This is a genomic window from Pseudomonas sp. TH04, assembly GCF_016651355.1.
In the GTDB taxonomy this organism is placed as follows: Bacteria; Pseudomonadota; Gammaproteobacteria; order Pseudomonadales; family Pseudomonadaceae; genus Aquipseudomonas; species Aquipseudomonas fluorescens.
In genome coordinates, this window is the sequence record NZ_JAEKEA010000001.1 from 286,786 (window position 1) to 344,456 (window position 57,671).

At 61.4% G+C, this 57,671-nt stretch carries 48 protein-coding genes and 1 pseudogene (2 of these 49 only partly in view); 33 read left to right on the forward strand and 16 right to left on the reverse strand.

Features of this window, described 5'->3' with window-relative positions:
• Positions 1-747 carry the 3' portion of a UvrD-helicase domain-containing protein gene (locus JFT85_RS01210; protein ID WP_069551547.1) on the forward strand. The gene continues 1,704 nt to the left of window position 1, outside the view, so the window shows 747 of its 2,451 coding nt (coding positions 1,705-2,451); the start codon falls outside the window, past its left edge; its stop codon occupies positions 745-747.
• A gap of 73 nt (positions 748-820) precedes the next feature.
• Here JFT85_RS01210 and JFT85_RS01215 read toward each other — a convergent pair whose 3' ends face one another.
• The gene (locus JFT85_RS01215; protein ID WP_053256179.1) at positions 821-1,093 is read right to left on the reverse strand and encodes a DUF1652 domain-containing protein; all 273 of its coding nucleotides are present in this window, start codon (positions 1,091-1,093) and stop codon (positions 821-823) included.
• Between the two features lie 257 nt (positions 1,094-1,350).
• On the opposite strand from JFT85_RS01215, the gene JFT85_RS01220 reads away from it, so the two are divergent.
• The 4 genes from JFT85_RS01220 to JFT85_RS01235 are packed head-to-tail and all read left to right on the forward strand — an operon-like array spanning position 1,351 to position 5,125.
• Positions 1,351-2,157 carry a helix-turn-helix transcriptional regulator gene (locus JFT85_RS01220; RefSeq protein ID WP_073637556.1) on the forward strand — a complete coding sequence of 269 codons (807 nt, stop codon included), beginning with the start codon at positions 1,351-1,353 and terminating at the stop codon, positions 2,155-2,157.
• Positions 2,158-2,209: 52 nt separating this feature from the next.
• The gene (locus tag JFT85_RS01225; RefSeq protein WP_201228902.1) at positions 2,210-3,616 is read left to right on the forward strand and encodes an NAD(P)/FAD-dependent oxidoreductase; all 1,407 of its coding nucleotides are present in this window, start codon (positions 2,210-2,212) and stop codon (positions 3,614-3,616) included.
• Positions 3,617-3,643: 27 nt separating this feature from the next.
• A complete protein-coding gene (locus JFT85_RS01230; protein ID WP_053256176.1) occupies positions 3,644-3,985 on the forward strand; it encodes a cupin domain-containing protein in 342 nt (113 codons plus the stop codon).
• 60 nt (positions 3,986-4,045) lie between these two features.
• The gene (locus JFT85_RS01235; RefSeq protein ID WP_069551549.1) at positions 4,046-5,125 is read left to right on the forward strand and encodes a polyamine ABC transporter substrate-binding protein; all 1,080 of its coding nucleotides are present in this window, start codon (positions 4,046-4,048) and stop codon (positions 5,123-5,125) included.
• Between the two features lie 46 nt (positions 5,126-5,171).
• Here JFT85_RS01235 and JFT85_RS01240 read toward each other — a convergent pair whose 3' ends face one another.
• The gene (locus JFT85_RS01240) at positions 5,172-5,957 is read right to left on the reverse strand and encodes a helix-turn-helix transcriptional regulator (protein WP_053256174.1); all 786 of its coding nucleotides are present in this window, start codon (positions 5,955-5,957) and stop codon (positions 5,172-5,174) included.
• Between the two features lie 199 nt (positions 5,958-6,156).
• Here JFT85_RS01240 and JFT85_RS01245 point away from each other — a divergent pair, with 199 nt between their 5' ends.
• The 10 genes from JFT85_RS01245 to JFT85_RS01290 all read left to right on the forward strand — a co-directional run bounded on the left by JFT85_RS01245 (position 6,157) and on the right by JFT85_RS01290 (position 23,311).
• Entirely contained in the window at positions 6,157-7,521 is a 1,365-nt protein-coding gene (locus tag JFT85_RS01245) for an APC family permease (protein ID WP_073637554.1), read from the forward strand.
• Between the two features lie 9 nt (positions 7,522-7,530).
• Positions 7,531-8,634: a DmpA family aminopeptidase gene (locus JFT85_RS01250; protein WP_187601699.1), complete on the forward strand. Its 1,104-nt coding sequence runs from the start codon at positions 7,531-7,533 to the stop codon at positions 8,632-8,634.
• A 368-nt stretch (positions 8,635-9,002) separates the two neighbouring features.
• Complete coding sequence (locus JFT85_RS01255; protein WP_053256171.1) at positions 9,003-10,436, forward strand: serralysin family metalloprotease; 1,434 nt, start codon at positions 9,003-9,005, stop codon at positions 10,434-10,436.
• Positions 10,437-10,484: 48 nt separating this feature from the next.
• Positions 10,485-10,853: a protease inhibitor Inh/omp19 family protein gene (locus tag JFT85_RS01260; protein ID WP_073637552.1), complete on the forward strand. Its 369-nt coding sequence runs from the start codon at positions 10,485-10,487 to the stop codon at positions 10,851-10,853.
• A 102-nt stretch (positions 10,854-10,955) separates the two neighbouring features.
• Entirely contained in the window at positions 10,956-12,707 is a 1,752-nt protein-coding gene (locus JFT85_RS01265; protein WP_201228904.1) for a type I secretion system permease/ATPase, read from the forward strand.
• Positions 12,704-14,017, forward strand: coding sequence for an HlyD family type I secretion periplasmic adaptor subunit (locus tag JFT85_RS01270; protein ID WP_069551553.1), 1,314 nt, complete (start codon positions 12,704-12,706; stop codon positions 14,015-14,017). The genes JFT85_RS01265 and JFT85_RS01270 overlap by 4 nt, the downstream gene beginning before the upstream one ends.
• Before the next feature lie 2 nt (positions 14,018-14,019).
• Complete coding sequence (locus JFT85_RS01275) at positions 14,020-15,354, forward strand: TolC family outer membrane protein (protein ID WP_169875385.1); 1,335 nt, start codon at positions 14,020-14,022, stop codon at positions 15,352-15,354.
• A 30-nt stretch (positions 15,355-15,384) separates the two neighbouring features.
• On the forward strand, positions 15,385-18,342 hold the full coding sequence (gene eprS, locus JFT85_RS01280; RefSeq protein WP_201228912.1) for an autotransporter serine peptidase EprS: 2,958 nt from the start codon (positions 15,385-15,387) through the stop codon (positions 18,340-18,342).
• Positions 18,343-18,502: 160 nt separating this feature from the next.
• On the forward strand, positions 18,503-21,610 hold the full coding sequence (locus JFT85_RS01285) for an autotransporter domain-containing protein (RefSeq protein ID WP_201228920.1): 3,108 nt from the start codon (positions 18,503-18,505) through the stop codon (positions 21,608-21,610).
• Between the two features lie 270 nt (positions 21,611-21,880).
• Positions 21,881-23,311, forward strand: coding sequence for a polyurethane esterase (locus tag JFT85_RS01290; RefSeq protein ID WP_073637550.1), 1,431 nt, complete (start codon positions 21,881-21,883; stop codon positions 23,309-23,311).
• Here JFT85_RS01290 and JFT85_RS01295 read toward each other — a convergent pair whose 3' ends face one another.
• The gene (locus tag JFT85_RS01295; RefSeq protein ID WP_078828284.1) at positions 23,312-23,584 is read right to left on the reverse strand and encodes a hypothetical protein; all 273 of its coding nucleotides are present in this window, start codon (positions 23,582-23,584) and stop codon (positions 23,312-23,314) included. It abuts the gene before it with no gap.
• A 189-nt stretch (positions 23,585-23,773) separates the two neighbouring features.
• On the opposite strand from JFT85_RS01295, the gene JFT85_RS01300 reads away from it, so the two are divergent.
• The gene (locus tag JFT85_RS01300) at positions 23,774-23,938 is read left to right on the forward strand and encodes a hypothetical protein (RefSeq protein ID WP_169875389.1); all 165 of its coding nucleotides are present in this window, start codon (positions 23,774-23,776) and stop codon (positions 23,936-23,938) included.
• Between the two features lie 58 nt (positions 23,939-23,996).
• Here the strand turns inward: JFT85_RS01300 and JFT85_RS01305 are convergent, their stop codons facing one another.
• The gene (locus JFT85_RS01305) at positions 23,997-24,221 is read right to left on the reverse strand and encodes a YgdI/YgdR family lipoprotein (protein WP_053256162.1); all 225 of its coding nucleotides are present in this window, start codon (positions 24,219-24,221) and stop codon (positions 23,997-23,999) included.
• 187 nt (positions 24,222-24,408) lie between these two features.
• Between JFT85_RS01305 and JFT85_RS01310 the strand changes: the two genes are divergently transcribed.
• From JFT85_RS01310 to JFT85_RS01320, 3 genes are all read left to right on the forward strand, one after another.
• Positions 24,409-26,052: a VRR-NUC domain-containing protein gene (locus JFT85_RS01310; RefSeq protein ID WP_069551559.1), complete on the forward strand. Its 1,644-nt coding sequence runs from the start codon at positions 24,409-24,411 to the stop codon at positions 26,050-26,052.
• Positions 26,049-28,304, forward strand: coding sequence for an ATP-dependent DNA helicase (locus JFT85_RS01315; protein ID WP_201228921.1), 2,256 nt, complete (start codon positions 26,049-26,051; stop codon positions 28,302-28,304). The genes JFT85_RS01310 and JFT85_RS01315 overlap by 4 nt, the downstream gene beginning before the upstream one ends.
• A 90-nt stretch (positions 28,305-28,394) precedes the next feature.
• On the forward strand, positions 28,395-29,327 hold the full coding sequence (locus JFT85_RS01320) for an alpha/beta hydrolase (protein WP_201228923.1): 933 nt from the start codon (positions 28,395-28,397) through the stop codon (positions 29,325-29,327).
• Here the strand turns inward: JFT85_RS01320 and JFT85_RS01325 are convergent.
• Positions 29,290-30,756, reverse strand: coding sequence for a sensor histidine kinase (locus JFT85_RS01325; RefSeq protein WP_069551561.1), 1,467 nt, complete (start codon positions 30,754-30,756; stop codon positions 29,290-29,292). The two genes, JFT85_RS01320 and JFT85_RS01325, sit on opposite strands and share 38 nt — an antisense overlap.
• Positions 30,753-31,463 (reverse strand): response regulator transcription factor, encoded by a 711-nt coding sequence (locus JFT85_RS01330; RefSeq protein WP_053256157.1) that lies wholly within the window; start codon positions 31,461-31,463, stop codon positions 30,753-30,755. The genes JFT85_RS01325 and JFT85_RS01330 overlap by 4 nt, the downstream gene beginning before the upstream one ends.
• A gap of 140 nt (positions 31,464-31,603) precedes the next feature.
• Between JFT85_RS01330 and msrB the strand changes: the two genes are divergently transcribed.
• From msrB to msrA, 3 genes are all read left to right on the forward strand, one after another.
• Positions 31,604-32,104, forward strand: coding sequence for a peptide-methionine (R)-S-oxide reductase MsrB (gene msrB / locus JFT85_RS01335; RefSeq protein WP_053256156.1), 501 nt, complete (start codon positions 31,604-31,606; stop codon positions 32,102-32,104).
• 35 nt (positions 32,105-32,139) lie between these two features.
• On the forward strand, positions 32,140-33,900 hold the full coding sequence (locus tag JFT85_RS01340; protein ID WP_201228925.1) for a cytochrome c biogenesis protein DipZ: 1,761 nt from the start codon (positions 32,140-32,142) through the stop codon (positions 33,898-33,900).
• 82 nt (positions 33,901-33,982) lie between these two features.
• A complete protein-coding gene (gene msrA, locus JFT85_RS01345; RefSeq protein WP_069551563.1) occupies positions 33,983-34,678 on the forward strand; it encodes a peptide-methionine (S)-S-oxide reductase MsrA in 696 nt (231 codons plus the stop codon).
• A 118-nt stretch (positions 34,679-34,796) separates the two neighbouring features.
• Here the strand turns inward: msrA and JFT85_RS01350 are convergent, their stop codons facing one another.
• From JFT85_RS01350 to JFT85_RS01360, 3 genes are all read right to left on the reverse strand, one after another.
• Positions 34,797-35,225, reverse strand: coding sequence for a nuclear transport factor 2 family protein (locus JFT85_RS01350; protein ID WP_053256153.1), 429 nt, complete (start codon positions 35,223-35,225; stop codon positions 34,797-34,799).
• Between the two features lie 108 nt (positions 35,226-35,333).
• On the reverse strand, positions 35,334-36,284 hold the full coding sequence (locus JFT85_RS01355; protein WP_053256152.1) for an alpha-E domain-containing protein: 951 nt from the start codon (positions 36,282-36,284) through the stop codon (positions 35,334-35,336).
• A 2-nt stretch (positions 36,285-36,286) separates the two neighbouring features.
• Positions 36,287-37,696 carry a circularly permuted type 2 ATP-grasp protein gene (locus JFT85_RS01360; RefSeq protein WP_053256151.1) on the reverse strand — a complete coding sequence of 470 codons (1,410 nt, stop codon included), beginning with the start codon at positions 37,694-37,696 and terminating at the stop codon, positions 36,287-36,289.
• A 417-nt stretch (positions 37,697-38,113) separates the two neighbouring features.
• Here JFT85_RS01360 and JFT85_RS01365 point away from each other — a divergent pair, with 417 nt between their 5' ends.
• The 3 genes from JFT85_RS01365 to JFT85_RS01375 all read left to right on the forward strand — a co-directional run bounded on the left by JFT85_RS01365 (position 38,114) and on the right by JFT85_RS01375 (position 39,131).
• A complete protein-coding gene (locus JFT85_RS01365) occupies positions 38,114-38,659 on the forward strand; it encodes a hypothetical protein (RefSeq protein WP_053256524.1) in 546 nt (181 codons plus the stop codon).
• A gap of 86 nt (positions 38,660-38,745) precedes the next feature.
• A complete protein-coding gene (locus JFT85_RS01370; RefSeq protein ID WP_053256150.1) occupies positions 38,746-38,958 on the forward strand; it encodes a hypothetical protein in 213 nt (70 codons plus the stop codon).
• Positions 38,959-38,969: 11 nt separating this feature from the next.
• Entirely contained in the window at positions 38,970-39,131 is a 162-nt protein-coding gene (locus tag JFT85_RS01375; RefSeq protein WP_180542910.1) for a hypothetical protein, read from the forward strand.
• 8 nt (positions 39,132-39,139) lie between these two features.
• Here JFT85_RS01375 and JFT85_RS01380 read toward each other — a convergent pair whose 3' ends face one another.
• The 3 genes from JFT85_RS01380 to JFT85_RS01390 all read right to left on the reverse strand — a co-directional run bounded on the left by JFT85_RS01380 (position 39,140) and on the right by JFT85_RS01390 (position 46,548).
• Positions 39,140-40,489 (reverse strand): cation:proton antiporter, encoded by a 1,350-nt coding sequence (locus JFT85_RS01380; protein ID WP_053256149.1) that lies wholly within the window; start codon positions 40,487-40,489, stop codon positions 39,140-39,142.
• Positions 40,490-40,560: 71 nt separating this feature from the next.
• A complete protein-coding gene (locus JFT85_RS01385; RefSeq protein ID WP_201228927.1) occupies positions 40,561-45,462 on the reverse strand; it encodes a glycosyltransferase in 4,902 nt (1,633 codons plus the stop codon).
• Between the two features lie 117 nt (positions 45,463-45,579).
• Complete coding sequence (locus JFT85_RS01390) at positions 45,580-46,548, reverse strand: LysR family transcriptional regulator (protein ID WP_187601710.1); 969 nt, start codon at positions 46,546-46,548, stop codon at positions 45,580-45,582.
• A 113-nt stretch (positions 46,549-46,661) separates the two neighbouring features.
• Here JFT85_RS01390 and JFT85_RS01395 point away from each other — a divergent pair, with 113 nt between their 5' ends.
• The 7 genes from JFT85_RS01395 (at position 46,662) to JFT85_RS01425 (ending at position 53,912) form a co-directional block, all read left to right on the forward strand.
• Positions 46,662-47,615: an aldo/keto reductase gene (locus tag JFT85_RS01395; RefSeq protein WP_169875396.1), complete on the forward strand. Its 954-nt coding sequence runs from the start codon at positions 46,662-46,664 to the stop codon at positions 47,613-47,615.
• Positions 47,616-47,701: 86 nt separating this feature from the next.
• Positions 47,702-48,457, forward strand: coding sequence for a CDP-diacylglycerol diphosphatase (locus tag JFT85_RS01400; RefSeq protein ID WP_069551566.1), 756 nt, complete (start codon positions 47,702-47,704; stop codon positions 48,455-48,457).
• A 174-nt stretch (positions 48,458-48,631) separates the two neighbouring features.
• On the forward strand, positions 48,632-50,626 hold the full coding sequence (locus tag JFT85_RS28535; RefSeq protein WP_201228929.1) for an aminotransferase class I/II-fold pyridoxal phosphate-dependent enzyme: 1,995 nt from the start codon (positions 48,632-48,634) through the stop codon (positions 50,624-50,626).
• Positions 50,627-50,650: 24 nt separating this feature from the next.
• A complete protein-coding gene (locus tag JFT85_RS01410) occupies positions 50,651-51,505 on the forward strand; it encodes a transporter substrate-binding domain-containing protein (protein ID WP_053256144.1) in 855 nt (284 codons plus the stop codon).
• A gap of 1 nt (position 51,506) precedes the next feature.
• Positions 51,507-52,211, forward strand: coding sequence for an ABC transporter permease (locus JFT85_RS01415; protein ID WP_053256143.1), 705 nt, complete (start codon positions 51,507-51,509; stop codon positions 52,209-52,211).
• Between the two features lie 7 nt (positions 52,212-52,218).
• Complete coding sequence (locus JFT85_RS01420) at positions 52,219-52,917, forward strand: ABC transporter permease (RefSeq protein WP_053256142.1); 699 nt, start codon at positions 52,219-52,221, stop codon at positions 52,915-52,917.
• Positions 52,914-53,912 (forward strand): DMT family transporter, encoded by a 999-nt coding sequence (locus tag JFT85_RS01425; protein WP_069551569.1) that lies wholly within the window; start codon positions 52,914-52,916, stop codon positions 53,910-53,912. The genes JFT85_RS01420 and JFT85_RS01425 overlap by 4 nt, the downstream gene beginning before the upstream one ends.
• On the opposite strand, the pseudogene JFT85_RS28380 reads toward JFT85_RS01425, so the two are convergent.
• Positions 53,868-54,407: pseudogene (locus JFT85_RS28380) on the reverse strand (TetR/AcrR family transcriptional regulator); the annotation flags it as partial. The gene JFT85_RS01425 and the pseudogene JFT85_RS28380 overlap by 45 nt on opposite strands.
• A 103-nt stretch (positions 54,408-54,510) precedes the next feature.
• Here JFT85_RS28380 and JFT85_RS01430 point away from each other — a divergent pair.
• On the forward strand, positions 54,511-55,509 hold the full coding sequence (locus JFT85_RS01430; RefSeq protein ID WP_069551570.1) for a succinylglutamate desuccinylase/aspartoacylase domain-containing protein: 999 nt from the start codon (positions 54,511-54,513) through the stop codon (positions 55,507-55,509).
• Positions 55,510-55,535: 26 nt separating this feature from the next.
• Here the strand turns inward: JFT85_RS01430 and JFT85_RS01435 are convergent, their stop codons facing one another.
• The 3 genes in view from JFT85_RS01435 to JFT85_RS01445 are tightly spaced (at most 9 nt apart) and all read right to left on the reverse strand, a layout consistent with a single transcriptional unit that may run on beyond the window.
• A complete protein-coding gene (locus tag JFT85_RS01435) occupies positions 55,536-56,789 on the reverse strand; it encodes an EAL domain-containing response regulator (RefSeq protein ID WP_069551571.1) in 1,254 nt (417 codons plus the stop codon).
• Positions 56,790-56,798: 9 nt separating this feature from the next.
• Positions 56,799-57,182 (reverse strand): response regulator, encoded by a 384-nt coding sequence (locus JFT85_RS01440; RefSeq protein WP_053256521.1) that lies wholly within the window; start codon positions 57,180-57,182, stop codon positions 56,799-56,801.
• On the reverse strand, positions 57,167-57,671 hold the 3' end of the coding sequence (locus tag JFT85_RS01445) for a sensor histidine kinase (protein ID WP_053256138.1). It continues 845 nt past the right edge of the window; only the last 505 of its 1,350 coding nucleotides appear in the window; its start codon lies beyond the right edge, outside the window; its stop codon occupies positions 57,167-57,169. Before JFT85_RS01445 ends, JFT85_RS01440 begins: the two co-directional genes overlap by 16 nt.

The following is a 57,671-nucleotide window of genomic DNA, read 5'->3' on the forward strand; positions in this document are numbered from 1 at the left end:
CAACGCTCTTCCTTGCTGTGCGTGGGCGATGACTGGCAGTCGATCTATGGTTGGCGCGGTAGCTCGCCCAAGTACTTTATGGCGTTCAACACGGAATTCCCGTCGCCAAGCACCACCCGCGTGATGCTCAGTGAGAATTACCGCAGCCATCAGCACATCATCGACGCTGCCGAGCATATCGTGCGGGCCGCTCCGGCGATCCCCGGCAAGAAGGCCAAAGCCAGCGGCGAACCCAAGGTGCCGGTGGCGGTCACCGTGCAGGAGCGGGACGACGCGGCATTGGGCCGCCGGTTGCTGGAGCACTATCAAAACGGCCAATCCGTGTTAATGCTTTATCGAAAAAGTAGCGATAAGTTACTGATTCAAGAACATATTCAGTCTGTAGTTAATGTGGATTCTAGTTTGCCGCCACACGCGCGCCGGTTGAAGCAGCTGACCTATCACAGCGCCAAAGGCCTGCAAGCGGACGCGGTATTCCTGCTTGGGGATTGCCAGCACGTGACGAGTTCGCCGTATAAGAACCAGGTGTACCGCATGGCCGGCCTGGGCAATGAGGGTGACAGCGAACCGTATGACACCGCACAAAAAGACGAAGTGCTGCGTCTGGCCTATGTCGGGATTACCCGCGCGGTGAGCCATTGCTATTGGTATGTGGAGAAGCCGGAAGGCCAGGGCGTGAATGTGCCCAGGGCGTCAGAGCGAGTCGACGGCAAAAAAGCGTTTTTTGACGATCAGCGTAATCAGTAGCGCCACGCAGTGCGCCTGTGGGCGTCGGCAAGCCCACTCCCACAGGCGGGTGCATTGTGTTTGATCGGTGAGTTCAAGCCCGCAACGACAGCGGTGGCACGAAACTCTCCAGTTCATCCTCTACCGCCTCGATGATTCGCTCTACATCGGCGGCGTTCATCACCGTCGCGCAGGGGATGCCGGCAATCGCAATCAATGTCTCGCCGGTGCCACGGTCGAACAGGCGGGCAACCATACTGCCAGGGGCGTCCATGCTCCCCTCAAAGCCCATTGGATGAAAATGCCAGCGCATCAGCTGGCAGGCGTTGGGGAACGTCACTTTGTTCATGTTGCCCACCTTGTTCATTGAGCGCTTCCTTTAGCTCGCGGCAGGGGGCCAGGACCGTCACTGGTCATGGCATTGACGACCTTAAAAATAGCATCCGTTCGCACCCCGACGGTGAGTTTTTTGCGCCCGTTGGGCGGTTCTCGTCCATTAGGTTGATGTGGGTCATGTCCTGCCACAGCCCAGGCAAAAGGCCACTACTGAGAACGGCTGTTTGGCCATTGTCGGGCCGGTTAAAATTCGGCAATCTCAGTGGTTTATCCCTTACCGAGCCTGACATGCCCGACATCGCCCCCGACGATGCTTGCCAAAACACTCAAGCCACCGGCGAGCTGGTCTTGCGCCACCATTTGTGTTGGCGAAATCGTGACCTCGATGGCGTCATGGCCTACTACCACCCCGACATCCAGTACCACGACTTCTTCCAGAACCGCGTCGTCGGTTACGCCGAGTTGCGTGATTACCTGCAAGCCAGCATGCCTCGCGGCGCCGATGAGGCGATTGAACACACCGACCGTATCCGCGCCGACGGCGACACTGCCTTTATCCAGTACCGCATCACCTTGCGCGGCGGGCAGGGCCTGGTGTCGTTTCGCACCAGCGAAGCCATCACCGTGCGCGATGGGCTGATCTGGCGGGTCAATGAGTATGCGTCGCTGGTCCACGAGCAGCCCACCCAGGCCCTGCGCCCAACCGTCAGCCGCCTGGGCCTGTCACCCCAGCAGTTGGGGCATATGGCCAATGACCTGCAGCACTATTTCGACCTCAGGCAACCCTACCTGGACCCGGAACTGGATTTGCAGCGGGTGGCCAAGGAATGTGGCTACAGCCGCAATCAGATTTCTTACCTGTTGAATCAGGTGCTGGGGCAGAGCTTCTACCGCTACGTCAACCAGGCCCGGCTCCAGTATTTGCTGGCCGCGCTGGACGCCGCCGTGCCGCCGATTAAAGTCGATGACCTGGCATTCGCTGCCGGTTTCAATTCGCTGTCGGCGTTCTACAGTGCATTTCGCCAGCACACCGGCCAATCGCCCAAAGCCTACGTCAAACACATTTCCCTGCGTGCACGCACGCAAGACAGTTAGTAACAGCGCGCTCTAGGATCCAGCCTATCGAAACGAGGTTGGGGAATTTGGCATGCCGGCATGGCGCACTATCAGTTTATGGATGGACCAGTTGGACGACCCGCTGCATGCGCGGCCGTCGCTTGAGCACGACCTGGACGTCAATGTGGCCATCATCGGCGCCGGCTACACCGGCCTGTGGACCGCCTATTACCTGAAACGCCAGGCGCCTGAGTTGAACATCGCGATTATCGAAGCGCAGACCGCAGGCTTTGGTGCTTCGGGCCGCAACGGCGGCTGGCTGATGGGCAACTTGCTGGGTGAAGACCGCCTGCTGGCCGGGCTTTCACCGCCAGAGCGGCGTGCTTCATTTGACCTGCTGCACGGCATTCCCGATGAAGTGGCCCAGGTGCTGGCCCGCGAAGGCATCGACTGCGACTACCGCAAGGGCGGCGCTCTGTACTGCGCCGCGCGTTACCCCGAGCAAGAAGGCAGCCTGCGGCGTTACCTCGACACGCTGTATGCCCAAGGCCTGACCGAAGCCGACTATCGCTGGTTGAGCCCGCAGCAGTTGGCCGAACAGATCCGCATCGCCAAGCCTTACGGCGGGATCTACGCCCCCCATGTCGCGACCATCAACCCCGCCAAGCTAGTGCGCGGCCTGGCGAAGGTGGTGGAGGGCATGGGCGTCAAGATCTACGAAAACAGCCCGGTCACCCAATGGCAGTCCGGTAGCCTGCGCACCGCGAATGCCCGCGTGCGCGCAGCGTGGGTGGTGCCGGCGGTTGAGGGGTACGCCACCACCTTGCCGCCGTTGGGGCGCTATCAGTTGCCGGTACAAAGCTTGATTGTCGCCACCGAGCCGCTGCCCGCCAGCACCTGGGATGAAATCGGCTTGAGCCATGGCCAGGCGTTCGGCGAGAGTAGCCGCCAAGTCACCTATGGCCAGCGTTCAGCCGATAACCGCCTGGTATTCGGCGCCCGTGGCGGCTACCAGTTCGCCGGTAAGTTGCGCCACAACTTCGACCTGACCGACAGCGAAGTGGCGCTGCGTCGTTACCTGTTTGGCGAACTCTTCCCACAGCTTAAGAACGTAAAAATTACCCACTCCTGGGGCGGCAACCTCGGCATGTCGCGTCACTTCCGGCCGCACATGCTGTGCGACCACAAGACCGGCATCGCGCTGTCCGGCGGGTATGGCGGGGAGGGCGTAGGCGCCACCAACCTCGGCGGCCGCACCCTGGCCGATCTGATTCTCGGCCTCGACACCGCCTTGACCACGCAGCCCTGGGTGATCCGCGAGCGCGGCCTGGACGCACTCAAAGCCTGGGAGCCCGAGCCCTGCCGCTGGCTGGGTTACAACGCGATCATTCGCAGCTTTGTCCATGAAGACCAGGTGTTGGCCGACCCGACTACCGCCCCGTGGCGCCGCAAGCTGGCGACTGGCGTGGCCGGGTTCATGGAAAGCTTCATGCACTAAGACGTTTCACTCACAACGAGAAGACCCATGAGCATCACTCAATTCAAAGACGCGCTGAACGCCCACCTGCCGGACTCATCACCCGTGGCCGTGCCTTTGGGCGAGCCCATCGCCGTGGCCTCGACCTTGAGCGTGGAACGTAGCGACGGCGTCGAAACCGGCATCTGGGCATGCACCCCGGGCCGCTGGCGCCGACAAATCAAAGCCCAGGAGTTTTGCCACTTTATCCAGGGTCGCTGCACGTTCACCCCCGACAACGGTGCAGTCGTCCACCTACAAGCCGGCGATGCACTGATGTTGCCGGCCAACAGCACCGGAATCTGGGATATCCAGGAAACCGTGCGCAAGACCTACGTATTGATTCTGTAACGCTTTGATCCTTGATCGCCTGCCATAAAAACAGCCCTAAAACCGCCAGGAAATCGAACCATGAAAGCCATTGCCCTGTTGCCCTTGATGTTGGTGGCCACTATCAGCCAGGCCGCCGAGACCGTGAAGATCTACAACTGGTCGGACTACATCGCGCCGGACACCACCAAAAACTTCCAGAAAGAAACCGGCATCGGTTTCACCTACGACGTGTACGACAGCAACGAAACCCTCGACGGTAAGTTGATGACCGGCAAATCCGGCTACGACGTGGTGTTCCCGTCCAACCATTTCATGGCGCGGCAGATCCAGGGCGGCGCTCTGAAAAAGCTCGACAAAACTCAGTTGCCCAACTGGAAAAACCTCAACCCGGTGCTGCTCAAGGCCCTGGAAAACAACGACCCGGGCAATGCCCATGGCTTCCCATACCTGTGGGGCAGCACTGGCATTGGCTACAACATCGACAAGGTCAAGGCGGTACTCGGTGACAACGCGCCAGTGGATTCCTGGGACCTGATCTTCAAGCCGGAAAACATGGTCAAGCTGCAAAAATGCGGCGTGGCGATCCTCGACAATGGCCCGGAACTGCTGCCTGCGGCGTTGAACTACCTGGGCTTGCCGCACCACAGCAAAAAGGCCGAGGACTACAAAAAGGCTGAAGATTTGCTGATGAAAGTACGGCCATACGTGGCGTACTTCCATTCCTCGAAATACACCGCTGACCTGGCCAATGGCGACATCTGCGTAGCCGTCGGTTTCTCCGGCGACATCCTGCAGGCCGAAAGCCGCGCCAAGGAAGCCAAGAACGGCGTGAAGATCGGCTACAACATTCCCAAGGAAGGCGCCGCGATCTGGTTCGACATGGTCGCCATGCCCGCCGACGCACCGGATGAAAAGGCCGGCTATGCGTTCATGAACTACCTGCTGCGCCCGGAAGTCATGGCCAGCATCACCAACTACGTGCACTACGCCAACGGCAACGCGGCGGCTGACAGCCTGGTAGACCCGGCGATCAAAGCCGACACCAAGGTGTACCCGAGCCCGGAGATGATGGGCAAGTTGTTCGCGCTGGAGGCCATGCCGCTGAACATTGACCGGGTGCGTACGCGGGTGTGGAACACCATTCGTACCGGCCGCTGAATAATGCCCGCGCGCCATAAACGGTCGCTCAACGCTTGCCGATTAATCAGGGATTGTCCAGGTCATGCCCCAGCGACTGGATAAACAACGAAAACAGCTCCGGCTGTGACGAAATATCCAGCTTCGCGTACAGATGCCGCCGGTGCACCTTCACGGTGTCCGGCGAGATCTTCAGGCGCTCGGCCATGGCCTTGGACGAGAACCCGCGCAGCACCAGACGCGCGACTTCCAATTCACGCTCCGACAGCACGCCGCTGCCGAAGTGACTCAGCGCATCCCTGATCTGGCTGTCCATGGCCGGCGCCCGCTGGGTGCTTTGCTGCCAATGCTGCTGCATCAACGGCAGCAGCCACGCCGCCAATGTGGTCAGCAGCCCAGTCTCCTCAAACGTGAACCGGCGCTGCATGCCCAGCGACATTGACAAGGTGCCGGCGCCCGGCAGTTGCAGGATGACCTGCACCTCGTCTTCCAGCACGTTGTCGTGGAAGTAGCTGAGGAAATACTCACTCTGGCGAAAATGGTCCGGCGCGACTTCCTCCAGGCGGTACACGCCGCTGGCGTAGCCCTCGCGACAGGCCTGGTAAAACGGGTCGAGCAAATACAAGCCGTTGAGGTACACCAGCATCGACGCCGGTTTGCTGCTGGGCTGGGCGTCGTATTCCTCCAAGGCCTGGGGCGGACCCTCCAGCGGATAGAAAATCGCCAGGGCGTTATCGAACGGCAGGCATTGGTGCAGCAACAGCACCAGCTGCTTCCAGAACCGCTCGGTGCCGAGGTGTGCGACGGTACGGCCCAGCCCGGCGTGCATGCCGACCTCTCTGAACAGGCTCATGGATCAGGCTCCCGCCAGCAAAAGATCGGCCAAGGGTTCGGCTTTTAACGAGTACCGTCAAGGGGAGTACGCCAATAGGGGAATTGGCTGGCATAAACACAACGTTTAGTTTTGCCACTGTCCAGCGAGAAACATATCCCGCAAAAGCCCGACTTTTCGTTTCTGCCTCCTACCAAAAACAACGACAGAGGATAACGACATGAGTGCTTCCCCCGCGCCAGACGGCGTGCTCAAGCCAACGCTGAGTGTTTTCGATGTGGTGGCCATTACGGTTTCGGCGGTCACGCCGGCCAGCTCCGTCTTCGTGATTGCACCGTTTGCCATCCAGCAGGCGGGCAGTGGTGTGTTCCTGGCGTTTGTAATGGCGGCCTTGCTCGCGCTGATGTTCGCCTTCTGTTACGCCGAACTCGGTCGCGCCCATAACAGTGCCGGTGGTGAATATGTGTATGCCAAGCGCGTGTTTGGCGGCATGGCCGGTTACGCGACATTTCTGACGGTGCTGGTGATGCTGTTGTTTATCCCGCCGGTGTTGGCCACCGGTGCGGCGACGTACCTGAATAACGCGCTGGGCACACAGTTCGACTCGCAAACCGTCGCCCTGGTCATCGTGGTGTGCAGCTACGCGCTGGGCATCCTCAATATCAAGCTAAATGCCTGGATTACCGGCACCTGCCTGCTGTTGGAAGTGGCGGCGTTGCTGGTCATCGTGTGTATCGGCTTTGGCAACCCGGTGCAGCCGGCCAGCGTGCTGTTCCAGCCGCAGATCGTCGAAAATGGCGTACTGCACCTGGCGCCCTGGGCACTGGTGATTGGCGCCGTGGGCATCGGCCTGTTCTCGTTCAATGGGTATGGTCCTGCGGTATTGCTGGCCGAAGACATGAAATGCGGTGGCAAAGGCGTGCACAAGGCGGTGCTATGGTCGCTGGGCCTGGTGGTGGTGATCGAGCTGGTGCCGATCACCGCGCTGTTGATCGGCGCGCCGTCGCTGAGTGCGATGATCAGCAGCCCCGACCCGATTGGCTATCTGCTGACCAGCCACGGCAATGAAACCCTGTCACGCTTGGTCAGCGCCGGGATCTTCCTGTCGGTGTTCAACGCGATCGTCGCGATTGTGATCCAGATTGGTCGAGTGGTGTTCAGCAGCGGCCGTGATGCCCTGTGGACGCCGCGCATCAACGCGCTGTTCACGCGCATTCACCCGCGCTGGGATTCACCGTGGCTGGCGACGTTGTTCCTGGCGGTGCCTTCGGCGCTGTTGAGTTTCAGCTCGAACCTGGCCGACCTGACGTCCTTCAGTGTATTGCTGATCATGCTGGTGTACCTGGTGGTGGCGTTGAGCGCGCTGATGAGCCGGGTGCTGCTGCGCGATCGCGAGCATCCTTATCGCATGCCGTTCTGGCCACTGCCGGCATTGCTGGCGGTGCTGGGCGCCGGTTACCTGTTGGTGACCCTGATCGCGGCGGCGTCCGTGCGCGACATCATGATTATCATCGGCTTGCTGGCCGTGTCGGTGATTTTGTATTGCATCAGTGGCCGGTCGAGTCCGGCGTATCAGAAATTGTAAGGAGTGGGTATGCGTGCACGTCAATTGGGCATCACGTTGGGGCTGGGCACGCCTGGCGAATTGAATGCGATCACCGATGTTCCTGGCGTCCGGGTCGGCCACAGTACGCTCAACACCCGTATCGACGGCAAGCAGGTGCGCACTGGGGTCACCGTGATCCAGCCGCGCGCCGGCGAAGCCAGGCACCAGCCGTGTTTTGCCGGCTACCACGTGCTCAACGGCAACGGTGACGCCACCGGCCTTGAGTGGATCAGCGAGGCCGGTTTGTTGACCACGCCAATGGCCATCACCAACACCCATAGCATCGGCATCGTACGTGACACCCTGATCGCCCTGGAGCGCGAGCGCCTGGCGGACCCGGCGGTGTACTGGTGCATGCCGGTCGTGATGGAAACCTACGATGGCTTGCTCAACGATATCTGGGGCCAGCACGTCAAACCCGAGCACGTGCGCCAGGCGCTGGACACTGCCGAGAGCGGCCCGGTGCAGGAGGGCGCAGTGGGCGGCGGCACCGGCATGATCTGCCACGAGTTCAAGGGCGGCATCGGTACGGCGTCCCGCCGTTTGCCTGAAGCGCAGGGCGGCTGGACCGTGGGGGTATTGGTGCAGGCCAACCACGGCAAACGCCAGGAGCTGCGGGTGGATGGCTACCCGGTGGGCCGCCAGTTGATGGGCATTGCTTCACCGTTCGCCGAACGGGGCACCCCGGGCATGGGCTCCATTGTGGTGATTATCGCCACTGACGCACCGCTGCTGCCTCATCAATGCAAGCGCCTGGCGCAGCGCGCCGCCATCGGCATTGCCCGCACCGGTGGCGGCACCGAGGACTCCAGTGGCGACCTGTTCCTGGCCTTCGCCACCGGCAATCACGCGCTACCACCGGCGGATTACGCGCGCAAGGACCTGCCGCTGAGCACCGTGTTGCGCATGGTCAATAACGACCATATTTCGCCGTTGTTCAGCGCTGCGGCCGAGGCGGTGGAGGAGGCGATCATCAACGCCATGCTGGCCGGCCAGGACATGACCACCGATGACGGCGTCCAGGTGCCCGGGTTGGCGGGCGAGATGTTATTGGCGGCATTAGGCAAGTCGGGTTGGGGCATGTCCCGGTAATCGGGGACAGCGTTAATTAAATAGTCTAAGTAATGGCTCTTTAATGTCGCCAATGACACCGTGACAATATATTGGATCCATATTTCAAGTGCGCCGCGCAACTAGGGCGGCGCTCGGTCTATTTAATATTTAAATAACAGTGGCTGGCGATTTGCCTGCCAACAGCAATGCCGCCCAATAAATGCTACGCGCGACTTCTTTAAGTTGAATCTACGTCACATTTTCAGTTCGGAAATATTTGTAGACGAAAGATTTCAAGTTGTGTCAGTTTCGATACGCCTTCAAAAGAGGCGAGTGATAGGACGATCTCGCCCGCGAGGTTCCTATCGACCCAAGACTGATGCACTTGCAAACAAGGAAGTACGTTTATGTCAAAAGTAAAAGACAAAGCTATTGTTTCTGCCGCGCAAGCCAGCACTGCTTACTCGCAAATCGATAGCTTTAGCCATTTATACGACCGTGGCGGCAACCTCACGGTCAATGGCAAACCGTCCTATTCCGTGGACCAGGCAGCCACCCAGCTGCTGCGTGATGGCGCCGCGTATCGGGATTTTGATGGCAACGGCAAGATTGATCTGACCTACACCTTCCTCACCTCGGCTTCCTCGGCCACCATGAACAAACATGGCATCTCCGGGTTCAGCCAGTTCAACACCCAGCAGAAAGCACAGGCCGCGCTGGCCATGCAATCCTGGTCGGATGTTGCCAACGTGACCTTTACCGAAAAGGCCTCGGGCGGTGACGCACACATGACCTTCGGCAACTACAGCGGTGGCCAGGACGGCGCAGCCGCCTTCGCTTACCTGCCCGGCACCGGCGCAGGCTACGACGGCACTTCGTGGTACCTGACCAACAACAGCTACACGCCGAACAAGACGCCGGACTTGAACAACTATGGCCGGCAGACCCTGACCCACGAAATCGGCCACACCCTGGGCCTGGCTCACCCTGGCGACTACAACGCCGGGAATGGCAACCCGACCTACAACGACGCGACCTATGGACAGGACACGCGTGGCTACAGCGTCATGAGTTACTGGAGCGAGAGCAACACCAACCAGAACTTCAGTAAAGGCGGCGTCGAAGCTTATGCTTCGGGCCCGCTGATCGACGACATTGCCGCGATCCAGAAGCTCTACGGTGCCAACTACAGCACCCGCGCCGGCGACACCACCTACGGTTTCAACTCCAACACCGGGCGTGATTTCTACAGCGCCAAATCCAATGCCGACAAGCTGGTGTTTTCGGTATGGGACGGTGGCGGCAACGACACCCTGGATTTCTCGGGCTTTACCCAGAACCAGAAGATCAACCTCAATGAGACCTCGTTCTCCGACGTTGGCGGCCTGGTGGGCAACGTGTCCATTGCCAAGGGCGTTACCGTCGAGAACGCGTTCGGTGGTGCCGGCAACGACCTGATCATTGGTAACAACGCAGCCAACGTCATCAAGGGCGGTGCCGGCAACGACATCATCTACGGCGGTGGCGGTGCGGACCAACTGTGGGGTGGCGCCGGCAACGACACCTTCGTGTACGGTGCCAGTTCCGATTCCAAGCCGGGCGCTGCCGACAAGATCTTTGACTTCACCTCGGGTTCGGACAAGATCGACCTGTCCGGTATCACCAAAGGTGCAGGCTTGACCTTCGTCAACGCGTTCTCCGGGCATGCCGGCGACGCAGTGCTGAGTTATGCCTCGGGCACCAACCTGGGCACCTTGGCCGTGGACTTCTCCGGGCACGGCGTGGCGGATTTCCTCGTCACCACCGTTGGCCAGGCCGCTGTCAGCGACATCGTAGCGTGATGTAAAGCGCGCGGCGCTTCGGCGCCGCGCTCTAGGATGGAGCGAAAGATGCCGCGTTTTTCTCATTTGATTGCCTGTGCTTCACAGGTGTTGTTCGTTTCGGCAGGAGCCCACGCAATGGCGAGCAGTCTTGTTTTACCCACCACCGCGCAATTGGCCGGCCATTGGCAGCTGCACCAGCAGGATCGGGTGTGCGCGCTGGACTTGCTGGAGCAGGCCAATGCCCTGGCCGGTGATGTCACGTGTGTCACCGAATGGCTGGGCGAGAAACCCCTGACCTGGACGCCCACCCCGGACGGGATCTGGCTGATGAATGCCGAAGGCACGGGCATTACCCATTTGAACCGCCAGAAAGAAGGCGAATATAAAGGGCGCACCCCTTCAGGTGGGGAAGTTGTACTGCAACGAATACCTTAGTTAAAAAGTTATAAGCCTATAACTCGATTTTTATAGTTGGCCGCCCTTATTCAGGGGTTGGGTAACTATTGCGCGTCATTCGCTCACGGAAGATAAGAAGATATGGCGAAGTCCCATGCGGTTGCGCCCTTATTCAGGGCGTTGGGTGAATACAAGCGTATTTTGATCAGCATTGGCTGCTTCACGGCGTTGATTAACCTGTTGATGCTGGTGCCGTCGATTTACATGCTGCAAGTGTATGACCGAGTGCTGTCCTCCCAGAATGAAACCACCCTGGTGATGTTGACGCTGATGGTCGTCGGCTTCTTCGCGTTTATCGGCACCCTGGAAGTCGTGCGCAGTTTTATCGTGATTCGTATCGGCAGCCAGCTGGAGCGGCGATTCAACTTGCGCGTCTACAAGGCTGCGTTTGAACGCAACCTGCAACGGGGCCAGGGGCATGCCGGGCAATCACTGGGCGATTTGACGGTCATCCGCCAATTCATCACGGGGCCGGCGTTGTTCGCGTTTTTCGATGCGCCGTGGTTTCCCATCTACCTGTTCGTGATTTTCCTGTTCAACGTATGGCTCGGCGTGTTGGCCACTGCGGGCGCGGTGCTGCTGATCGCGTTGGCGTGCCTGAATGAATACCTGACCAAAAAACCGTTGGGCGAGGCGGGTGTGTTCTCCCAGCAGTCCACGCAGTTGGCGACCAGCCATTTGCACAACGCCGAAACGATCCAGGCCATGGGCATGCTCGGTGCGTTGCGCAAACGCTGGTTCGCCGTGCATTCGCAATTTCTCGGCTATCAGAACACCGCCAGCGATACCGGCTCGGTGATCACTTCGCTGAGCAAATCCCTGCGTTTGTGCCTGCAATCATTGGTGCTGGGGCTGGGCGCATTTTTGGTGATCAGGGGCGAGATGACCGCCGGGATGATGATTGCCGGCTCGATCCTCATGGGCCGTGTGCTCAGCCCCATCGACCAGTTGATTGCGGTGTGGAAGCAGTGGAGTTCGGCCAAATTGGCCTACCAGCGCCTCGACGAGTTGCTGCGCGAATTTCCACCGGAAGGCGCGCAGATGGCGTTGCCGGCGCCCAAGGGCCATGTCAGTTTCGAACACGTCAGCGCAGGCCCGCCGGGGCGGCGCCTGGCGACCTTGCATCAAGTCAGCTTTAACCTCGGCGCGGGCGAAGTGCTCGGCGTGCTCGGTGCGTCCGGTTCGGGCAAATCCACCCTGGCCCGTGTGCTGGTCGGCGTGTGGCCAACCCTGGCGGGCACTGTGCGCCTGGACGGCGCGGATATTCATCGCTGGGACCGCGACGACCTCGGCCCACATATCGGTTACTTGCCCCAGGACATCGAACTGTTCAGCGGCAGCATCGCCGACAACATCGCGCGCTTTCGCGATGCCGACCCTGAACGCGTGGTCAAGGCCGCGCAACAAGCCGGTGTCCATGAACTGATCCTGCGCCTACCCCAAGGCTACGACACCGTGCTTGGCGACAACGGCGGCGGCCTCTCCGGTGGCCAGAAACAACGCGTGGCGCTGGCGCGTGCGCTGTATGGCGGCCCGCGCTTGATCGTGCTGGATGAACCCAACTCCAACCTCGACACCGTCGGCGAAGCGGCATTGGCCAGCGCCATCGTGCAGATGAAAGCCCAGGGCAGCAGCGTGGTGCTGGTGACGCACCGTTCCTCGGCGCTGGCCCAGGCCGACAAGTTGCTGGTGCTCAACGAAGGGCGCCTGCAGGCGTTCGGGCCGAGCCAGGAAGTGCTGCGCGCCTTGTCGGGCCAGCAGGAAGCACCGCGAGAAAAGGCCGGCGTGAGCCTCAGCCGTCAGTACCAAGCCGGAAGGAATCCAGGCGCATGAGCAGCCTTATTGTTGAACCCCGTTTTGAACAGCGTGACGCCGGTTTCTTTGTCCGTATGGGCTGGTTGCTGACCCTGGTCGGCGCCGGTGGTTTTTTCCTCTGGGCCAGCCTGGCCCCGCTGGACCAGGGCATTCCGGTGCAAGGCACGGTGGTGGTGTCGGGCAAGCGCAAGGCGGTGCAAACCTTCAGCCCCGGCGTGGTCAGCCGGATCCTGGTGAAGGAGGGCGAGCTGGTCAAGCAGGGCCAGCCGCTGTTTCGCCTCGACCAGACCCAGAATCAGGCCGACGTGCAATCCCTGCAAGCCCAGTACCGCATGGCCTGGGCCAGTGTGGCGCGCTGGCAGAGTGAACGCGACAACCGCTCCAGCATTACCTTTCCTGCCGAGCTGAGCGCCGATCCGGATCCGGCGCTGGCGTTGGTGCTGGAAGGCCAGCGCCAACTGTTCAGCAGCCGCCGCGAAGCGTTTGCCCGCGAACAAGCCGGTATCCGCGCGAACATTGACGGCGCCACCTCACAGTTGAGTGGCATGCGTCGGGCCCGCAGCGACCTGACCGCCCAGGCGCAATCGCTGCGTGACCAACTGAGCAACCTGCAACCGTTGGCCGACAACGGCTACATCCCGCGTAACCGGCTTATGGAATACCAGCGCCAACTGTCCCAGGTGCAGCAAGACCTGGCGCAGAACACCGGCGAAAGCGGGCGTGTAGAGCAGGGCATCCTGGAGTCACGCCTGAAGTTGCAGCAGCACAGCGAGGAATATCAAAAGGAAGTCCGCAGCCAACTGGCCGATGCGCAACTGCGCAGCCTGACCCTTGAGCAGCAGCTCACCTCAGCGGGCTTCAACCTGCAACACAGCGAAATCAACGCGCCGGCCGATGGCATTGCGGTCAACCTTGGCGTGCACACCGAAGGTGCCGTGGTGCGGGCGGGCGAGACCCTGCTGGAAATCGTGCCGCAAGGCACGCGCCTGGAAGTCGAAGGGCATTTGCCGGTGCACCTGGTGGACAAAGTCGGCACGCACTTGCCGGTCGATATCCTCTTCACCGCCTTCAACCAGAGCCGCACGCCGCGCGTGCCGGGGGAAGTCAGCCTGATCTCCGCCGACCAGATGCTCGATGAAAAAACCGGCGCGCCGTATTACGTGCTGCGCACCACCGTGAGCGAGGTGGCGCTGGCGAAGTTGCATGGCCTGGTGATCAAGCCGGGCATGCCCGCCGAGATGTTCGTGCGCACGGGTGAGCGCTCGTTACTGAATTACCTGTTCAAGCCGCTGCTCGATCGCGCCGGCTCTGCGTTGACTGAGGAATGAGCATGAAGCCTGTGTTCCTCGCGTTGCTATTGAGCTGCACCAGTGCCCAGGCCGCCATGGGCCCGTTTGATGTCTACGAGCAGGCCCTGCGCAACGACCCGGTGTTTCTGGGGGCCATCAAGGAGCGCGACGCCGGCCTGGAAAACCGCACCATCGGCCGCGCCGGGCTGCTGCCCAGGCTGTCGTACAACTACAACAAGGGCCGCAACAACTCCAAAGCCACCTTGCCCGACGGGCGCGGCGGTAATTACCACGACAACCGCAACTACGACAGCTATGGCTCGACGCTCAGCTTGCAGCAGCCGCTGTTTGACTACGAAGCCTATGCCAACTATCGCAAGGGTGTGGCCCAGGCGCTGTTTGCCGATGAAAGCTTTCGCGACAAGAGCCAGGCGCTGCTGGTGCGGGTGCTGAGCTATTACACCCAGGCGCTGTTTGCCCAGGACCAGATCGACATTGCCCGCGCCAAAAAGAAGGCCTTCGAGCAGCAGTTCCAGCAGAACCGGCACCTGTTCCAGCAGGGCGAGGGCACCCGCACCGATATCCTCGAAGCCGAATCCCGTTACGAGCTGGCCACCGCCGAAGAAATCCAGGCGCTGGATGAACAAGACGCGTCGTTACGCGAGTTGGGCGCGTTGATCGGCGTGCAGAGCGTCAACATCAATGACCTGGCACCGCTGAACCAAAGCTTTACCGCCTTCACGTTGACCCCGGCCAATTACGACACCTGGCATGAGCTGGCGATCAGCAATAACCCCACGCTGGCCTCCCAGCGTCAGGCCGTCGAAGTCGCGCGCTATGAAGTGGAGCGCAACCGCGCCGGGCATCTGCCGAAGATCACCGCGTTTGCCAGTACACGCCAGCAGGAGTCCGACAGCGGCAACACCTACAACCAGCGCTACGACACCAACACCATCGGCGTCGAAGTGAGCCTGCCGCTGTATGCCGGTGGTGCCGTCTCGGCCTCCACCCGTCAGGCCAGTCGCAGCATGGAGCAGGCTGAGTACGAGCTGGAAGGCAAAACCCGCGAAACCCTGATTGAGCTGCGTCGCCAGTTCAGCGCCTGCCTGTCGGGGGTGAGCAAGTTGCGCGCCTATCAAAAAGCCCTGGCGTCGGCCGAGGCGCTGGTGGTGTCGACCAAGCAAAGCATCCTCGGCGGCGAGCGGGTCAACCTCGACGCGTTGAACGCCGAGCAGCAGTTGTACAGCACCCGTCGCGACCTGGCCCAGGCCCGGTATGACTACCTGATGGCCTGGACCAAATTGCACTACTACGCGGGCAACTTGCGCGACACCGACCTTGCGAAAGTCGATGAGGCCTTCGGCCCTGTGAAATGAGCACTTATAAAAACAATAAGGATGATTTAGATGATCACCGATTCACCGCGTTTCAAACCGTTTACTGCAGGCTCTTTGCTCCTGTTGTCCGTTGCGGCACAGGCGGCGTATACCGAGACCGGCCAAGCCGGTAACCCTGCCAGTTGGCGCTCCGCCGAATTCCAGAGCGACTGGGGCCTGGGGCGCATGAAGGCGGATGAAGCCTATGCCGCCGGCATCACCGGCAGCGGGGTCAAGGTCGGCGCGCTGGACTCAGGCTTCGATCCCAATCACCCCGAGGCCGCCAAAGACCGTTATCACGCCGTCACCGCCACAGGCACCTACGTCGATGGCCGCCCGTTCAGCACCACCGGTGCGCTCAACCCCAATAACGACTCCCACGGCACCCATGTCACCGGCACCATGGGTGCCGCGCGAGATGGCGCAGGCATGCACGGTGTGGCCTACAACGCGCAAATCTATGTGGGCAATACCAACGCCAACGACAGCTTCTTGTTTGGCCCGACGCCGGACCCCAAGTATTTCAAGACGGTGTACAGCGCGTTGGTGGATTCCGGTGTGCGGGCCATCAACAACAGCTGGGGCAGCCAGCCCAAGGACGTCAGCTACCAAACCCTCGGTGACCTGCACGCGGCTTACGCCCAGCACTACAACCAGGGCACGTGGCTGGATGCCGCAGTGGATGTGGCAAAGGCCGGCGTTATCAACGTGTTCAGTGCCGGTAACAGCGGTTATGCGAACGCGAGCGTGCGTTCGGCGTTGCCGTATTTCCAGCCGGAACTGGAAGGCCATTGGTTGGCGGTGTCGGGTTTGGACAAGGCGAATAACCAGAAATACAACAAGTGCGGGATCGCCAAATACTGGTGCATTTCCACCCCCGGCGCGCTGATCAACAGCACCATTCCCGACGGTGGATACGGGGTCAAATCCGGCACCTCGATGTCGGCACCGCATGCCACGGGCGCGCTGGCGCTGGTGATGGAGCGCTACCCGTACATGACCAATGAGCAGGCGTTGCAGGTGCTGTTGACCACTGCCACCCAGCTCGACGGTTCTATCACTCAAGCACCGAATACTATCGTGGGCTGGGGCGTGCCGGACCTCGGCCGGGCCATGCACGGGCCGGGGCAATTGCTTGGCCCGATGAATGTCAGCCTGGCCGCCGGGCAGGGCGATGTCTGGAGCAATGCAATCTCTGATCAGGCCTTGCTCCAGCGCCAGGCCGAGGACCGCGCCGAGCACAGCGCCTGGCAGCAAACCCTGGTCGACAAGGGCTGGCAAAACGGTGTGGGCGCGACCGCCAGCCAGCAGGACAAGACCGATTACGCCGTTGGCAACGCCCGCGACCAGGCCGCTGCAAACCGGGTATATGAAGGCAGCCTGATCAAATCCGGTGCCGGCAGCCTGGTACTCAGCGGCGACAGCACCTACCGTGGCGCGACCAGCGTTAATGGGGGGTTGTTGGCCGTGAATGGCGCGTTGACCTCGGCCGTGACCGTCAACACCAGCGGCACACTCGGCGGTTCCGGGCGTATCGGCGCCTTGTCGGTGAACAGCGGTGGCACGGTGGCACCGGGCAATTCCGTGGGCACTTTGCAGGTGGCCGGCGATGTGAACCTGGGCGCGGGCTCCATGTATGCGGTGGAACTGACCCCCACCAGCAGCGACCGCATTGTCGCGGGCGGCAAGGCCGTGCTGGGCGGCGGCACCGTAACCCTGGCGCTGGAAAACAGCCCGACGTTACTTAGCCAGAACCAGGTGCACAGCCTGATTGGCCGTCAATACACCATCCTCCAGGCTGCAGGTGGCATTCAGGGCCAGTTTGGCCAAGTGCTGCCGAATTACCTGTTCCTCGGCGGCACCCTCGATTACGCCGCCAACGGCGTGCAGTTGGACGTGGGGCGCAACAACGCTTCTTTCGCCAGCGTCGCCGCCACCCGCAACCAACGCAGCGTCGCGGCGGCGGCCGAGCAACTCGGCGCCGGTAACCCGGTGTATGAGAGCGTGTTGTTGTCGGACTCGGTCGCCACCGCCCGCCAAGGCTTGCAGCAACTGTCCGGTGAAATCTACCCGGCGATTGGCGCGATGCTGATCAACGACAGCCTGCAACTGCGCGACGCTGTCGGCGAGCGCCTGCGCCATGTGCCGGTGAACGGTGAAAGCAACCTGTGGCTCAAGGCGCTCGGCGCCTGGGGCAAGACCGACAGCCGCAGCGAAACGGCTGGCGCCAACACCTCGATCGGCGGCCTGCTGGCCGGTGTAGACGGTGCACTCGACGAGCAGACCCGTGTGGGTGTGGTTGCCGGCTACAGCGACAGCTCGCTGAATATGGGCAGCGGCACGCATTCGTCGGCGTCCATCGACAGTTACCACTTCGGTGCTTACGCCGGGCGTGAACTGGGCGACTGGCGCGTCAGTGTCGGCGGTGCCTACAGCTGGCATCGCGGCGATGTGAAGCGTGAGTTGCAATACGGCGAAGTCAGCGGCAAGCAAAAGACCAAGCTGGACGCGCGCACGGCCCAGCTGTTCACCGAAGCCGCGTACCGCCTTCACCTGCAACCGCTGGCGCTGGAGCCGTTCGCCAACCTGGCCTATGTGCACCTGGACAGTGACGCGTTCCACGAAAAAGGCGCTGCCGCAGCGCTTGAGCGTGGCAGCGATCGACGCGATGCCGTGCTCAGCACCCTCGGTCTGCGGGCGCTGAAAACCTTGCCTCTGAATGATCACCAGCAGCTTGAACTGTCCGGCTCCCTGGGCTGGCAGCACAGCCTGACGGCGGTTGATTCCGAAGAACACTTGGCGTTTGTCGCCGGCGGGCCGTCATTTGCCGTGCGCAGTTCGCCGTTGCTGCGCGATGCCGCACTGGTCGGTGTGCAGGCCAGCCTCGCGCTGAGCAAGGCCACACGGGTCAACCTGGATTACCACGGCCAGTTGGGTGGCCGCGAGAAAACCCAGGGCGTGGGGCTGAGCCTGAACTGGCAGTTCTAGACGGCAGCGCAGGTCAGCAGGTGGGAGCAGACGGTGGGTCAGTGATGAATGCGACGACTGATACAGCGCTTTCGCGAGTAAGCCCGCTCCCAAACTGGCACTGCGGCGCTGAAGCAAAGTGATTCACATACCGGCAATAAGAAAACTAAGGAAGGTCACCGTGAAAAAACGCAATTCAGGGTTAATTACCGCCACTCACACCGGCCCGGGCTACCCGCTCAAGGCCTTGAGCTGCGTGCCATACGGCGCGTTGCTGTGCTGCCTGGCAAGCCTGGGGACCGCCCAGGCCGCACCCTATGTGGAAACGGGTAAGTTGGGCGACGCCGCGAGCTGGCGCAGCAACGAGTTCAAGGCCGACTGGGGGCTGGGCGCCATCCATTCAGACACCGCGTATGCCGCCGGCTACACCGGCAAGGGCGTCAAGCTGGGGATCTTCGACCAGCCGGTGTACGCCCAGCACCCGGAATTCGCCAGCCCCGGCAAAGTGGTGACGATTGTCACCGAAGGCATCCGCCAATACACCGACCCGTATATTCCGGTGAAGGCGGGCGATGCGTTCCGTTATGACGGCACGCCGTCCCAGGACTCCAACGGCAAGCTGGGTAACCACGGCACCCACGTCGGCGGCATTGCCGCCGGTAACCGTGACGGCGGGCCAATGCATGGCGTGGCGTTCAATGCGCAAATTCTCAGCGCCGAAAACGGCGACCCGGGGCCGGAAGACGGGATCATCCTCGGCAACGACGGCGCGGTGTACAAGGCCGGCTGGGATGGCCTGGTCGCCAGCGGCGCACGGATCATCAACAACAGCTGGGGCATCGGCATTGGCGATCAATACGCCAAGGGCGGCCGCGATCCGGCGTTCCCGAATTTCACGGTCAATGAGGCGCAGGCGCAGTTCAATAACATCCGGCCGATCCTCGGCACGCTGGCCGGTGGTGCTTATCAAGGCGCAATCGATGCGGCCCGCAGCGGCGTGCTGACTATCTTTGCCGCCGGTAACGACTACAACCGCAACAACCCGGATGCAATGTCGGGCCTGGCGTACTTTGTGCCGGAGATTGCCCCGAACTGGCTGTCGGTCGCGGCCTTGCAACAAAACCCGGATACCACCAGCCCCAACCCGTACGTGATCAGCACCTTCTCGTCGCGCTGCGGGTATGCGGCGAGTTTCTGTGTGTCGGCGCCGGGCACGAAGATTTTCAGTTCGATCATCAACGGCACCACCCTTGCCAACCTCACCACCGACTGGGCCAACAAAAACGGCACCTCCATGGCCGCGCCCCATGTGGCGGGCGCTGCGGCGGTGCTGATGGAGCGCTTCCCGTACATGAGCGGCGAGCAGATCTCCACCGTGCTCAAAACCACCGCCACCGACCTCGGCGCGCCGGGCATCGACGCGCTGTACGGCTGGGGCATGATCAACCTGGGCAAGGCGGTTAACGGGCCAGCGATGTTTATTACCGCCGAAGATATCCCGGCTGAGTTCCGTATCGACGGGGCGTATGGCAGCGGGCAGTTTGTCGCGGATTTGCCAGGGATCGGCGCCGTGGTGGATGCCGGCAAACCGACCCAACGCCTGTGCACGGACGTGCATTGCGGGTTGGACGTGTGGAGCAACAATATTTCAGGCCATGGCGGCCTGACCAAGCAGGGCATCGGCACCCTGGTGCTGACCGGCGCTAACACCTACAGCGGCCCGACCCTGGTCAATCAAGGCGTGCTGGCGATCAACGGCTCGGTCACCTCCGACGTGACCGTCGGCCAGCGCGGTGTGCTCGGCGGCTCCGGGCGCATTGGCTCGCTGAGCGCGAAAAGCGGCGGCACCGTGGCACCGGGCAATTCCATTGGCACGCTGAATGTGGCCGGGAATGTCACCTTTGACCCAGGGTCGACCTACGCGGTGGAGTTGTCGCCGACCAGCAGCGACCGGATCGTCGCCGGGGGGACCGCCACGCTCAATGGCGGCACCGTGACCCTGGCCCTGGAAAACAGCCCGACGCTGCTGACCAATGCGCAGGCTGGCAGCCTGATCGGTCGCCAGTACAACATCCTGCAAGCCGCCGGTGGCGTCACCGGCAGTTTCGGTGCAGTAGTGCCGAACTACCTGTTTGTCGGTGGCACCTTGAACTACGCCGCCACTGGCGTGCAACTCGACGTGGCGCGCACCAACAGCTTCGCCAGTGTGGCCGTGACGCCCAACCAGCGTGCTGTGGCGGCCGCAGCTGACCAATTGGGCGCGGGCAATGCGGTGTATGAAAGCCTGTTGCTGGCGCCGACTGCAGCCTCGGCGCAAGGTGCGTTCCAACAGCTCTCCGGCGAAATCTACCCGGCGCTGCAAAGTGCGTTGATCAATGACAGCCGGTACGTGCGTGAAGCCGTGGGCGAGCGCCTGCGCCATGGCGAGATGGGCGCCAGCAGCCAGACCCTCGATAGCCGTGGCAACGTGTGGGTCAAGGCGTTGGGCGCGTGGGGCAAGACTGACAGCCGCAGCGACACGGCAGGCTACACCACGTCACTGGGCGGCATGCTTGCCGGTGTGGATGGCGCGCTGGATGAAGCGACCCGCATCGGCCTGGTCGCCGGCTACAGTGACACTTCGTTGAACATGGGCAACGACACCCATTCACGGGCGTCGGTCGACAGCTACCACTTCGGCGCATACGCCGGGCATGAAATCGGTGCCTGGCGTCTGAGCGGTGGTGCGACCTACAGCTGGCATCGCGCCGACGTGAAGCGCGACCTGCAATACGGCGCCGTCGCCGGCAAGCAAACCGTCAAAGTGGACGCGAGCAGCACCCAGGTGTTCGGCGAGGCGGCGTACCGCGTCAACCTGCAACCGTTGGCCCTGGAGCCGTTCGCCAACCTGGCTTACGTGCACCTGGACACCGACGGTTTCACCGAGAAGGGTGATGCCGCTGCGCTGAAAGGTCGCGACGACAGCCGCGATGGGGTGTTGAGCACCTTGGGCATGCGTGCGTTGAAGACCTTCAACGTCAATGACCACCAGCAACTCGAGGTGTCCGGCACGCTGGGCTGGCAGCACAACCTGAGCAGCACCGACTCCGAACAGCACCTGGCGTTTGCTTCGGGCGGTCCGGCGTTTGCGGTGGAAAGTGCACCGATGGTGCGTGATGCGGCATTGGTGGGCGCGCGGGTCAGCCTGGCGTTGAGCAAGGACGCGCGGGTGAACTTTGATTACAACGGCCTGCTGGCCAGCAAGGAAAAAGTCCACGGGGTGGGGTTGAGCCTCGACTGGGCGTTCTAAACAAGCACGACCTGCTTAATGTGGAACCGGACTTTATGTGGGAGCGGGCTTGCTCGCGAAAGCGGTGTGTCAGTTAACGGCCTCATTGGCTGGTACAGCGTATTCGCGAGCAAGCCCGCTCCCACATTTGGATCGCCGGGCATCAGGTAGATTTGCGTCAGTCTGGAGGCCATCATCGCAGGCAAGCCTGCTCCCACATAAAGCCCGTTCCCTCAGGGGCAACGGGTGTTTTCGCTTTCTCTACAAATCCAACAACAGAGAGGCACTACCATGGGTATCTTTGACTATAAAAACCTCGGCACCGAGGGCTCCAAAGCGCTGTTCGCCGACGCCATGGCGATCACGTTGTACACCTACCATAATCTGGATAACGGCTTTGCCGTGGGTTACCAGCACAATGGCTTGGGGCTTGGTTTGCCGGCCACGCTGGTGGGTGCACTGCTCGGCAGCACGAATTCACAGGGTGTCATTCCGGGCATTCCCTGGAACCCGGATTCGGAAAAAGCCGCGCTGGAGGCGGTGCAAAAAGCCGGTTGGACGCCCATCAGTGCAAGCACCCTCGGCTACGGCGGCAAAGTCGACGCGCGCGGCACCTACTTTGGCGAAAAAGCCGGTTACACCACCGCGCAGGTCGAGGTGTTGGGCAAGTACGATGACGCCGGCAAACTGCTGGAAATCGGCATCGGCTTTCGCGGCACGTCGGGGCCGCGGGAAACCTTGATCAGCGACTCCATCGGCGACCTGGTCAGCGATCTGCTTGCGGCGCTGGGGCCCAAGGATTACGCAAAGAACTACGCCGGCGAAGCGTTCGGCGGGCTGCTCAAAAACGTCGCCGATTACGCCGCTGCCCATGGCCTTACCGGCAAGGACGTGGTGGTCAGCGGCCACAGCCTGGGCGGCCTGGCGGTCAACAGCATGGCGGATTTAAGCACCAACAAATGGTCGGGCTTCTACACGGACGCCAACTACGTGGCCTATGCATCGCCGACCCAAAGCGCCGGCGACAAGGTGCTCAACATCGGCTATGAAAACGACCCGGTGTTTCGCGCGCTGGACGGCTCATCCTTCAATCTGTCGTCCCTGGGCGTGCACGACAAGCCCCACGAGTCGACCACCGATAACATCGTCAGCTTCAACGACCACTACGCCTCGACCCTGTGGAATGTGCTGCCGTTCTCCATCGTCAACCTGCCGACCTGGGTCTCGCACCTGCCGACCGCATACGGCGACGGCATGACGCGCATCCTCGACTCCGGGTTCTATGACCAGATGACCCGTGACTCCACGGTAATCGTCGCCAACCTGTCCGACCCGGCGCGGGCCACTACGTGGGTGCAAGACCTCAACCGCAATGCCGAACCGCACAAGGGCAATACCTTCATTATTGGCAGCGACGGCAACGACCTGATCCAGGGTGGCAAGGGCGCGGACTTTATCGAAGGCGGCAAAGGCAATGACACGATCCGCGACAACAGTGGGCATAACACCTTCCTGTTCAGTGGCCAGTTCGGCAACGATCGCGTGATTGGCTACCAGACCACCGACAAGCTGGTGTTCCAGGACGTGCAGGGGAGCACCGACCTGCGTGACCATGCCAAAGTGGTCGGCGCGGACACGGTGCTCACGTTTGGCGCCGACTCGGTGACCCTGGTTGGCGTCGGCCATGGCGGCCTGTGGGCGGACGGCGTCAGCATCGGCTGATCACCGCCAAGGGTGCCCCCGCCAGCCGCCGCCCCAATACGGCCGGTGGGGGTTGCCATAGCCGTAACCATAGACATGATGCGGACAGTAATAGGGCCGTGGGCCATAACCCCAATGGCCGTAATAGACCGGTGGAGGCGGGGCTTGCACCACGATCACCCTGGGTGGCTGACGAATGATGAGGGTGTCGGCAAACGCCGGCGCACTGGCCAGGGCCACCAGCGTCAACGGAATCAGTAAAAGAGCGCGTACCGTGCGGGACATGACTGCCATGGTCGTCGTTCTCCGTGCTACCGCCCGCGAAAATGAAGGCGGCTTATCGGTTAAACGCCGGCAGGGCGAAAATCCTTCGGTAAATAAATCTTCATGGATCAACGGCGCAGCACTGCGACGGATTGGGCCGGGCTCACGCGTTTAATCACTGCCTGCGAGAAGGTTCGCGCGTTATGTGAGGAGCTGAGCATGTCCCGATTTCGACTGATGCTGTGCGCGCTGGTAGTGCTGGGGCTTGGCGGGTGCGCGGTGTACCCGGCGTATCCGGGCCCATGCTGCTACCGCCCGTACTACCACTCGTACTATTACCATCCCTACTACCACCCGTATTACCACCCGTACTACCGGTATTGATCGGTAGCGGCCCAAACAAAAAGCCCCGCATTGGCGGGGCTTTTTGGTGTGCGGGCGCTTACTTTTCGTTGCGCACTGTCGCGACATCATCCGCCTTGACGCGGATGTGCTTGCCGGCGATATCGGTGAATTCATAGAAACCGTCGGCCGTTTTGGTCTTGGGGGTGTCCTTGGTCAAATACTGCGTGCCGTTTTGCAGTGTCACGACGGTTTGCGTGGAGCAACCCGCCAACAGCAGAAAAGTGAGTGCAACCAGTGGAAGACCCAAATTCTTCATGTTCATAACCCTTACCTTTAACCCTGAAAAGTCCCGCGCCATGGGCTGCGGGCCGCAAATGTTACGCCATCAACTGTCCTATCTGATCATTTTTATACAAAAAGTTGCGTGCGCCATTTATCTATTACCGATTGCAACAGCTCGCCGCTGGCGGCACTCTGTATGCATAACCAGTATTTGATCAGCGCGCGACATGGCCAATCCCCTCGACGATCCCTTGTATTACCTGCATAACTTCCGCCAAGTCCTGCATTGGCTGGGGCAACGCTATGCCGATTTACTCGATCCGGAAGAACAGCATTTCATTCAGCAATTTGACAGGTTGCCGCAAGCGTCCCAAGCCTTGTTGGTGCGCATGGTGATGCGCAAGGGCGTGCACTTTCGGGCGAGCAAACTCAATTATCTGGAGATTGGCTGCACCCGCACGGCCGTGCTGGCACTGGTGGAACAGGGTTGGGTTGAGGATCAAGGGCTGCTGTGCGTGGAAGAGCTGTTTGCACTGCTGCAAAAAGGCGAAATCCTTGCGGCCTTCAAACCGTGGATTGCGCAGCCCAAGGGCAGGAAGGCCGATTGGCTGGCGTTACTGACGGAACAGTTCAGCGAACAGCGCCGGTTTGCCCAGTGGTGCCCGCAGCTGAGCGATGCGCTCTACAGCCTGACCATCATGGATTTGTGCGATCGCCTGCGGCTGATGTTCTTCGGCAATCTGTATCAGGACTGGTCGGAGTTCGTGCTGGCCGACCTGGGCATCTACACCTACGAAAAAGTCCAGTTCTGCGCCGAGTCGCGTGGCCTGCGCAGCCGTGACGATGTGGTCGGTTTTCTGTTCCTGCACCAATGCCAGCAGGCTTTTGAAGCGGGGGAGGCGCTGCACGAGGTGCTGCCACGGATCGCTACGCTTGTCACCGACAACCCCTGGCTGGAAAAACGTCGCGCCAAGCTGTTGTTCCAGGTCGGCCAGTATTGCGAGCGCAGCGCCGAATTGGCGCTGGCGGCGCAGATCTACCGTGATTGCGCCTACCCTGGCGCGCGCGCACGGCTGATTCGCGTGCTGGAGCGTCAGGCGCACTACGCGCAAGCCATGGCCCTGGCGTGTGCCGCGCAACAGGCGCCGGAAAGTGCCGCTGAACAACAACACCTGCTGCGCGTGCTGCCACGCCTGCGCCGCAAACTCGGCGAACCGGCGTTGCCCAAGACCACGCCGCGCGAGGTCACCCGTCTGGACCTGGCACTGGCCCCGCAGCCACTGATGTCGGTGGAGTATTGTGTTCAGGCGCATCTCAGCGAGCCCGATGGGCCGGTGCATTATGTCGAAAATGGCCTGATCAATTCGTTGTTCGGGCTGTTGTGCTGGGAGGCGATTTTCGCGCCGTTGCCAGGTGCGTTCTTCCACCCGTTCCAGCGTGGGCCGGTGGACCTGCACAGTGACGACTTTCACCAGCGCCGCAGCGCGTTGTTCGCCGCCTGTTTCGAGCAACTGGAGGACGAGCGCTATAAGGCCACCATCCGCCAGCGCTACGCAGACAAGTGGGGTATCCAGTCACCGTTCGTGTTCTGGAACCTGCTCAGCGCAGAACTGCTCGAACAAGCACTGGCGTGTTTGCCGGCCGAACACCTGCGCTATTGGTTTGAACGGCTGCTGCTGGACATCCGCGCCAACCGCACGGGCATGCCGGATCTGATCCAGTTCTGGCCGGCGCAAAAGACCTACCGCATGATCGAGGTCAAAGGCCCCGGCGATCGTCTGCAAGACAACCAACTGCGCTGGCTGGAATTCTGTGGTGAGTACCAGATGCCGGTGACCGTCTGCTATGTCCGCTGGGCTGAACCGGCTTGAGCTATAGCGTTGCGGTGCGGGCGCTGTGTGAGTTCACGGCCAAGGTCGGCGACCTCGACCTGCGCTTCACGCCGTCGCCCAGCGCCCAGGAAGGTATCGTCGGCCATCGCACGGTCGCCTCGCGACGCAGTGCGCATTATCAACACGAAGTGGCCCTGGAAGGCGAATTCCAACAGCTCAGGGTGCGGGGCAGGGCGGACGGCTATGACCCGGACAGCAACCGCCTCGAAGAGGTGAAAACCTATCGCGGCGACCTCGACGCCCAGCCCGCCAACCATCGGCAACTGCATTGGGCCCAGGTCAAAGTGTACGGCTGGTTGATGTGCCAGAAACTCGGCCTGCATGAAATCGACCTCGCGCTGGTGTACTTCGACATCGTCGGTGAGGGTGAAACCTTGCTGAACCAGCGTTTTCACGCGGCCGACCTGGAGCGGTTCTTCAACCAGCAATGTGCGCTGTTCCTGGGCTGGGCGCGCGAGGAAATGCAGCACCGCGACGCGCGCAACAGCGCTGCACAACGCCTGGCCTTCCCGCATGCCGAGTTTCGTCCCGGCCAGCGCGCGCTGGCCGAGTCCGTCTACAAGGCGGTCAGCACCGGCCGCTGCCTGATGGCCCAGGCGCCCACCGGCATCGGCAAAACCGTCGGCACGCTCTTTCCGATGCTCAAGGCCCTGGCGCCGCAGCAATTGGACAAGGTGTTCTTCCTCACTGCCAAGACCCCGGGCCGCAAGCTGGCACTCGACGCGGCCCAGGTGCTGTTCGACAGCAGCCCCGAGCTGGCGCTGCGGGTGCTGGAACTGGTGGCGCGGGACAAGGCGTGCGAACACCTGGACAAAGCCTGTCACGGTGATTCCTGCCCCTTGGCCAAGGGCTTTTACGATCGCCTGCCGGCCGCGCGCATGGCAGCCTCGAAGGTGCGGCTGCTGGACCAGCGCAACCTGCGCGACGTCGCCCTGGCCCATGACGTGTGCCCGTATTACCTCAGCCAGGAAATGGCGCGCTGGACTGATCTGGTGGTCGCCGACTACAACTATTATTTCGACTTTGGCGCCATGCTGTTCGGCCTCGCCCAGTTGAACCAATGGCGCGCCGCAGTGCTGGTGGACGAAGCCCACAACCTGGTGGAGCGCGCCCGCGCGATGTACAGCGCCAGCCTCGACCAATACAGCCTCCACACCCTGCGCGACGCTGCCCCCGAGCCGTTGAAGAAACCCTTGCAGCGCCTGAACCGCGAATGGAACGCCTTGCACAAGGAGCAGCTCGCGCCGTACCAGGCCTATGCCACCAAGCCGGACAAACTGCTCCAGGCCCTGAGCCTGTGCACCAGCGCCATGGGCGACCACTTCAACGAGCACCCCGAAGCCCTCGCCGGCGACCTGCAAGCGTTCTATTTCGAGGCGCTGCAATTTGCCAAAGTGGCCGAGCTGTTCAATGAACAGTTCATTTTCGATATCAGCAAGCGTCAGTTCGGCGGCAAGCGCAGTGCGTCAACGTTGTGCCTGCGAAACGTGGTGCCCGCCGAATTCATCCGTCCCAGGCTGACGGCGGCGCGCAGCAGCGTGTTGTTTTCCGCGACGCTCAGCCCGCGTCACTATTACGCCGACTTGTTGGGGTTGCCGGCGGATACCGCCTGGATTGATGTGGAATCGCCGTTCAAGGCCGAGCAATTGCAGGTGCGTATCGTCGATGAAATCTCTACGCGGTTTGTGCACCGCCAAGCGTCACTGGAACCCATCGTCGAGTTGATTGCCCGGCAGTTCGCGGCGCAACCGGGCAACTACCTGGCGTTTTTCAGCAGTTTCGATTACTTGCAGCAAGTGGCGCAACTGATGGCCGAACGGCACCCGCAGGTCGCGCTGTGGTTGCAATCACGCGGCATGGCCGAGGCCGAGCGGCAGGCATTTCTTGAGCAATTCACCCAGCACAGCCAGGGCGTCGGCTTTGCGGTGTTGGGCGGCGCGTTTGGCGAGGGTATTGATTTGCCCGGCGCGCGCTTGATCGGGGCGTTTGTTGCCACCTTGGGCTTGCCGCAACTGAACCCGATCAACGAGCAAATGAAAGCGCGCATGGGCGCGATTTTCGGCGCGGGCTATGACTACACCTATCTGTATCCCGGCATCCAGAAAGTGGTGCAGGCGGCGGGTCGAGTGATCCGCAGCCAACACGACCGGGGCGTGGTGATGTTGATTGATGACCGTTTTGGCGAGGCGCGGGTGCGGCAGTTGTTGCCGCGCTGGTGGGCCGTCGATTAAGTACGTTCGGCTTATTCCCGTCATCAATGATACTGGCATGCCCGCCGCCGATTCTGCAGGCTGATCAAAACACGCAGAAAGGTTACGCCCATGCGCCAGCAAACACTCTCCGTCAACGGTATTCAGCTGTGCGTGCACATCGACGGCGCGGAAAACGGCCGGCCAATCTGGCTGCTGCACGGGTTTCCTGAATGTTGGCACTCCTGGCGCGAGCAGATTCCTGCGTTGACCGCCGTCGGGTACCGCGTATTTACTCCTGAACTGCGCGGCTACGGCGCTTCGAGTTCGCCCGCGGACATTGCCGACTACGCATTGCTGACCCTGTGCGCCGACATCCAGCAGGCCATGGAGCATTTCGGTCACCGTGAGGTGGCCATGGTTGGGCACGACTGGGGCGCGGTGCTCGCCTGGCACCTGGCGTTGCTGGAGCCAACGCGCATTACACGGCTGATCACACTGTCGGTGCCTTTTGCCGGGCGCGCCCGCCGCCCGGTGCTTGAGATCATGCGCGAGCTGTATGCTGATCGGTTCAATTACATCCTGTATTTCCAGGAACCCGGTGTGGCCGAACAGGAACTGAACGCCGACATCGAACGCACGCTGCGGCTGTTCATGCAGGATGAGGACATGTTCCTGCAGCAGAAATCGGTGAAGGCCCGCCTGTTCGCAGGCGTCTCAACCCCCAGTACATTGCCGCACTGGTGTTCCCCGGAGGATTTGGCCATCTACCTGCAGGCGTTCACCGAACACGGCTTTCGCGGCCCGCTGAACTGGTACCGCAACTTCGAACGCAACTGGCAGCACACCGAGTTCCTGGCGGGCCGGCAGGTGCTGCAACCGACCTTGTTCCTGATTGGCGACCGCGACCCGGTCGGCGTGTTCGAAGCCCACACCCTCAAGCGCATGCCCGACTCGGTGCCCGACCTTGAGCAGCAGGTGTTGGCCAACTGCGGTCACTGGATCCAGAACGAGCAGGCGCAGCGGGTCAACGCGCTGATGCTCGGGTTTCTAGGCAGAACGTAAAGGTCGCGCCATGCCCAGGGCGGTCCACCAAGCGGATGCTGCGCCCGTGCAGTTGCAGGATGCGGTGCACGATGCGCAGGCCCAGGCCGCCATCGCGGCGCGCGCCGCCGATGGTGAAGGCCCGCAGGAACAAGCCTTCACGCAACTCAGGGGCGATGCCCGGGCCGCTGTCGCTGACGGTGACGCCCATGCCATCCGCTTCGGGTGACAAGATCACCTCGACCTCGCCATTCACCGGCGTGTGCCGCAGGGCGTTGTCGAGCAGGTTGGTCAGCACCCGCTCGATCAAGCCCAGGTCGGCCAACACCGTTGGCACCTGTGGCGGCAAGCTGGCGGTGAGCGTGATGGACCGGGCCTCGGCGGTCAGTTCGAATTTCTGGAAGATGTCTTGCACCAGGTCCGGCAGCGAAAAACCTTCGATCACCGGCTGGACAAACCCATGTTCCAGGCGCACCAGTTCCAGCAGCGACTGGGCAAGGCCGCCGACCTTGCGGCTTTGGTCGAGGGCGATGCCGAGGTAACGGCGGCGCTCCTCTGGGCTGAGGCTGGCGTCCTTGAGGGACAGCGTTTCCAGGTAGCCATGCAGCGAGGCCAAGGGCGTGCGCAGGTCGTGGGAAATATTCGCGACCATTTCCCGGCGTTCCTGGTCCTGGTGGGTGATGGCGCGCCATTGCTCGCCCAGGCGGTTTTCCATTTGCACGAAGGCGTGGTCGAGCACCGCGATTTCATCGCTGCTATCGAGCTCGCGAGGTGGCGGCTGCACAGGTTTCGGCGCGCCGTTGATGTCGAATCGGCCAACCTTGTCGGTCAGTTGGCGCAAGGGCCGGGTGATCCAGGCAAACGCGATCAGGCCGGCCATCAAGCACAGCAGCGCCACCAGGCCGATGGACCAGAGGGCGATCTTCAGCGCCATGCCGGTGGCGTCCTTTGCGTCGTACACATCGTGGGCTTCGCCCAGCAGCACGACGTACAGGAAACCGGTTTGTTGGCCGTTGGCCTTGAGCGGCGCGGCGCTGAACACCTTGCGCCCGTCAACGCTGCGCGGGTCATCGCCGAGAATCGGCAGCATGGCGCCGCTGAGAAAGCGTCGAACCGGCGTGAGGTCGACGTGGTCACGCAGTAAATGCCCGCTGGGTGCGGCATTACCGACGACGCGGCCGTCGATATCGAGCAAGTACACCTCGACACTCGGGTTGACCAGCATCAATTGGCTGAACAGCGTGCGCACCGCGTCGGGTTTGAGGCCGTCGGCGTCCATCAGCTGTGTATCACGGGCGATGTGCGCCGCGAGGTCGCGGGACAAGCCTTGCACCACTTCCAGTTCGTGCATGCGGTTGGAACGGACCTGCAACCAGGCCGAAGTGCCGCTGCAAACCACCAGCAACAGCGCAAACACGACTGACAGGCGTTGAGTCAGGGTCAGTTTCATGGGCCGCTCTCGGCAAACTTGTAGCCCCGGCCCCATACCGTAAGGATGAGTGACGGGTTGGCCGGGTCGGCCTCGACCTTGGCGCGCAGGCGATTGATATGGGTGTTCACCGTGTGTTCGTAGCCTTCGTGGCTGTAGCCCCATACCGCGTTGAGCAGGTCCATGCGTGAGAAGACTTTGCCCGGCTGGCGTGCGAAGAAATACAGCAGGTCGAATTCGCGCGGCGTAAGGTCCAGGCGCTGGCCTTGCAAGGTCGCATCGCGGGTCAGCGGGTTGATGAAGAGCGGGCCGAGTTCAAGGCTGCCGGCGTCCATCTTCAGGTTACGCGCCATGGCGTCAACCCGGCGCAGCAGCGCCTTGACCCGCGCGACCAGCTCCGGCATGGAAAACGGCTTTGCCAGGTAGTCGTCCGCGCCCAGCTCCAGGCCAAGGATGCGGTGCAACTCGCTGGAGCGCGCGCTGGTGATGATGATCGGTGTGTAGCGCGCCATGGCGCGGGCCCGGCGGCAGATTTCCAGGCCGTCCACACCCGGCAGCATCAGGTCGAGGATCAGCGCATCCCAGCCGCCTTGCTCCAGCAGGCGCAGGCCTTCAGTGCCGTCGGCGCTGTGCACCACCTCAAATTGCTCGTCGCGCAGGTGCAGGCAGATCAAGTCAGCAATATGGGCATCGTCCTCGACGACGAGGACTCGTTTGGGCTGATCCATGGAAAAAAACCTTCGCTTGTAGTTCGCGCATTGTGCGGGTTTTGCACCCGTGTAGTTATCACGAATTGTTTAACTCTGCGTGAGGATTCCGCGACCGGCAAGGGTTCAAGATGGCCTCAGTGCTTAACGAGGAGAACGCCATGTACACACGTCGACAAATACTGCTGGCCGGTGGTGGCCTGGGTGTTGCCGTCCTGGCCGGTGGTGTGCTGAAACAGCTGAGTATGGTCACCGAGGTGCAAGCCGCCGAGACGTTCGAAGTCAACCATACCGAGGCCGAATGGCGCAGCCTGCTGAGTGCCGAGCAGTTCGCCGTGCTGCGCGAGGAGGGCACCGAGCGCCCCTACAGCAGCGCCCTTAATGATGAACACCGTACAGGCACCTTTGCCTGCGCCGGTTGTGCGTTGCCGTTGTTCGCCTCCAGCACCAAGTTCGACAGCCACACCGGTTGGCCGAGTTTCTGGCAGCCGCTGGACCACGCTGTCGCCAGCCATGTCGACACGTCCTATGGCGTGGTACGCAAGGAAATTCACTGCCGCCGGTGTGGCGGCCACCAAGGGCACGTGTTCGATGACGGCCCGGCACCCACTGGCCTGCGCTATTGCATGAATGGCGTGGCCATGACGTTCACGGCGGCTTAAGCCGATGTCTCTGCATATTGATAAGGGAAGATTCCATGTGGCTTCTGGTTCTCGCGTATCTGGGCGGCGTGCTGACAATTGTCAGCCCGTGCATCCTGCCTGTTCTGCCTTTTGTCTTCGCTCGCACCGGGCAGCCGTTTATGCGCAGTGGCTTGCCGCTGTTAGCGGGGATGGCGGTGACGTTCGCCCTGGTGGCCTCACTGGCCGCGGTGGGCGGCGGTTGGGTGGTGCAAGTCAATCAGTACGGGCGTTGGCTCGCGTTGCTGTGCGTTGCCCTGTTCGGACTCACGCTGTTGCTGCCGCACCTGTCGGAACGCTTGACGCGTCCCTTAGTGGCCGCCGGCAGTCGCCTGTCGCAAGCCGCTGGAACGGACGCCAAGCCGCGAGCGGGCGCTTCGTTCCTGATCGGCGTGGCCACCGGTTTACTGTGGGCACCGTGCGCGGGGCCAATCCTGGGGCTGGTGCTCACCGGCGCGGCGCTACAGGGCGCGAGCATCGGCACCACGTTGCTGTTGCTGGCTTATGCCGCCGGTGCCGCTACGTCCCTGGCGTTGGCGTTGCTGGTCGGCGGTAAAGTCTTTGGCGTTATGAAGCGCTCGCTCGGTGCCGGTGAATGGTTGCGCCGTGGCCTCGGTGCGCTGATGCTCGCCGGCGTGGCCGCCATCGCCCTGGGCCTGGACACCGGTGTGCTGTCGCGCTTGTCGACTGCCTCCACGGGCGGCCTGGAACAAAGCCTGGTGGACACGCTGAGTGCCAAACCCGCGCAGCAGGGCGGCGCGATGCTGGCCGGTGGCGCGATGATGATGGCTGCCAACCACAGCGACGCGCTGCCGATCGAAGGCACGTTGCCGCCACTGGATGGCGCAGTGCAATGGCTGAACAGCCCGCCACTGAGTGCCGAAGCGCTGAAAGGTAAAGTGGTGCTGGTGGATTTCTGGACCTACTCCTGCATCAACTGCCTGCGCAGCTTGCCCTACGTGAAAGCCTGGGCCGAGAAGTACCACGACCAGGGCCTGGTGGTGATTGGCGTACACGCCCCGGAATTTGCCTTTGAGCGCGACGTGAACAACGTCAGCCAGGCCATGAAGGACCTGGGCATCACGTACCCGGTGGCGATCGACAACAACTACAAGATCTGGCGCGCGTTCAACAACCAGTACTGGCCGGCGCATTACTTTGCCGATGCCAAGGGCCAGATTCGCTACCACCACTTTGGCGAGGGTGATTACGCCGAGTCGGAGCGAGTGATCCAGCAATTGCTGCGTGAAGCCGGGGCCAAAGATGTCGCCGGTGGGTTGATCGAGGCGGATGCGAAGGGCGTTGAGCAGGCGCCGGACATGCATGAAGTGCAGTCGCCGGAAACCTACCTGGGCTTCCAGCGCGCCGAACACTTCGTGACCACCGGCACCCAGGCCACCGACACCGTGGTGAATTACCCGGCCGCCGGCCCGCTGGGCCTGAACAACTGGACCCTGGAAGGTCACTGGAACGTCGGCGGCCAGCAAGCCACCCTGGACCAGGCCGACGGGCGCATCGTGTACCGCTTCCATGCCCGCGACCTGCACTTGGTGCTGGGCCCGGCGGCTGACGGCAAACCGGTGCGGTTCAAGGTGACGATTGATGGCCAGGCCCCGGGCGATGCCCACGGCACGGATGTGGCGCCCGATGGCCGCGGCACGGTGACCGAACAACGCCTGTACCAGTTGGTGCGGCAGCGCGGCGCCGTGCAGGACCGCACCTTCAGCATCGAATTTCTCGACCCGCATGTGGCGGCCTATGCCTTCACCTTCGGTTAACCGCTTCATTAACTGTTAACCCGGTCAATGTGGGCGCTGGCTGGCCTGCTGCCACCTTCAACCGAGTACTGGAGTCAGTGGTATGAAACTGCTCAAATGTTTACCCGCACTCGCTTTCGCTGCTTTCGTCGGCCAAAGCTCGGCGTTCTCTTTTGGCGCCTCCGAAGACGCGGTAATGATCGCACCACCGGCCCTCGACCTTCCCGCCGCGCCCGGCAACCTGCAAACGGCGGTATTCGCCGGCGGCTGCTTCTGGGGCGTACAAGGGGTGTTCCAGCATGTGCAAGGCGTGAAAAACGCTGTGTCCGGCTACGACGGCGGCGCGGCTGACACAGCCCAGTACGAGGCGGTCAGTGGAGGCGATACCGGCCACGCCGAGTCGGTGTCGGTGACCTACGACCCAGGCCAGGTCAGCTACGGCAAGTTGCTGCAAATCTACTTTTCCGTGGCCCACAACCCCACGGAACTGAACCGCCAGGGCCCCGACAGCGGCAGCCAATACCGCTCGGAAATCTTTGCGCAGAATGCCGAGCAGCAAAAAGTCGCCCAGGCCTATATCGCCCAGCTGGACGCGGCCAACGCCTTCACCAGGCCGATCGTGACCAAGGTCGAGATGGGCAAGGCGTTTTACCCGGCGGAGTCCTATCACCAGGACTTCCTCACCGAGAACCCTTCCTACCCGTACATCGTGATCAATGATTTGCCGAAAGTGGCGCAGCTGAAAAAACTGTTCCCGGACCAATACAGAGCAGAACCGGTGCTGGTCAAAAACCAATAGTCAGCGCAAACCAAAAGGTGTGCGCTTGCTCGCGAACGCGGTGGGTCCGTTACTCATACTGTGCCGGACACACCGCCTTCGCGAGCACGCCCGCTTCGACCTTCGTCGCCACTTCGGTTCAGGATTTGGCTTTTGCCAGGTAAGGCGCCAACCGCCGCGCCATTTCTTCACCCAACGCCTGCAAGCCACTCATTGGCCGCACCATCACTTCAAACTCAACAATCTGCCCTTGCTCGTTAAAGCGGATCAAATCAATGCCCTTTAACTGTTTGTCACCGACCCGCGCACTGAACTCCAGCACCACACTCAAGCCGTCACCGGTGGCCAGTTCGCGATGATAGGCAAAGTCTTCAAACACCTTGAACACCGTGTTGAGGATCATCGACACCACAGGCGCGCCAGGGTAGGGCGTGTGGGCCATGGGCGAGCGAAAGACGGCGTCGGGCGCGAGCAATTCAGGAAGCGGCTTGAGGTCGTGAGCCGTCAGCATGGCATGCCAGCGTTGCAGGCTATGGGCGGCGGCGGGGTGCAGTTTCAGTTCGGACATGCTGTGTACCTGTTCTTATGGTGGAAAGGTCGTTCACCTCGCCAACATAAGAGCGGTAACAAAGCAGGGTCAATCACCCGAATTGACAGTTAAGTGACTGCAATGAACTCACACCACTTCCAGGTAGGAGCTATGAATTGCCCGGGCCAGTTCGCGTACGGTGTCGATGAAGTCGGTGAGCCGACTGTGCAGGCCGTCCTCCAGAATCTCATCGATCCCGGTATAGCGCAGGCGCGCCTCAAACTCGGCCGCCAGGCGCTGCGCCGTGCGCCCATAACTGCCGGGCAAGTCCGCCAGGATGTGGCTCAACTCCTCGATACAGGCGTGCAACGAACGCGGTACGTCGCTGCGCAACAGCAGCAACTCGGACACCGAGCGCGCGTTCAACGCGTTGGGGTACAGTTCGGTATACGCCTCGAATGACGACAAGGCCCGCAGCAGGGCGCTCCACTGGTAATACCCGCGTGCCGACAGGTCGCTGACTTCTTCCGACTCCTCACCAAACATCTCGTAGCGCGCATCCAGCAGGCGCAGGGTGTTGTCCGCGCGCTCGACAAACGTGCCCAGGCGAATAAACCGGTAAGCGTCGTTGCGCATGATGGTGCCCGAGGTTGCCCCGCGGAACAGGTGCGAACGCTGCTTGACCCAGTCGCAGAAGTGGCTGATGCCATGCCGGGCCAGGCCACCGGCGGCGATGCTGCGCATTTCCAGCCAGGTGGCGTTGAGGTTTTCCCACATGTCGGCGGTGATCCGCCCGCGTACCGCGTGGGCATTGCCCCGCGCGGCGCGCAGGCAGTTGTAGATGCTGGCGGGGTTTTCTTCGTCGAGGGCGAAGAAGTGCAGCATGCGCATCGCGTCCAGTTGTTTGTGACGCTCAAGGTAACTGTCCAGGGTGCCGCTGCTGAGCAACGACATGGCCAGTTCATCCAGCCCATCACTGCGCCCGGCCTGGGGCATCAATGACAGCGAATAACTGACTTCGAGCATGCGCGCCAGGTTTTCTGCGCGCTCCAGGTAACGGGACATCCAGTACAGATCTGCGGCGGTTCTACTCAACATACTCAGCCCTCCACCACCCAGGTGTCCTTGGTTCCGCCGCCTTGCGACGAGTTGACGATCAACGAGCCTTCCTTCAACGCCACGCGGGTCAGGCCGCCGGGCACCAGGCGGGTCTCTTTGCCCGAGAGCACAAACGGGCGCAGGTCGATATGCCGTGGCGCGATGCCGTTTTCGACAAAGGTGGGGCAGGTGGACAGGCTCAGCGTCGGTTGAGCGATGTACGCGTGAGGGCGCGCCTTGATGCGTTGGCGGAAGTCTTCGATTTCGGCGGCGCTGGAGGCCGGGCCGACCAGCATGCCGTAGCCGCCGGAGCCCTGGGTTTCCTTGACCACCAGTTCGGGCAAATGGGCCAGCACATGGGACAGCTCATCGGGTTTGCGGCACTGGAAGGTCGGCACGTTTTGCAGGATGGGTTCTTCATCCAGATAGAAACGGATCATTTCCGGCACATAGGGGTAGATCGACTTGTCATCGGCCACGCCGGTGCCAATTGCATTGGCCAGCACCACATTGCCGGCGCAGTACGCCGCCACCAGGCCCGGTACGCCAAGCATGGAATCGGGGTTGAAGGCCTGCGGATCAAGGAACGCGTCATCGATGCGGCGGTAGATCACGTCCACCGCCTTGGGGCCGTCGGTGGTGCGCATGAACACCTTGAGGTCGTGCACGAACAGGTCGGCACCTTCCACCAGCTCCACGCCCATTTCCCGGGCGAGGAACGCGTGCTCGAAGAACGCGCTGTTGAAGCGCCCCGGGGTCAGCACCACCACGTTGGGGTTGTCCAGGCGGCTGGCGCTTTTCAGGGTTTTGAGCAGCAGGTTGGGGTAGTGGTCCACCGGCGCGATACGCTGTTTGGCGAACACTTCGGGGAACAGGCGCATCATCATCTTGCGGTCTTCGAGCATGTAGCTCACGCCGCTGGGGGTGCGCAGGTTGTCTTCGAGGACGTAATAGGTGCCGTCGCCATCGCGTACCAGGTCCACCCCGGAGATATGCGAATAAATGTCGCGGTGCAGGTCCAGGCCGACCATCGCCTGCTGATAACCCTCGTTGCCCAGCACCTGATCCGCCGGAATGATCCCGGCCTTGATGATGCGCTGGTCGTGGTAGATGTCGGCGAGGAACATGTTCAGCGCATTGACCCGCTGGATACAGCCGCGTTCGATCACGCTCCACTCGCTGGCAGGAATGCTGCGGGGGATGATGTCGAACGGGATCAGGCGCTCGGTGTCTTGCTCGTCGCCGTAGAGGGTGAAGGTGATTCCGGCCCGGTGGAACAGCAAATCCGCTTCGCGGCGGCGCTGGGCCAGCAGTTCCGGCGGCGTGTTGGCCAGCCAGCGGGAGAATTCCTGATAGTGCGCACGGCAAGCGCCTTGTGCGTCATTCATTTCATCAAAGAAAGATCGAGCCATTCCAGTACCTTGTCAGTGCCGAGGGTTGCGCGGGTGGCACTGCCGCTTTGAAAAACGCATAGTTTTATGAGCCTGTGGCTGAGGGTGCCAACAAGCCTGGTCCTTACTTTCTTATGGGGTCGGCTCTGGGTCGGGGGGTAACGAATGCTCCTGTATCCGGGCAGATGAATGGTTTAAGCAATGCCTGTGCCGAAACCCGTCATTAACAGACCAATGACCCGCTGGCGAGCGAGTCAACGCACGCCCGGCTGAGCAATGGGCCGAAAAAAGCCCGAGGGCTGCGCGCGCCAGCACCCGCCCGCCTCATGCGATGACCACAACAGTGCGGCGCGTGTTTCACGATGGTGCATGAACAAACTTGAACTTCACTCAGCCCCGATTCTTCTAACAAGGCTTGTCACCTTGTGGAGCATCGTCGTGCCCAGAATCATCTCTCCAAACACGCCAGAAGCGTCGCTGGACGAACACAGTGAACACAACGCCAAGATTTTCGGTTCACCCAAGGACCGTCTTGACTTCTACCGCCGCGAAATTCAGTACGAAACCACCATTCTGGCCAACCGCACTGACGCCTATCTCAGCGCGCAGTCGTTCCTGGTCATCGCCTTCGTCTCCGGCATGGGCAACTTGAACCCGGAGTGGGGCAAGCTGTTTACCCTGGTGGTCCCGGTGTTCCTGGTCATGCTCGGTGTGCTCAGCTCGCTGAATGCCTGGCCGGGCATTCGCGCGGCGTATGAAATCATTGACCACTGGCACTACAAGCAGAGTGAACTGCTGCGCAGCGAGCCGGTGATGGGCATGGCCTATGACGATTCGCCGCTGTTCTGTGAGACCGAGTCGTCCCACAAGGGCTATCGCAAGTCGCTGCTGTTCTCCATGCGCGCGCCGTGGCTGTTTATGGTGTTTTGGGTATTGCTCGGCGCGTATGCGTTTTACATCCAGGTCGATAACCCGATCTCTTGAGCATCGCCTGTTAAATCGGCGGAACTTCAGCGTCCTGCGCGAGACCTTACCTGTATACAGGCGGTGTTTTTCAAGAGAGGTGACCTATGAGCACAAGCAACGATCCCCAAGTCAGCAACCGTAACGATCCGGCAATCGACGGCGGTGAGCCCGCACCCGGCACGGCGGCTGACGCGCCGAAAGATCCGAAGCCTGCCAGCGACCCCAAGGCCAAGGAAAACGACTACAGTCCAGACTTCAAGCCCGAGCGCGAGCCCAAGCCTGAAACCGACGCTGATATCGACACCCAAGGCGGTTAGAGGAGACAGTCATGTCACAAGCACTGGACGACGATGAAGACCTTGACGATGAAGAACTCAATGACCCGGGCAACGAAGACCCGGGTTCATTGATGGATGATGCAGAAGTGCCGCTCAATGACCTGGACGATGCGGCGGATGTGGGCAACACCGAAACCGAACATCTTGGCTGAGCGGTTGCCTATTCAGTGTGCACCTTGGCTCGTCGTTCATACCACGCCAGCATCGGCTGCGTGCTCAACCCATGAACGACGATGCTCAAGGCTATTACCGACACTGTAAGGTTCACCGCTACCGCGCTGTTGGTGCCGCCCAGCCCATGATTGAGCGCGTAGAACAGGTAGTAAATGCTGCCGATCCCGCGAATGCCGAACCAGCCGATCAAACCGCGTTGTCGGTAATCGATCAAACGGCCCCAAGGCATCGCCAGCACGCTCACGGGGCGAATCACGCAGAACAATAGCGCGGCCACCGGCAGTGCGCGCCAATCCCAGTGACTGATCAGCACAATGCCCAACACCGTCACCAGAAACACCTCCATCGAACGCTCCACCAGGCTGCCGAACGAGAGCATGTCGCCCATCATCACGCCAGCGGCGATCTGCGTATCCGCCAGTTCGCTGACATCGCCTTGCAGGGCGCGCTCAGGCGCCACCTCCAGGTGGCCCACCACCGGCAGTGCCAGATGTTCCGATGGGGTCACCGAGTGGCCCGTGGACCTGAACTCCGCTTGGCGCAAGCCCAGCCCGGCGGCGAATACCGACAGAAAGCCATAGCCGCCCACCGCCTCAGCGGCCACATAGGCCAGCGCAATCAACGCCAGGGTCAGGTAGTCGTTCGGGGACAGCGTGCTGTCTTCATTGCTGATGCGCATCCATAGCGTCACGCGACCGATGCCACGGCCCATCCAGTAGCCGATCAACAGCCCGGCCGGCACCGCCCACAGCAGGTTTTTCAGCACCCAGCCACCGAACCAGTCACCGTCAAACCCGGCGTGCTGCATGAACAGCAGGGCAAAGATCACGAAGGGAAAGGCGGTGCCATCGTTCAAGCCGGCTTCGCCGGACAGGCCAAAGCGCAGTGCGTCATAGTCCTGCGCATTGTTGACCTGGACCAACCCCGCCAACACCGGGTCGGTCGGCGCGAGTATCGCACCCACCAACAACGAGACGCCCCAGGACAACGCGAACACGTAATGCAGTGCCAGGCACACCCCGAGGATGGTCAACAGCATCACCGGGCCCGCCATACCAAACGCGATCCGCCATGTGCGATGCCTGAGAGGCAGGCGCAGTTTCAAACCGCTGACGAACAAGGAAAACAACACCGCCACTTCGGTCAGGTGTTCCATCCAGCGCGCCGAGTTTTTGATATCCAGGTGCAACAGGTCCACACCCAGCGGGCCGATGGCTACGCCCAGCAACAGGCACACCGCTGAGGTGGTCACCGGCATCCAGCGCAAATAGGAAGAGGTGAGGGCGAGCGTGAGCAACACAGTGCCCAGTACGGCCATCCACAGAATAAAAGTCATCGAGCGTGCACCAGGCCGTGGTTTATCTCCGTTGGAGGACCACGGCGCGGTGCAGGTTCAATCGGGTTCGATCACTTATCGGCCCAGGAATGATTAGCGCCAATTTTGACTCTGAACTTTAAGTTAAGCGGGAAGTAATGCTCTTTGGTCTTCAGTAACTGATAGCGCAGTGTGATTGGCGGCACAAGGCCCTGACGCGTATACGCCTCTCTCATGCTGTGTTCAATGTTGACGATCGGACCCTGCGAGACGAGTTGTCCATCGATGCGCTTTGCTTCTTTGCCGAGGCCATCCAAACCCAGGTCGTACATGTCGGGTCTTTTCGTTCTAAGGATGTCATTAAACAGGTTCGGCCCCACGGTATCGAATATGTTCGCCTCATATTCTGTGAACTCCGGGGTGTATTGGACAGCGCCATCCGGGCCTCGAGTGGCCGTTGGCCGATGGGCGGCAAAGTAGGCTTTGTTAGCCTCAAACCGTTTAGCCATCTCCTTGATCACCTCGTCAAGCACTGGGTTGGCGGGGCGAGTAGCAAAGTTGCTGGTGTTATAAAAGGATTTATAGTCAGTCACGTGGTGCGTCACTGACGCACCGAGCAGCACGTCGTCGGCGCCCGCAGTTACAGCGGCGGCATCGACGTTGGATTGGATAAGATCATCGGTATCCAGGTAAAAACCACCGTGCTTATTCATGATTGGGTAGCGGGCTACATCCGAAGCTGCAGCCAGATTTTGTCCTTGCCCGCGTCGGAAGTAGCTGTACATTTCGCCGTTCATGAGCTGCTTGAATGCGGCATCTTCATTCAGGTTGAGCACCGTCACGCCAGGCACTTTATCCTTGAGTGTGCTTTTTATCTGTTCAAACACAGCCGGGCTGTCGGCGTCCACGTGCAGGACTGATTTATACGCGGGGGCGCGGGTGGCGTTTTTGGCGATGTTATCGATCAGGTTGTCTGGCAGCTCCTGGCCTGCCCAAAAATAGTTCAGGGTCTTGGGCACGGGCGCCAACTGTGTTGGAATTCTGGGAATCGAGGAAACCTCAACAAAGTGATAGTGGTGGGCGCTGACTTTTTTAGCCTTTTTGTATTCCTCAAGTGTTCCCCCTTGCCATTTGCCGTTGCCACTTCGCCAGAAATACTGCGGAGCGTGTTCGTCGGTACTTCTCCATGCGCCGGCCACGCTGTCGAAGGCAACGTCCTGATCGGCGCCTTTGTAGTTGATCCTGAATGGACTGCCTGAGGTTTCCACACGCTTGATATCATCCATCGGCACGACGTAGGTGCTATTCCCTAACCTGAAAGGCGTCGGTGGAGCCCCCGCACCGCCCAACAGACGTTCGGCACGGGAGGAGGGTGCCCACCCGGACGAACCCAGGTCGGTGACAGGTATATCGGGGCTCGTGCCTTTCGGATGGCAGATGACGCGCTGGCCGTCCTTTACCTGCGACTCAAACAGCCTGCCATCAACCTTCACATATTCCTTTCGACTGCGGCCCACAAACACGTTGTTCTGCAAGCCTTTGGGCGATAGTTCGTCGGTCGCGATGTAGCGGCTTTCATAGCCGTGTAGATCGTCCAGTGAGCGAACTTCTCCACTGGCCGCAATGCGGTTGGGGTTAAAGTCTTTCAGGGGCGGGCCAATGGCTCGTTTCTTTACCGTATCGTATTCATGCCAATTGCCCTGAAACATAACCGCCTGGCGCTCGACTGTTTCTTGCCCCACCTTGACCGTGCCGGTTGCCGCCAGGCCGTGCTGTTCGCTTGCAGTCTGGATTGCGTCGTCACTGGCGATTGCGCGCAAACTGTTCGCGTCGCCCGGCTTGGGTAGATCCGGAACGAAGTTCTCCAGTGGTTTGCCGTAGGCGTGTTTGGTGTGCGGATCCAGGGCGTACCACTGATGGGTTGCCTCATCGAACTTAGCCAGGGCCTTGCTGCTGCGCGTGCTGTTGAGCGCCCTGAATGTTCCTTCCGCGATATCGGCCTTTTTTGCCAATTCCAACAGGTTGAGACTGCGGTACGAACCGCGCAGGTAATTGACCCCTTTATGGGCCTTGCCGGCGACAAACTTTACGCCCCTGGCGGCCCCCAGCGCGAGGTCATCAATACCGCCCAACGGGTTCAGCGCACCAATGGTCGCGCGCCCTAGAATCTTTAGCACCTGGGCCGCTTTTGATAACGCGGAAGCACCCGCCAAGGCGCCTTTTGCGGCCTTGGCAGCGGTACCCACACCGACCAGAAAACCAAAAATATCGAACGCCAGGTCGACCGCACCGTCAGCCGTCTTGCCCTCGCTGAAATTCTTGATCGCGGACCTGAACGGGATCAGGCCCAGAATAGCCTCGCCGATGGCTTCGTATGTCGCGTGTTCCGTCTGATAGGTCGTGGTGCCCCTGGCATAGGCGCCCACCGCAGGCAGTTCCATGTCCATGATCATTGCGTCGACCAGGTACTGGGTTCTGGCACTCGCAACGCTCTTCGGCACACCATTGCCAGCCTGGCTTTCATCGGTGATTCCAGCGGGGTACTGACCTTCGGGTTTTATCCTGTCGTATCGTTTACCTCGTGCAGGATACCAACCCTCGGTCGGCCGGTTTTCTTTATAGACCTTGCCCGGTCGCCGGGTGACAGTGCCCTGCAGTCGGTCGATTGCATACGTCATGACGCTGACTCGGCCGTTGACGGTGCGCCGGGTCTCGACCAGCAGCACGCCTGCTTCAGTACGCAGGGGTTGATCGGGGCTGTCGTAGTCAATTTCTCTGCGCACGGCGATTTCGCCAAACTCCAGATTCTGGCGGTCTTCCAGCGGCAGTTTGGAAATCAATAGTTTGAGTTGCGCGCCGGTGATCTTTTTGACCGCGTCAGCGTAATTGCGAAAGTCCTCATTGAACTGCTTGATTGGATCCGGCAAGGGTTTGAGCCTTGGCAGCACGTCGTTGATATCTATCTGGTCGGATGATGAAACCCAGACCCCAGGCTTTCCGGTATCGGAATCGGGCGGCGGCGACCTGAGCGCTCTGCCATCGATGTACAGGTCCAACAGTGAATAGGGGCCGGGGTACCAGTGGGTGTAGGGTTGCGAAGTGATGCACTTGTTCTCGAACAGCGCGGGGTCAATGGTCGGGAAGGCTTTTTTCAAATGCCCGAGGGCAATCTTTTTCGTCATCGGCGTCTCGGGGTCCGGCAGTGCGGCCGCTTCGCTCATTTCGCTGACATGCTGGTCGAACGCTTTGCGCACCTCGGACAGGGCGGTATCCGTTGTCGGATAGCCCAGACCATTGGGAACGGCCCAGGCTTTGATCGCCTCGTTCTGGGCGGCATATTCAATCTGGCGTTCCTCGTGCGAGATCGGTGCCGCGTTGGCCGCCAGCATGATTTGCGAGTAGTCCCGGAGGGCTGTCGAGCCTGGCGCTTTGGCTTCCTCGCGAGCAACCGCCGTGGTGAAGCTGACCCAGCTGTGGGAACCAATCGTCACTTGTTTCGGGATGCCCTTGACCAGAAACTGCGGTGCGCGACTGGCGAGCATCAGGTAGGCCTGTACTGATGCTGCCGGCACGGAGGAGGCGAGGCCGTTGGCGAAGAGATGCTCCTCCAGCGCCTTGACCACCGCAGATGCCGATTGGTGGCTGTTATTGGCTGAGACCAGTGGGTAGCCGTCAATACTTGCTTCACCGCGGCTGTCGCTGTATTTCCCCACGCCCAAGGCCGCCAGCAACCAGTCGGTGGCGCTGCCTTTTACCGAGCGCGCCTCGAATGTGGCTTGAATCGCCTCGCCCAGGGCCTTGCCTCTGGGGGAGCTGACCAAACTGTCGATGAGTGGCCGCGGGTTGAGCTGTTCTTCAGCGCTGATCGGTCTGCCGTTGAGCAGATAGTCGAGGACATGCTTGAAGGGTTTCAGCGTGAGGTCGCCGAATGTTCCTTCGCGTATAGCCATCCTCAGTTGTGCCTGGTGGTCATGCGCAAGCGGTTCGGGCCACGTCAGCGCGCCGCCCAGATTGCCATGGGCGGCGGCTTTGAGGTCTGTGCTGAGGAGGGCGCTGGCCAGGTTCTGCAGTTGCTCTGGGGTGGTGGGGACGTCCCAGCCATGGTCCTGCAGAAATTGCTGCAGGCTGACTTCATTGGCGGCGGTAATGCCCCCTGACCGGTAGGTACTGACGGCCGCAAGCGGGATCGTTTGTTGCAGCTCGGCCTGGAGTTGCTCGACCGGTGCGCTGCCATTTTCCAGCGCCATCGCCAGGCGTTGCAGTACAGCGCCTGCCCGGTAGCGGTTGTGGATGTCGCCCAGAATCGCTTGCTGATTCTGGAGGGCGTCCTCGCTGGTCGACTTGATCTGATCCGCGCAGCGGCTTGGGTCGAGGCGATCAAAGTTAGGGTTGCGGCTGATTTCGTTGCCGCGTTTGAGCATGCCAGCCAGGGTCAGCGTCTGCGATTCCTGATAAAAACGCCCGACTAGCCACCAGGGCACCGGTACGTCCGGGCTATTGACCGGAGGCGCAATGTGCGAATTGAGGCCGATGAGCTGGGCTGCTTGAAGGATAGGCCCGCTGATAGCGGCCCACTGGCTGTCGTCCTGGCCCAGGGTGTGTAATGTGCGTTGCGGGTCACGGGAACGTTCCAGGCAGAAGGTTATTTGAGCTGACGCCGGGTCGATTTTTATTGTGCTGGTGTCGATACCCTCGGCTCGAATCCACTGCTGAACGTCAGGTGACTGGAAGGTGTCATGTAAGTGCCGCCACCATTGGCCAAAGGTGGAATGGGCAGGAATGTAATCAAAGTCATCAACCTTGATACGACGCCCGGCCAGGTTCAGGGCCATCGCGTATTGCGCTGCCAACGCCCGGTCTCCGCCGGCACGCGTGGTGGCCTCTTCTTCCAGCGGGGCAGCGGTGTCGCGTTTTTGTCTTGAAAGCGGCGGCAGTAGAGGCAGGGCTGGAGCAGGGTTAGGGGCGGCGATGAGTTGATTGGAAATACGGTGCATGGGGCAGTCCTATGGCGTATGGAAACACAGCCTCGGCCTTAGCGGCTAACGAAGCATTGCCCTTGCGTAACGCCCAACGCAGATTGATTCCCTTGGCCCGCCGATTATGTGGTTACCCTATATTTCGCTCCTTCCAGGCCAGCCTGCGGGCGCAGGCTCGATGTATTGCTCCATCAGCGACGAGCCGATGGTTTTCAGGCGGATCATGTCCATCAATTGGCGCAACCCCGGCTGTGACTGGCGGCGGCTGGAGTAGTACATGCACAGCGGTTGACCCAGGCAGGCCCAGTCCGGCATGACCTCTACCAGACGGCCGTCCGCCAGTTCCTGTTGCACCCGGTTGGATAGGCAATAAGCAACCCCCACGCCTTGCAGCGCGGCGTTGACGATGGTCTCGGTGTCGGCAGCGCTGAAATGCCCGGGCACGTCGATACGTTGCTGCCTCGGGCCGTTGCCCAGTTCCCATTTGTAGGGGGTTTTATCGCCCAGGTACATGCGGATGCACGAATGCTGCAGCAGGTCTTGGGGGGCCTGCGGTATACCGCAGCGTGCAAGGTAAGCGGGCGAGGCGACCATGATCCAGCGCAACGTCCCGGTCAGCGGCACCGCCACCATGTCCTGCGGCACGGTGGCGCCATAGCGGATGCCCGCGTCGTAGCCTTCGGCAACGATATCGATCATGGCGTCCTCGACGATCACGTCCAGGCGCAGTTGCGGATAGGCGTTGGTAAATTCACCCAGGATCGGCGCCAGCAGCAGCGCCGCCGCATCGCGTGGCACGTTGAGGCGCAGGCGGCCGATAGGCGATTCGCGGTGCAGGTCGAGTGTGTCGAGGCCATCCTGGATCATCGCAAAACCCTGTCGCAGCTTTTCGGCGAGCAGGGTGCCGGCGTCGGTGGGCTCCACGGCGCGGCTGGTGCGGTACAGCAGTTTGACCCCCAGGCGCGTTTCCAGGTTGCGCATGGTATGGCTTAACGCCGACGTGGTGACCCCCAGTTCGTGGGCCGCATGGCGAAAACTGCGGCGCCGGATGATCGTCATGAACACATTGAGATCGGCCAATTCGGAACGATTGAAAGCCGCCATTACAAGCCTCCTTTATAGCGGTTCGGTTGCATGCGGCGTTGAGCCCTATTCAACCTTGGATGATCTAGAGTAATGGCTTTTATACGTCGCGTTACCGGCAGGGGTCATTTTTAATGCACATCGAGACCCTCCGGATTGCCGGCATCGACAAACCCGTCGCGCGGATTGCCCTCGGTACCTGGTCCATGGGCGGGCATTTGTGGGGCGGCGCGGATAACGAGCAGTCGATCAGAACGATTCGCCATGCGTTGAACTGCGGCATCAACTTGATCGACAGCGCGCCAGTCTACGGCCTTGGCCTTTGCGAAACGCTGATCGGCAAGGCACTGCGCGGCCAGCGCCACAGTGCGGTGATCGCCACCAAAGCGGGCGTGCAATGGGATGATGGCTCGCCTTGGCGCCAGGCGACGGCGCAGCGCATTCGCAAAGCGGTGGAAGACTCATTGGTGCGGCTGGAAACGGACTACATCGACCTGTACCAGGTTGATTGGCCCGATGCGTTGCTGGCCCGCCAGGAAACTGCCGATACGTTGGAGAGCCTGCGCCGCGAGGGCAAGATCCTTGCCGTCGGCGCCAGCCACTGCTCTTGCGCGCACATCAACGATTTCAGCCGGCATACCCCGTTGGCCACCGTACAGCCGCCGTACAACCTGTTTGAGCGCGCCATCGACTGCGACCTTCTGCCGTATGCCAAGCAACATTCGCTGGTGGTGTTGGCCTATGGCCCGTTATGCCGTGGCTTGCTGACCGGCAGCCTGCATGCGGCCAGCTGTTTTGCCGACGATGACAAACGCACGCTCGACGCGAAATTCACCGCGCCGCGTTTTGAGCAATACCTGGCGGCCGTGGCGGCGCTGGATAGCTATGCCCGTGAATGTCATGGCAAGTCGGTGCTCGCGCTGGCCTTGCGCTGGGTACTGGACCAAGGCCCGACCATCGCGTTGTGGGGCGCCCGTACTCCCGAGCAACTGAACGGGGTCGACGAGGCGTTTGGCTGGCGCTTGAGCGCCGAAGACCTGACACATATCGACCGTATCATCGCCAGCGAGCTGAACAATCCGCGCTAGCCGGATTCGATGACACCCTTAAAACGTTAGGGTTATGACAGGGCTGTCGGCAACAAAACACCCTCCCTGTGTGTAGAGGTTTTTGCATGAAGCGCGGTACCGTATTCAAGCTCGTCGGTGGTGGGTTGGTTGGGTTGGCGTTGCTCGGTGCCTGGCAATGGCGGGGCAACCCCGACGCCTTGTGGCAAATCGTCAGCCGGCAATGCGTGCCCAACCTGCAACAGCAGCACACCCCCAGCCCTTGCCTGGCGGTCGATCTGGACCGTGGCTACACCCTGTTAAAAGACCGCAACGGCCCACTGCAGGATCTGCTGATTCCGGTGGATAAAATCACCGGCATCGAAGACGCCGCGTTGGGCCGTGACTTGCTGCCGCATTACTTTACTCAAGCCTGGCGGCACCGCAGTGTGTTGTCGGATGGCCTGAAAAAGCCGATTCCCGATGCGTTCATTTCGGTCGCGATCAACTCCCGTTACGGCCGCACGCAGAACCAGTTGCATCTGCATATCGCCTGCCTGCGCGCGGATATCTTTGCCGTGCTCACCCAGCAAAGCAGCACCCTCAACGAACAATGGCGGGTACTGCCGGCTCGATTGATCGGGCACACATACAGTGCCCGCACGCTGACGGCGGCGGACGCCGATGCGCTCGACCCCTTGGTCGTGTTGCGTGCATATGTCGATGCCCAGGGCGCGAGCATGAGCCAGTACAGCTTGCTGATGGCACCCCGCGCAGACGGCAGTTTTGTGTTGTTGACCACACACTTGGCACTGAGTGAACTGAACCTGGGGTCGGCCGAGGAATTACAGGACCGTCACTGTGACCTGATGACCGCGCGCTAAGCCCACTGTCGCGACGAGGTGGTTAAAACACTGACTGCGACCTGTTCGCTCGATAAACGACACCCCGCAAACGTATCCATTGAACGACTGTTCAGTTTGCACTATGTTGACCGCATCCACCCCTTTGTGCGCAAACGGGTTCGCGCTTTTTCTTCTTGAACGAGAGGCTCTGGCATGCGGTTTTCCCCCTTTGTTGAGCGAATTGCAGGGCAGGGCGTCGCCGCCTGGGACATCCACCACGCCGCGTTCCACGCCGCCAGCCAGGGTGAGGACATCATCATCCTCAGCGTCGGCGATCCGGATTTTGCCACGCCTTCCTTTATTACCGACGCGGCCGTCAGTGCACTGCGCGACGGTGATACCCACTACACCGAAATCCCTGGCCGCCCCCCATTGCGCGACGCCGTCGCAGCACGCTACAGCAACACCCTGTCGCGGCCGGTGGCTGCCGAAAACGTCATCATCGTGCCCGGTGCACAGAACGCGCTGTTCATCAGCTCGTTGTGCCTGCTGCAAGCCGGTGATGAAGTGCTGGTGCTCGACCCGATGTACGTCACCTACGAAGCCACGCTCAAGGCCAGCGGTGCAACGCTGGTGCGCGTGCCGTGTTCGCCGGAGTCGGGTTTTCGCCTGGATGCGCAGGCGCTCGGCGCGGCGATTACGCCACGTACCCGGGCGATTTTCTTCTCTAACCCGAACAACCCCACCGGCGTGGTCCTTAACCCGCAGGAATTGCAAGCCATCGCCGACCTGGCCAACGCCCATGACCTCTGGGTCGTGGTGGATGAGGTGTATGAAAGCCTGGTGTTCGACGGTGAATACCACAGCCTCGCCGCACTGCCGGGCATGGCCGAACGCTGCATCGTGATTGGCAGCTTGTCCAAATCCCATGCCATGACCGGCTGGCGCATCGGTTGGATCATCGCGGCGCCGCAGATGGTTGCGCATGCAGAAACCCTGGTGTTGAGCATGCTCTATGGCTTGCCCGGGTTTGTGATGGAGGCTGCCACGGCGGCGGTGCTGGCCCATGATCAGGTGACGCAGGGCATGCGCGAGATCTACCGGCGGCGCCGTGACCTGGTGGTGGCCGGCCTCGGCGCGTGCCCGGGGATCAAGGTGCAGGCGCCGCAAGCAGGCATGTTCGTGTTGATGGATGTGCGCGGCACCGGCCTGGGCTCATTGGATTTTGCCTGGCGGCTATTCCGAGAGGCGGGCGTGTCGGTGCTCGATGCCGCCGCGTTTGGTGAGCCGGCGCAAGGCTTTGTGCGGTTGTCGTTTACTCTGGGCGAAGCACGCCTGGCCGAGGCTTGCCAGCGTATTGCCGGGTTTGTTGCCCGGCTTGCCGGTGAGCCGCGTGTCGCGGCTGCGCCAGCGCGTGAAGTGCTGCCGCCGGTCGAAGCCAGGAAGATGATTGAAGTCATCGACCTGCATAAGCGTTTCGGCAATATCGACGTGCTCAAGGGCATTTCCCTCACGGCTCGCGAAGGTGAGGTGATCTCGCTGATCGGCGCCAGCGGTTCGGGCAAGAGCACCTTGTTGCGCTGCATCAACATGCTCGAAGTGCCGGATCAAGGCAGCATTCATGTCGACGGCGAAAGCATCAAGCTCAATTACGGCATGCCCGGTGCGCCGCTGGTGGCGGATGCCAAGCAACTGGTGCGCATCCGCTCGACCCTCGGCATGGTGTTCCAGAACTTCAACCTGTGGCCCCACCGCACCGTGCTTGAAAACCTCATCGAAGCCCCGACCCAGGTGCTGCGTGAAAGCCGCGCCGAAGCGATCGAACGCGCCGAAGCCTTGCTGGATCGCGTCGGCCTCGCCGCCAAGCGCAACGAATACCCGGCGTTTCTCTCCGGCGGCCAGCAGCAACGGGTGGCGATTGCCCGCGCGTTGGCCATGCGTCCCAAAGTCATGCTGTTCGACGAACCCACGTCGGCCCTCGACCCGGAACTGGTCGGCGAAGTGCTGCGCGTTATCCGCTCTCTGGCCGAAGAAGGCCGCACCATGATCCTGGTCACCCATGAAATGGCCTTCGCCCGGGATGTGTCCTCCAAAGTCGCTTTTCTGCACCAAGGCATGATCGAAGAAACCGGCACGCCGGACTCGGTGTTTATCGACCCACGCAGTGAGCGTTGCCGGCAGTTCGTCAACGCGCATCAAACGCGCTAACTCCACACAAAGACGGGGCAAATCATGAACTCAAGACCCATGGCAAGCTGGTTGGGCGGTGCAGTGTTGATGTTGGCCGCAGGTTTTACGCTGGCGGCGGAGAAACCCATTGTGTTTGCGGTGGCGGCGGAACCCTATCCACCGTTCACCGTAAAAGGCGGGAATGGCGAGTGGTCGGGGTTTGAAGTGGACCTGATCCACACGCTCTGCGAAGGCATGAAAGCCGAATGCCAGATCAAGGAAGTGGCGTGGGATGGCATCATCCCGTCGCTGCTGGCCAAGAAGATCGACGTGATCTTCTCATCGATGTCGGTGACCGATGAGCGTGAAAAACAGATCGCCTTCAGCCGCGCCTACTACGACTCGCTGCTGGGTGTGGCGGGGCCCAAGGGCGCGACGGTGGACATTACCCCTCAAGGCCTCAAGGGCAAGTTGATCGGTGTGCAAATCTCCACCGTCAGCGCCAATTACCTGAAGAAGTATTACGAAAACATCGCCGACATTAAGTACTACGACACCCAGGAATCGGCCAACGCTGACCTTATCGCAGGCCGTATCGACTACATGATGGCTGACGACACCGCGATCGCGATGATGGTCAAGACCCCCGAGGCCAGTGGCCTGGCGCACATCGCCAGCGTGCCCTACGACCCGATCATCGGGCGTGGCGTCGGTGCCGGTTTACGCAAGGAAGACACCGCGCTCAAGGCCCGCCTCGACACGGCCATCGGCGAGCTGCTGGTGAGCAAGGCTTTTGATGACCTGTCCCAGCATTACTTCGGCGTGTCGGTCAGCCCGTGCAAGCGTGCCGACACCCCGGCGTATGTGAGCAAAGTCTGCGACAGCCCTTATCAGCAAATCGCCCAGAAGACCGAATAAGATGTTTGACCTTCTCCGCTTCGGCGAACAGGGATGGGGTGACGCGCTGTTAAAAGGGTTATGGATGACCCTGCAAATCTCCGCCGGCGCGTTTGCCGTGGGGTTGCTGATCGGCCTGGTCGTGGCCTGCGCCAAGCTCAGCGCGCCACGCCCGATCGCCTTGTTGATGCGCGGCTACACCACGGTGTTTCGCGCGGTGCCGGAGTTACTGCTGATCCTGCTGCTGTACTACGCAGGTTCCATGGGCCTGAACGCGTTGATGCTGTGGCTGGGGTTCGAGCAGGTGAACATCAGCGGCCCGCTGGTGGCGATCCTGGTGTTGGGGCTGGTGCAGGGCGCCTACGCGTCGGAGATTTTCCGTGCGGCAATCCTGGCGATTCCCCATGGCCAGATTGAAGCGGCGCGGGCCTTTGGCTTGAGCGGCATGGGCCTGTTCCGCCGGGTGACCCTGCCGATCATGGCGCCGTACGCCCTGGCCGGCATGTCCAACCTGTGGATCAACCTGATCAAGGACAGCGCCTTGATCAGTGTGGTCGGCACCAACGAATTGCTCTACACCGCCAAGCAGGCGGCGGGTTCGACCCGTCAATACTTACTGTTCTACCTCACGGCCGCCGCCTTGTATTACCTGGTGACGCTGGCTTCCAACTACCTGTCCGGGCGCCTGGAACGACGTATTCGTCGCTGGATGCCGGTTGTCGAGTGAGTGGGCTATGCCTGAATGGATAAGTGATTACGCGGGGCTGATTGCCAAGGGGCTGCAGATTACCTTGTCCTTGCTGGCGATCTCGGCGGTGCTCGGCTTCGTCCTGGCGGTGCTGGTGGCGTTGGCGCGTTTGTCACGGCGCAAGTGGCTGGCCCGGGGGGCGCTGGCCTACACCAGTGTGCTGCGGGGCACGCCGCTGTTGATCCAGATCTATATCTTCTACTACGGGCTGGGCAGTTTGTTCGCCCAGTTTCCGCTGATACGCACCAGCTTCCTGTGGCCATTCCTGCGCGACGGGTATTGGTACATCGTCTTTGCCCTGGTGCTGTCGGTGGGCGCTTATGTTGGTGAAGTGATTCGCGGCGGCCTTTTGGCGGTGCCCAAGGGCGAGATGGAGGCCGCCTCGGCATTCGGCATGACGCCACGCCAGGCGTTGTTGCGCGTGCGCTTGCCCCGGGCGATGCGCCTGCTGCTGCCGACCCTGGCGGGGGAGACGGTGATGTTGCTTAAGTCCACCGCACTCGCGTCGACGATTGCCGTGGTTGACCTGCTGGGCGCGGCCAACGTGGTGCGGGCGCAGACGTTGCAGATCTATCAACCGCTGTTGCTGGTGGCCGCTGTCTACCTGTGCCTGACGTTCCTGATCGAAGGCGTTTACGCCATCGCCGAACGACGCGGCACGCCACTGCGCAGGTCGCTCGGATGAAACAGGATCGCGCGTTGCAAGGGATTGCCCTGTGTTCACTGGCCTATGCGTTTCTGGCGCTGCAGGACGCGGCGATCAAATGGCTGGTGGCTGATTACTCGGTGTTCACCCTTCTGTTCTGGCGCAGCCTGGTGGTGGTGGGCGCGTGCGTGATCGCTGGGCGCATGGGCTTATTGCGCCGTGCATGCACATCGGTGAGCCGCCGGCTGCTGATCATTCGCGGGTTGCTGTCGTTGCTGGCGTGGTTGCTTTATTACACCGCCGCCAAGGACTTGACCCTGGCGGAAATGACCACCTTGTATTTCTCCGCGCCGATCATGGTCACGTTGCTCGCTGCGCTGATCCTCAAGGAACGCGCCAGCCGTGGCCAATGGGTCGCGTTGCTCATCGGCTTTGTCGGCGTGGTGATCGCCTGTCGCCCGAGCACTATGCTCGACCCCGTGCCGATCGTCCTGACCCTCACCGCTGCGCTGTGCTGGGCATTGACCTATATCCAGTTGCGCCAGGTCGACCCGACCACCTCGGTGCTCGAGCAGATGCTCATCACCAATGTGGTGTTCGTGGTGTGCATGGCCCTGACCTTGCCCTGGACGCACACCCCAGCGCCGACCCCGGCCTGGTTGGGCATGTTGGCGGCGGGGCTGGTCGGCGGTATCGGTCAGTTTCTGTTGTTCGCGAGTTTCCGGCGGGCCACGGCGACCTTGCTCGCACCGTTTGAGTACACCGGGTTGATCTGGGCTTTTCTGTTATCCAGCCTGATCTGGGGCACGTCGATGGACCTGTCGCTGATCATCGGCGCAGTGCTGATTGCAGTCAGCGGGACGTTGGCCATGCTCAGCGCCCGCCACCCCGAATCACTCGATGTGGTCGGCGCCGAATGCACCGTAACGCAAGCCCTGTACCCAGCATCGGCAGATGTGCAAGCCGTTGGCGGGGCTGAAAGTGCCGGGGTTGAGGCACCCCTCAAGCCAGAGTCCGTCGAGCATCGCCGATAGGCCAATCGCCGCCAGATGGCTGTCGTGGATCACCAGGTTTTCGCTGCGGGCAAGGTCGTCCAGCAGCTGCTGGATCAATGCCAGGTAGGCACGGTAGCTGTTTTCGTGGGACTGGTTCACGTGGGGCGAGTGGCGGATCAGGCTCCAGAACACCACCCACACGCCCAGCAGGTCGGGGTCCATCACCCGCGGCGAAAAGGACGCGCTGAGGAAGGTATCCAGGCGCGCGGCGGCGCCTTCGGCCTGTTCGACTTGCGCCCAGAGCGCGCTGGTCAATTCGTTGGCGAGCTTTTGGTAGGTTTCGGCGATCAGTGCGTCGATGCTGCCGAAATGGTGGTTGAGCAAGCCCACGGAAACGCCGGCCTCAGCCGCAATCCGGCGTACGGAAATGCCCGCATGGCCGTCGCGGGCGAGGCTGGTCAGGGTGGCGGCAATCAGCAAGTCCCGGCGTTCATCCGGGTCGGCGCGGCGCAGTTTGGGAGGGTCGATGGTCACGGGGATGCCTTTGATGAAGACCAGTGATGAAAAACCAGAATGCTCAGGTTAGTTGAACGCGTGTTCAATCTCTAGCGATTAAATGATGGGAGGAGGGCAAGGCATGGCAAACGACCTTTCGTGGCAGGTGGCGGGCGATGCGGGCCACGCGCTGCACATCGGCGCCTGGCGCTTTGACGGCGACGGCAGTGGGCCGCGTGTGCACCTGCAAGCGGGCGTGCACGCCGATGAAATCGCCGGGATGCTGGTGCTCCACCAACTGCTGCCGCGTTTGCAAGCTTGCAGGGATCAGGGCCGCCTCAAAGGCACGGTGACCGTGGTGCCGCAAGCCAACCCGTTTGGGATCGGCCAATTCCGTCAGGGCCGACTGCTGGGGCGCTTTCACGAGGCTACCGGGCAGAACTTCAATCGCGCTTTCGATCACGCCCTGGCGATGGAACACCCGGCGAGCAACCTCGCGCAATGGCAAAAAAGTCTGCTGCAACTGGCCGCCGATGCCGACCTGGTGCTGGACCTGCACACCGACGATGAGGCATTGCCGTACCTCTACATCCATCGCAGCTTCTGGCCCGAACAAGGCCTGGCGCTGGCCGCGGCACTGCAGGCGCAGGTGGTGATCGTCTGGGATGAAGGCGGCGACGGCTCCTTTGAGGAAACCATCATCAATCACGCCGCGCCGCGCCTGGCCGCCACGGTCGAATTGCGTGGCCAGGCCGACGTCAGCGATGCCCTGGCGCAACAGGACGCCGACGGCCTGTGGGCGTGGCTGTGCATCAACGGGGTGATCGACGAAGTGGCGGTCATCAGCGAATGGCAAGGCGAAGCAGTGGACATGGGCTGCATGGAAACCATCCTGGCGCCCCGCGCCGGTGTGCTGGTGTTTGAGAAAGGCCTGGGTGATCAGGTCGAGGCGGGCGAGCGTTTCGCCAGGCTCATCGGGCGGCCCGGGGATGCGGCGTCAGAAGTGATTTTGCATGCCCCACAAACCGGGCGCATGCTCACGGCCCACCGCGAACGCCTGGTGGCACAGGGCGCGGTGGTGGCGAAGTTTACCGGCACGCGGTTATCCGACAGTTACAGCGGCGGGGTGCTCGACCCGTAGCAACCGCTGCTGATTGAACCTCGCAGTTACAACGGCGGCGTGCGCTCCAGCAAAAGGCGCTCCAGGGTGTCTGCGGGTAATGGCCGACTGAACAGATACCCTTGGATCTGATCGCAGCCGGCCTGCTTCAAAAACGCCAGCTGTTCCTGGGTTTCCACGCCTTCGGCGACCACTTGTAAGCCCAGGCTATGGGCCAGTTCAATGATGGTGCGGGTGATCGCTGCGTCTTGCGGGTTGGTGGTGACTTCGCGGATGAACGCGATGTCGATCTTCAATGTATCGATGGGGAACCGTCGCAGGTACGCCAGGCTTGAATAGCCGGTGCCGAAGTCATCGATGGAGATTTTTACGCCCAGTGTGCGCAATCGTTGCAAGCTGGCGATGGTGTGCTGGGTGTTTTCCATCAATGAGCCTTCGGTCAGTTCAACCTCCAGCCAATGCGGCGCCACCCCGGTTTCCCTCAGGATGCGTTCGATATCGGCAATCAGGTCGCCCTCGATCAATTGATGCCCGGAGACATTCACCGAAACCTCTACGGCACCAATCAGGCCGCGTTGCCACACGGCGATTTGCTGGCAAACGGTGTCGATCACCCAGCGCCCGACCTGCACAATCAAGCCCAGGCTCTCGAGTACCGGTACAAACACCGCCGGCGACACCGTGCCATAGTTGGGACGCTCCCAGCGCAACAAGGCCTCAAGGGCACATATGTTCCCGCCCGCCAGCTCGATCTTGGGTTGGTAGTGCAGGGTGAACTCATGGTTTCGCACCGCCTGGCGCAGGGCATTTTCAAAATCCTGGCGCGCCAGGTCGTGCACGCTCATGCCTGCGGGCTCGCCCGTTTGCCGTTGCAGTTGCTGCTCCAGCATCAGGTTATGAACCTTCAATTGATCACCGCGCTCCTTGAGCCGCAACAGGTTGCGCACCCGCAGCCACAGCTCGACGCGTTCTACCGGTTTGCTGATGAACTCCTCGGCGCCGGTTTCCAGCCCGCTGACGCGCGCGCTCGGTTCACTGAGGGCCGACAACATGATGATCGGAATACTTGCCGTGGTTTCGTTGCCCTTCAAGTGGCTGGCCACCTCGTAGCCGTCCATGCCCGGCATCATGATGTCCAGCAGGATCAGGTCGGGCGGCCGCTGGGCCACGATCTGCAACGCTTCTTCACCGCTGCTCGCACTCAGGGTCTGGTAGCCCTCGTGCTGCAGCAGGGTTTCCAATAACTTGCGAATCTGCGGTTCGTCGTCAACGATCAACAGCGTTGCGGGTTGGCTGGCCATGGAGAGGACTCACAGGTGGGGGCTGATGTGCTGTTGCAGCAAGGTGTCGATGACCTGGTAAAGCTCTTTGTAGCGCAGCGGCTTGATGATGTAGGCGTCGCAACCGGCTAGCCGGGTCTTTTCGCGGTCTTCCTTCATGGCCATGGCGGTCAGGGCGATCACCGGGATGTGTGCGGTGTTGGGGTCCTGCTTGAGCAACGAGGTGGCGGCGAGGCCGTCCATGCCCGGCAACTGGATATCCATCAGAATCAGGGCCGGTTGTTGTTCCCGCGCCAGGGTCAGGCCGGTTTCTGCATCCGCCGCCCACAACACGCTGTGCCCGGCATTGACCAGCAACAACCGCGCCAGGCGCATGTTCGCTTCGTTGTCTTCGACGATCAGGATTTCAGCCATGCCGCCTCCGGCGCGCGGTGCAGCGGCAGCCACACCACAAAGCGCGCGCCCGAGCCTGCGCGGCTGGCCACGGCGACACTGCCGCCGAGCAGGTCGGTGAGTTGCTTGACCATCGCCAGTCCCAAACCCGTGCCTTCAAATTTACGCGCCAGGCTGCTGTCGATCTGGCTGAAGGCCTTGAACAGCTTGCTCATGTCGTCTTCGGCGATCCCGATGCCGGTGTCGCTGACACTCAGCTCCAGGAACTGCGTGCGCGTGCCGGGTTGCAGGTCGAAGCCGTGGGTAGGCCAGTCGCCGGGGATGTGGCCGACATCCGCGAGGCTGACCTCGCGGACCGCCAGGGTCACGGAGCCGCCGTGTGCGCTGAACTTCACCGCATTGGCCAGCAGGTTGTAGATAATCTGCTTGGTCTTGCGCAGGTCCAGTTCCAGGGTGCCAAAATCGTCCGCGCATTCCAGCTTCAATTGGATACGTTGCAAGGCGGCTTTT

Excerpts from the sequence above, each read along its gene's own strand:
- JFT85_RS01215 (WP_053256179.1), bottom strand. The coding sequence starts at position 1,093 with ATGAACAAGGTGGGCAACATGAACAAAGTGACGTTCCCCAACGCCTGC.
- JFT85_RS01220 (WP_073637556.1), top strand. The coding sequence starts at position 1,351 with ATGCCCGACATCGCCCCCGACGATGCTTGCCAAAACACTCAAGCCACC.
- JFT85_RS01225 (WP_201228902.1), top strand. The coding sequence starts at position 2,210 with ATGCCGGCATGGCGCACTATCAGTTTATGGATGGACCAGTTGGACGAC.
- JFT85_RS01230 (WP_053256176.1), top strand. The coding sequence starts at position 3,644 with ATGAGCATCACTCAATTCAAAGACGCGCTGAACGCCCACCTGCCGGAC.
- JFT85_RS01235 (WP_069551549.1), top strand. The coding sequence starts at position 4,046 with ATGAAAGCCATTGCCCTGTTGCCCTTGATGTTGGTGGCCACTATCAGC.
- JFT85_RS01240 (WP_053256174.1), bottom strand. The coding sequence starts at position 5,957 with ATGAGCCTGTTCAGAGAGGTCGGCATGCACGCCGGGCTGGGCCGTACC.
- JFT85_RS01245 (WP_073637554.1), top strand. The coding sequence starts at position 6,157 with ATGAGTGCTTCCCCCGCGCCAGACGGCGTGCTCAAGCCAACGCTGAGT.
- JFT85_RS01250 (WP_187601699.1), top strand. The coding sequence starts at position 7,531 with ATGCGTGCACGTCAATTGGGCATCACGTTGGGGCTGGGCACGCCTGGC.
- JFT85_RS01255 (WP_053256171.1), top strand. The coding sequence starts at position 9,003 with ATGTCAAAAGTAAAAGACAAAGCTATTGTTTCTGCCGCGCAAGCCAGC.
- JFT85_RS01260 (WP_073637552.1), top strand. The coding sequence starts at position 10,485 with ATGCCGCGTTTTTCTCATTTGATTGCCTGTGCTTCACAGGTGTTGTTC.
- JFT85_RS01265 (WP_201228904.1), top strand. The coding sequence starts at position 10,956 with ATGGCGAAGTCCCATGCGGTTGCGCCCTTATTCAGGGCGTTGGGTGAA.
- JFT85_RS01270 (WP_069551553.1), top strand. The coding sequence starts at position 12,704 with ATGAGCAGCCTTATTGTTGAACCCCGTTTTGAACAGCGTGACGCCGGT.
- JFT85_RS01275 (WP_169875385.1), top strand. The coding sequence starts at position 14,020 with ATGAAGCCTGTGTTCCTCGCGTTGCTATTGAGCTGCACCAGTGCCCAG.
- eprS (WP_201228912.1), top strand. The coding sequence starts at position 15,385 with ATGATCACCGATTCACCGCGTTTCAAACCGTTTACTGCAGGCTCTTTG.
- JFT85_RS01290 (WP_073637550.1), top strand. The coding sequence starts at position 21,881 with ATGGGTATCTTTGACTATAAAAACCTCGGCACCGAGGGCTCCAAAGCG.
- JFT85_RS01295 (WP_078828284.1), bottom strand. The coding sequence starts at position 23,584 with ATGGCAGTCATGTCCCGCACGGTACGCGCTCTTTTACTGATTCCGTTG.
- JFT85_RS01300 (WP_169875389.1), top strand. The coding sequence starts at position 23,774 with ATGTCCCGATTTCGACTGATGCTGTGCGCGCTGGTAGTGCTGGGGCTT.
- JFT85_RS01305 (WP_053256162.1), bottom strand. The coding sequence starts at position 24,221 with ATGAACATGAAGAATTTGGGTCTTCCACTGGTTGCACTCACTTTTCTG.
- JFT85_RS01310 (WP_069551559.1), top strand. The coding sequence starts at position 24,409 with ATGGCCAATCCCCTCGACGATCCCTTGTATTACCTGCATAACTTCCGC.
- JFT85_RS01320 (WP_201228923.1), top strand. The coding sequence starts at position 28,395 with ATGCGCCAGCAAACACTCTCCGTCAACGGTATTCAGCTGTGCGTGCAC.
- JFT85_RS01325 (WP_069551561.1), bottom strand. The coding sequence starts at position 30,756 with ATGAAACTGACCCTGACTCAACGCCTGTCAGTCGTGTTTGCGCTGTTG.
- JFT85_RS01330 (WP_053256157.1), bottom strand. The coding sequence starts at position 31,463 with ATGGATCAGCCCAAACGAGTCCTCGTCGTCGAGGACGATGCCCATATT.
- msrB (WP_053256156.1), top strand. The coding sequence starts at position 31,604 with ATGTACACACGTCGACAAATACTGCTGGCCGGTGGTGGCCTGGGTGTT.
- JFT85_RS01340 (WP_201228925.1), top strand. The coding sequence starts at position 32,140 with ATGTGGCTTCTGGTTCTCGCGTATCTGGGCGGCGTGCTGACAATTGTC.
- msrA (WP_069551563.1), top strand. The coding sequence starts at position 33,983 with ATGAAACTGCTCAAATGTTTACCCGCACTCGCTTTCGCTGCTTTCGTC.
- JFT85_RS01350 (WP_053256153.1), bottom strand. The coding sequence starts at position 35,225 with ATGTCCGAACTGAAACTGCACCCCGCCGCCGCCCATAGCCTGCAACGC.
- JFT85_RS01355 (WP_053256152.1), bottom strand. The coding sequence starts at position 36,284 with ATGTTGAGTAGAACCGCCGCAGATCTGTACTGGATGTCCCGTTACCTG.
- JFT85_RS01360 (WP_053256151.1), bottom strand. The coding sequence starts at position 37,696 with ATGGCTCGATCTTTCTTTGATGAAATGAATGACGCACAAGGCGCTTGC.
- JFT85_RS01370 (WP_053256150.1), top strand. The coding sequence starts at position 38,746 with ATGAGCACAAGCAACGATCCCCAAGTCAGCAACCGTAACGATCCGGCA.
- JFT85_RS01375 (WP_180542910.1), top strand. The coding sequence starts at position 38,970 with ATGTCACAAGCACTGGACGACGATGAAGACCTTGACGATGAAGAACTC.
- JFT85_RS01380 (WP_053256149.1), bottom strand. The coding sequence starts at position 40,489 with ATGACTTTTATTCTGTGGATGGCCGTACTGGGCACTGTGTTGCTCACG.
- JFT85_RS01385 (WP_201228927.1), bottom strand. The coding sequence starts at position 45,462 with ATGCACCGTATTTCCAATCAACTCATCGCCGCCCCTAACCCTGCTCCA.
- JFT85_RS01390 (WP_187601710.1), bottom strand. The coding sequence starts at position 46,548 with ATGGCGGCTTTCAATCGTTCCGAATTGGCCGATCTCAATGTGTTCATG.
- JFT85_RS01395 (WP_169875396.1), top strand. The coding sequence starts at position 46,662 with ATGCACATCGAGACCCTCCGGATTGCCGGCATCGACAAACCCGTCGCG.
- JFT85_RS01400 (WP_069551566.1), top strand. The coding sequence starts at position 47,702 with ATGAAGCGCGGTACCGTATTCAAGCTCGTCGGTGGTGGGTTGGTTGGG.
- JFT85_RS28535 (WP_201228929.1), top strand. The coding sequence starts at position 48,632 with ATGCGGTTTTCCCCCTTTGTTGAGCGAATTGCAGGGCAGGGCGTCGCC.
- JFT85_RS01410 (WP_053256144.1), top strand. The coding sequence starts at position 50,651 with ATGAACTCAAGACCCATGGCAAGCTGGTTGGGCGGTGCAGTGTTGATG.
- JFT85_RS01415 (WP_053256143.1), top strand. The coding sequence starts at position 51,507 with ATGTTTGACCTTCTCCGCTTCGGCGAACAGGGATGGGGTGACGCGCTG.
- JFT85_RS01420 (WP_053256142.1), top strand. The coding sequence starts at position 52,219 with ATGCCTGAATGGATAAGTGATTACGCGGGGCTGATTGCCAAGGGGCTG.
- JFT85_RS01425 (WP_069551569.1), top strand. The coding sequence starts at position 52,914 with ATGAAACAGGATCGCGCGTTGCAAGGGATTGCCCTGTGTTCACTGGCC.
- JFT85_RS01430 (WP_069551570.1), top strand. The coding sequence starts at position 54,511 with ATGGCAAACGACCTTTCGTGGCAGGTGGCGGGCGATGCGGGCCACGCG.
- JFT85_RS01435 (WP_069551571.1), bottom strand. The coding sequence starts at position 56,789 with ATGGCCAGCCAACCCGCAACGCTGTTGATCGTTGACGACGAACCGCAG.
- JFT85_RS01440 (WP_053256521.1), bottom strand. The coding sequence starts at position 57,182 with ATGGCTGAAATCCTGATCGTCGAAGACAACGAAGCGAACATGCGCCTG.